The sequence below is a fragment of the Flavobacterium commune genome (genome assembly GCF_001857965.1).
Taxonomy (GTDB): Bacteria; Bacteroidota; Bacteroidia; order Flavobacteriales; family Flavobacteriaceae; genus Flavobacterium; species Flavobacterium commune.
The window spans coordinates 1,441,787-1,499,457 of record NZ_CP017774.1 but is presented as its reverse complement, the minus strand read 5'-3'; the positions used below and the strand labels follow the sequence as shown (position 1 = coordinate 1,499,457).

The following is a 57,671-nucleotide window of genomic DNA, read 5'->3' as shown; positions in this document are numbered from 1 at the left end:
CGTGCACTTTGCGATTAAAGATCAGTAAAAATCCCTATTTTGTCTATTTTCTTTGTTCTTTCCTCTTCTTCTAATTCGACAAATACCTTTTCTTATATTCCATAGGAGTAATTCCGGCGACTTTCTTGAAATGACGGTAAAAATTGGATACATTATTAAAACCGCATTCAAAGCAAATCATTTCGGTAGGGATTTTGTTTTCAATCAATAATCTACACGCATGACTGATGCGAATTTCTATTAGAAAATCATAATAGGTTTTCTTCGTCATTAGTTTAAAATAGCGACAAAAAGAAGTAACGCTTAAGTTACTAAAAGCTGCAATTTCTTTTAGAGTGATTTCTTTTTTATAATTCGAAAGGGTATAACTACATATTTTATTCAGTCGAATCGAATCCGATTCATTGGATTGATAAAACGCATGCGAAGAAGTGATTTCGGTATATTCTTCGGTTTCCGATAGAAATTTCAAGATGTTTAACAGGATAATCAGCTTGTCAATATGATTGGCAGTAGATGCTTTTTTCATTTGTTCCATGACTAATTCCCGTGTTTTTCCATGAATAATCATTCCTTTTTTTGCCTTTTCAAAAAGTTTCGGAATCAGGAAAGATTCGGGTAAGTGTATGAAATCTTTGCCTAAACAGTCAGGCAAAAACTGAATCACAATGGCTTCCACATCTAATTCCTTTTTGTTCTGATAATATTCTTCATGACAACGCCAGGTATGAGGTAAGTTTTCACCCAACAAAATAAGTTCTCCTGAGCTGAAATTACTGATGTTATCGCCTATAAAACGCACTCCCTCGCCTTTGATTACATAATGCAATTCCAGTTCAGGATGGTAATGCCAAATCTTACCAAAGTTGGGTTCTTTGTTATGTCTTACCTCAAAAGAACTTTGAATGCTGGTAGGAACTTTGTGAAATAAAGGCTTCATAAACAATGCTTTTGGATTGATTACGCTAAATTAGTGTTATTTTTACAATTGCAAATAATTTTATGATAATATCCTATAAATACATGCAAATAAATAATAAGAGTCTAAGTCTAATTTTTAGCATATTTGAATATAGACTGCAATCGTTTCAATTTAGAGTTGGTTGATGGTTTAAGGAAAAATAAATCATAGCGTATCACAAAACAATTTGAATAAAAAATTCGAATTGTCTTTGTGTTTTATTGCTTATAAATAATTTAAAATATGAACATCTATTTAGTAGCAAGTGGCGATTTGCGTTTATCAGCAAATCAGGTATGTTGGGATGCACAAGCCCAAATGGAACAATTATTATCAGAAGCTGTTGCCGAAGCAGGCGGAAAAATCATCAGAGCGCATGCTTATGATGAGAAAAAACAGCATGGTTTTATTGACAGCCAAAAAATGGGAATGCAGGTTTTTAAAAATATTGACCCAACGGCACCACTGATTGTTGCTGAAAGTGTCTGGCAATATTCACACCATGTTTTGGCAGGTTTGATTACGCACCAAGGGCCAATTTTAACAGTGGCTAACTGGAGTGGCGAATGGCCAGGTTTAGTAGGAATGCTAAATTTAAATGGTTCGTTGACTAAGGCAGGAGTGCAATACAGCACGTTGTGGAGTGTAGATTTTAGCGATGATTTTTTCAAAAACAATTTGAAAAATTGGTTGCAAACGGCTACAGTTCAGCCGGATTTTAGTCACGTAAAAGCGTTTGATAAAGCACTTATTCCTGCTGACGAATTTGCTAAAGGAACTGCTTTTGCAAAAGCTTTCAGAAAAGAAAAAGCCATTATGGGTGTTTTTGACGAAGGTTGTATGGGAATGTTCAATGCGATTGTTCCTGATCATTTGTTGCATCCAACAGGAATTTATAAAGAAAGATTGTCTCAGTCTTCGCTTTACGCTAAAATGCTAACGGTGAAAGACGAAGAAGCTGAAGCCGTTTTACAATGGTTGCTTGATAAAGGAATGAAATTCGATTGGGGAACGGATGAAGTTACTCAATTAACTAAAAAGCAAACGCTATTGCAATGCAAAATGTATATTGCCGCTGTGCGAATTGCTGCTGAATTTGGTTGTGATACTATCGGAATTCAGTACCAACAAGGTTTGAAGGATTTAGTGCCTGCCAGTGATTTGGTCGAAGGTTTATTAAACAATCAAAACAGACCTCCTGTTTTTGATGAAGAAGGAAACGAATTGTTTGCCGGTGAAGCTTTACCGCATTTCAATGAAGTGGACGAATGTGCCGGAATTGATGCTTTAGTTACTTATAACTTATGGCGTTCTATGGGATTGAAAGGCGAGAATACACTACATGATTTGCGTTATGGAGAATATTATAAAAATGAAACTGTTGACGGATTTGTTTGGGTTTTCCTAATCAGTGGAGCGGCACCGCCAGAACATTTTGTAGGTGGTTATGAAGGAACTTCCAGTGAAAGACAGCCTGAAATGTATTTCAGATTAGGTGGAGGAAGTGTAAAAGGAGTGAGTAAACCGGGTTCAATTGTTTGGAGTCGCGTTTATGTGATGGACGATGCCTTGCATTGTGATTTGGGAATTGGAGAATGTGTCGATTTACCAAAAGAAGAATTAGACAGAAGATGGAATATGACTACGCCACAATGGCCTATTATGAATGCTATTTTAAAAGGAGTGAGTCGTGACCAGATGATGGGACGTCATAAGGCGAATCACATTCAGGTGGTATATGCTGAAAACGAATCAGAAGCTAACAAATTGTGCCGAATCAAGGCTGCAGCCTTGCAAGAATTAGGAATCCAGGTTCACTTTTGTGGAGATGTTGCAGTGTAATTTTATTCTAAAAAGTAATATAGATAACGTTATTTTGAAATAAAATTTTCCTCTTATTTGCGAATTTCAATTGTCCTTAGCTTTCGCAGTCGAGTGTCAAATGTTTGAAGAATGCGTAAAAAGAAAAGCTGTTTGATCCGCCGCGGCGGAGAGTTCTTTTCTTTTAGCATTCGAAAACTAATTTGACCGACGAGGAAGCGTAAGACTTGATTTTTTTGTTTCTTTTTTGATCAAGCAAAAAAGAAAATTAGTAAATCATAATTTCACTTTTACTAAAAACGGTTCTCGATACAAATTTTCAGAAAAAGCTATTCGCGTTTTCTGAAAATTCACTCGAACTGACGAAATTCTAATATAGAACCAATATGTTAATTCGAGTGTTTTTTGTTCCGTTATGTTGCAAAAAAACACTCGAATTGACGTTTTAATAACTATATTCACAGTTGTTTTAAAATGAAAAAAATAGATAGAACACAGATAATAACGGATAAAAAAGAATTAATTAGTTTTCTTAATTTTAATTTTTGGAAATTTATGTTCTAATAAAAAATTGAAAAGTCAAAAAATGAAGAAATTGAAAGGCATTACATGGAACCATACAAGAGGCCTTTTGCCTATGGTTGCTACTGCTCAGCGTTTTACAGAGCTTTATCCAGATGTAGAAATTAGTTGGGAAAAAAGAAGTTTACAAGAATTTGCGGATGCCTCAATCGAGGATTTAGCTAAAAGATTTGATTTATTAGTAATTGATCATCCATGGACAGGTTTTGGTGCTGCTACCAATACCATTGTTCCTTTATCGGATCATTTTTCAAGCGAATATATAAAAGATCAGGAAGTCAATACGGTAGGGAAATCATACGAAAGTTATGTTTTTAACAACAAACTTTGGGCTTTGCCTATCGATGCTGCCACTCCGGTAGCTGCGGCTCGTTTGGATATTTTAGAAAGTAAAGGATTAAAAGTTCCTGAAACTTACGAAGATTTATTGGCTTTAGCCAAAAAAGGATTGGTTGCTTTTGCTGGAATTCCGGTAGATTCATTAATGACTTTTTATTCGTTTTGTTGCAGTTTGGGTGAAGCACCATTTTTGTCTCAGGAGAAAGTTATTTCAAATGAAACAGGAATTAAAGCATTGCAAATGCACCGCGAATTAGCGCAGTTGATGGATCCGGCTAATTTTAACAGAAACCCAATTCAGGTGTACGAAGCAATGGTGAATACAGATGAGATTGCTTATTGCCCGTTTGCTTACGGTTATTCTAATTATTCACGAATTGGCTACAGCAAACACCTACTTCATTTTTATGACTTAGTAAAATTGAACGATCAACCCATGATTAGTTCTTTAGGAGGAACAGGATTAGCTGTTTCTGCTTTTAGTGAAAATCTTCCAGAAGCATTGAAATATGCTGAATTTACTGGTTCATCCCATGTCCAACAAAATATTTTTGCTGACAATGGTGGACAACCAGGACATTTACAAGCCTGGAAAAGCGAAAGAATCAACCAAATCACTCACGATTATTTCAAAAATACTTTGCCAGCTTTAGAGCGTGCTTTCTTGCGTCCAAGATATTCTGGACACATGTATTTTCAGGATCATGCTGGTGACTTAGTGCGTGATTATTTGATGAATGGTGGCGATGAGGTAGCAGTACTTGAAGCAATGGATGCCTTGTATGTAAAATCGCTTAATGCAGCAACAGTATGAGACCTTTAGAAGGTGTGGTTGTTTTAGAGTTTTGCCAGTTTTTGGCAGGACCTTCAGCAGGATTGAAACTAGCCGATTTAGGCGCCAGAGTCATCAAAATTGAAAGACCCGTAAAAGGAGAAGCTTGTCGCCAATTGAGTATCAAAGACTTATTTGTGGACGAAAGCAGTTTGTTATTTCATACCATTAACAGAAATAAAGATTCTTTTGCTGCCGATCTTAAAAATTCGGACGATTTAGAATTAGTCAAAAAACTGATTGCTAAGGCTGATATTATGACACATAATTTCAGACCGGGGGTGATGGATAAAATTGGTTTGGCTTTCGCCGATGCTATTGCCGTCAATCCGAAAATTATTTATGGAGTAGTTTCAGGCTATGGTGACGAAGGACCTTGGTCTAAAAAACCGGGACAGGATTTATTGGTGCAATCTTTATCAGGATTAACATGGTTAAGCGGACGAAACAGTCAGGGACCGGTTCCTTTTGGTTTATCTACAGCCGATATTATGTGCGGAAATCATTTGGTTCAGGGGCTTTTGGCGGCTTTATTAAAAAGAGCCAAAACGAATAAAGGTGTTTTGGTTGAGGTTTCTTTAATCGAATCCATTTTAGATGTTCAGTTTGAAGCCATTACTTCTTATTTAAATGATGGTGGAAAATTGCAGGAAAGAGGTGATGTTGCAGGAAGTGCACATGCTTTTTTAAGCGCGCCTTATGGGGTGTATAAAACTCAGGATGGTTATCTTTCTTTGGCTATGGGCGATTTAATGTTCATCAGTGAATTGTTAGAAGTAAATCTAGAAAAATACAGAGAAAAACATCTGTGGTTTGAATTCCGCGACGAAATCAGAACACTTTTAAGCGAACGAATCATTCAGGAAGCTACAGACCATTGGTTGAAATTGTTGCAGGAAAAAGGCGTTTGGTGCGGAAAAGTATTGAATTATCAGGATTTGGATCAAATTGATTTTGGTATGCCAATGAAGCAAACCATCGAAAATTCAGAGAATAAAAAAATTGTCACTACCAGAAGTCCGATTCAGTTAGACGGTCAGATTTTGACCAGCACTAAAGCAGCGCCAAAAGTAGGAGAGCAGAATAAAATGATACAGGAAACTATTTTAAATTAGAAGATGAAACCATTAGAAGATTATTTAATAATAGATTTCAGCCAGTTTCTTTCGGGGCCTTCGGCAAGTTTACGCTTGGCCGATTTGGGTGCTCGTGTGATTAAAATTGAGAAACCGGGTACAGGTGATATTTGCAGAACCTTATATACTTCGGATTTGATTATGAACGGAGAATCCTCCGTTTTTCATACGATAAATAGAAATAAAGAATCCTTCGCGATTGATTTCAAACAGCCCGAAGAATTAGCAAAACTGAAGAAATTATTAGCAAAAGCCGATGTGGTGATGCATAATTTCAGACCGGGTGTTATGGAACGCATTGGATTGAGTTATGAAGAAGTACAAAAGATAAATCCTAATGTAGTCTATGCCTCGATAAGTGGCTATGGTTCAAAAGGTCCTTTTAAAGATTTGCCGGGACAGGATTTGTTATTGCAATCGTTAACGGCTTTGACCTGGTTAACAGGAAACGAAGGTGATGGCCCGGTTCCTATGGGATTGTCTATTGTGGACATGTTAGCGGGAGCGCATTTGGCTCAGGGAATTTTAGCCGCTTTGTATCGAAAAGTGACCCAGAATGTAGGTGCTCTGGTAGAAGTAAGTATGCTGGAATCGGCATTTGATTTTCAGTTTGAAACCATCACAACTTTCTTTAATGATGGTGGCGAATTGCCTGTTCGAACAAAAACAAATAATGCCAATGCTTATTTAGGTGCGCCTTATGGAATTTACGAGACTAAAAATGGTTACATGAGTTTGGCTATGGGTTCTATTCCCGTTTTAGCCGAATTGCTGTCTTGTGACGATTTGAAGCAATTCCCGGAAAATAAATTTACCTTAAGAGACGATATTAAATCTATTTTAGCAGCGCATTTGCGTACACAGGATTCAGAATATTGGCTGAATATTTTAGAACCGGCTGATATTTGGTGTGCCAATGTGTTGAACTACGAGCAGCTGTTTGCTCAGGAAGGTTTCCAGATTTTAAACTTTGTACAACAAGTCGAAATGATAGACGGTTACAGTTATAAAACAACCCGATGTCCTATCAGGATTGATGGGGAATTGTTTACTTCAGGTAAGGCTTCGCCAAAGTTGGGTCAGGATAACGAGCGAATTATTAAGGAGTTTTTAGTTTAGAAATTGGACTAAAGTCCAGCCTTACAAAATGGGTCGAGCCGATGGCTCTATTACGTAATGTGAGAGTCCGCTGTAGCGGACGAGACATATTGTAGCAACGGATTTTAATCCGTTGGATAATGGAAAAATACATAGTAATGGAAAACACAACATTTAGAATCGCGGTTAGGAAATTTGGGCCTTTTGAAAGTGCCTTACACAAATTATGGGATGCGTTTTGTTTAAAATACGATATCAGTATTGCGGTCGAAATGGTTCCCATGGAATTGCACGATTTGTACGAACAAACCATTACCGAAGGAGGCTTGAAAAAAGGCGATTGGGATATTGCCCACATCAACACCGACTGGATTTTTGATGCGGCTCAGGCTAATGCAGTTCAGGATTTAACGTCTTTCATTGCTAAAAAAGCACCTCAGGATTTCCCTGAAGGCTGGCACAATTCGTTGTTGCATTTACAGGAAATTGATGGAGGAATTTACGGTTTACCTTTTCACGACGGCCCTGAATGTTTGATTTACAGAAAAGATTTATTCGAAAATCCGATAGAAAAAGAGAATTTCAAAAAGCAGTTTGGTTACGAATTAGCGCCACCTAAAACCTGGACGGAATTCGAGCAAATTGCTACTTTTTTTAATCGTCCGGACGAAAATTTATACGGCTGTGTTTTTGCCAATTATCCTGATGGGCACAACATGGTTTTCGACTTTTGTCTGCATTTGTGGACACGCGGAGGTTCCTTGTTGAATGCCGAAAACCAAATGGATATTAACACACAGGCCGCCATTGACACCTTAGATTATTACCGTTATATCGTTAAAAATACCGCTGCCGTTCATCCCGGTTCTGCCGATTTTGGTTCTGTCGAAGCCGGTATGGCTTTCGCCAATGGTGAAGCCGCCATGACCATTAACTGGTTTGGTTTTGCTTCCATGTGTGAAGTCATTGCCGAATCGAAAGTGAAAGGAAAAGTAGATGTTACCACTTTGCCTTTTGCTGTGGGTGGAAAAACCGCTTCGTTAAATGTGTATTGGTTATACACCATAGGAGCCGGAAGTAAAAACAAAAAATTAGCCTACGACTTTTTACGATTTGCCACCACTGCCGAAAGTGACAAATTATTGACAAATGAAGGCGGAATAGGCTGCAGAAAATCGACATGGAAAGATGCCGAAATCAATGCCACCATTCCTTATTACCACAAGCTGGAAAGTTTGCATGAAAATGCTCTGACCTTACCTCAAATAGCAGTTTGGCCAGACATTGCCATACTGATAGACCAGATGGTTTTAAAGGCATTAAAAACAAATATTCCATCGGCAGATTTATTAAAAGACACACAAATAGAAATTGAAAAAATACTATAATTATGCAAATTCCTTATAAACCAGAACTGCCAAAAACCAACCAACCCATAGTAATTATTGGCGCTAGTGGAATTGTAAAAGATGCGCATTTGCCTGCTTATAAAATGGCAGGATTCGAAGTTTTTGGGATTACCAACAGGACTTTTGCCAAAGCTCAGGCAATGGCTGCGGAATTTGGAATTCCTCATGTTTTTGAAACAGTGGCGGATGCTGTTCAACACGCTCCTGCCAATGCTGTTTACGATATTACGGTTATGCCGGAACAATACATTGAAATATTAGAGCAGTTGCCTGATGGAGCTGCCGTTTTAATTCAGAAACCAATGGGAAATGATTTGGCTGAAGCCAAAGAAATCTTGGAAGTTTGTGAAAGAAAAAATTTGGTAGGCGCTATTAATTTCCAATTGCGATTTGCTCCTTTTGTGGCTGCGGCCCGTTATTTGATTAATGAAGGAATCATTGGCGAATTGTATGATATGGAATTTAAGGTGACCGTGAATACGCCTTGGGAATTGTTCCCATTGGTTAAAGTACATCCTAGATTAGAGATTTTATTCCACTCTGTACATTATATAGATTGTATTCGTTCGTTTGTTGGAGATCCAAAAAGTGTTTTGGCTAAAACCTGGAGACATCCATCGAAAGATTTATCATCTTCACGTTCTACTATCATTCTGGATTATGGCGATACGATGCGTGCGGTAATCAATACCAATCACGATCATCATTTTGGACCGGAGCATGAAGAAAGCTACATTAAATGGGAAGGAACCAAAGGTGCTGTAAAGGCTAAAATGGGATTATTGATGAATTATCCTGCCGGATTAGAAGATGTTTTTGAATATTCAGTTCAAAACGAAGCAGGAAAGTACGAATGGAAGAAAGTACAGTTAGAAGGTTCCTGGTTTCCGGAGGCTTTTGTGGGTACCATGGCTAACCTGATGCGTTACAAAGAAGGTTCGGACAGCGAATTGTTTGCCAGTGTAGAAAACGTACTGGGAACTATGAAAGTGGTAGAAGCCTGTTATGTCAGCAATCGAAATGGGGGCATTTCATTGGGAGAATTATAAAACAAAATGTAGTCCTTAGTCCCTAGTCCTTAGTTTTTTGAGGCTACACTAATTGCTAGGGACTAACAACTAAGTACTAAAAAACTAAAAATATGTATTTTAAATCAACATTTTTTGAAGATTACCAATTAGGAGAAAAGCGCGTGACGCTGGGGAGAACCATCACAGAGACTGATTTTGTGGTACACGCAGGGCACACAGGCGATTTTTTTCCGCACCACATGGATGAAGAATGGTGTAAAACCCAGCCTTTTGGTCAGCGTATTGCTCATGGAACGATGGTACTTGCCATTGGGGTAGGATTGACGGCATCGGAGATTAATCCGGAAGCTTTTTCTAAGGGTTATGACAGAATGCGTTTTGTAAAACCGGTACATATTGGCGATACGATTCACTCAGAGATTACCATTTCAGAGAAAGGTGATGCTAAAAGACCAGAGATGGGAACTGTGACGGAACACTTAGAGATTATTAATCAAAGAGGCGAGGTAGTAATGGTTTGTGACCATTTGCTACTGGTAAAAAGGAAAAATTAACCAACCAATAAATATAAAACATGCAAGTAACCAATCAGTTGGGTGACCAACATTCAGTGCCAACCGAAAAGGGACAAGGGCCAAATTATGTATTACCTTTTATTTTAATAACGAGTTTGTTTTTCCTTTGGGGAATGGCTCACAATCTGGATTCAATTTTGATTCCGCACCTTAAAAAAGCCTGTCAGTTAAATAACCGTCAGTCTACATTAATTGACACTTCGGTGTTTTTAGCTTATTTCCTGATGGCAATTCCTGCGGGAATGATTATTAAAAAAGTAGGTTATAAAAACAGTATTATCATCGGACTTTTGGTTTTTGCAGCGGGAGCTTTCTTGTTTGTTCCAGCAGCGAATTCACAGGCATATGAATTGTTTTTAGTTGCCTTATTTATCATTGGTTGCGGATTAACCATTCTTGAAACCAGTGCAAATCCTTATGCGGCTATTTTAGGACCACCAGAATCGGCTTCAAAACGATTGAATTTGGCAGCTTCCTTTAATGGTTTAGCAGCAATGGTAGCACCTATAGTAGGTTCGCTTTTTATTCTTTCAGGAAAAAGTTATACTCCTGAGCAAATGGCAGCGATGCCTGAAGCGGAAAGATTATCTTATTTAGCTGGCGAAGCAGCAGCAGTAAAAATGCCTTATATTGTTTTAGGAACCATATTGGTTTTGGTTGCAATTTTGTTTTATTTCATGCATTTGCCATCTATGAAACCAGAGCATATTGAAGTCGAGGTGAAACCTGGTTTTTTCTCTGTTTTAAAGCACCGTCATTTGAGCTGGGCTGTGGTAGCACAGTTTTTCTATGTGGGTGCACAGGTTTGTGTAACGAGTTTCTTTATTAGAATGGCGGAACAAGGTGCTAATATGGACGAAATTACTGCGGCTTATTATTTAGGACTTTATGGAGTGTTATTTATGGCAGGAAGATTCATCGGAACATTCTTTTTGAAATATGTAAAAGATTATGTGTTACTTTCAATCTATGCTGCATTGAGTACTATTCTTTGTGCTGTGGCAATTTACGGAACGGGAATTTATGTAATTTATGCTTTGGGTGCAATTGGATTTTTCATGTCTATTATGTTTCCAACGATTTTCTCTTTAGGTTTAGTAGGCTTGAAAAGCAATACTGAAACAGGTTCTTCCTGGTTAGTAATGGCCATCGTAGGAGGTGCTATTTTGCCATACGGAATGGGAACTTTGATTGATATGAATCATGATGATATTCAATCAGGTTATTTGATTCCTTTAGTGTGCTTTTTGATTATTCTTTACTTTGGTGTTTTTGGACATAAGGTGAAAAAAGTAGCTTAGTCACATTTTTTATAAAATAAATAATTAAACCCGACCGCTTTCAAAAAGCGGTCGGGTTTTTTGTAATAACTTGTTTGCTTATTGTAATTTGTAATTATAAAGTGGTTAATTTTACCCATTTATTTTATAATTCATAACCAATCAAATAATAAAAAACCAGATGACACAATTTAGAATTTTCCTTTTTACCTTTTTTATTATAACGCAAATTTCCCTTGCTCAGGTACGAACAGTTAGAGAATTAGACTCGAACTGGAAGTTTCAAAAAGGAGATTTCGAAAATGCTCCCCAAACCAATTTTAATGATTCGAAATGGGAAAAAGTGAGCGTGCCCCACGATTGGGCCATTTATGGTCCTTTTGATAAAGAAATAGACAAACAGAGCGTAGCCATTGTTCAGAATGGTGAAAAAGTGGCTTCTGAAAAAACAGGAAGAACAGGTGCTTTACCTCATATTGGGACGGCCTGGTACAGAAATAAATTTACGATTTCGGCTGCCGAGAAAGGAAAAAAAGTGATTCTGCTTTTTGAAGGTGCCATGAGCGAACCACAGATTTATTTAAACGGTAAAAAGGTGGGCGAATGGGCTTATGGTTACAGCTATTTTTATTTTGATATCACTGATTTCATTTCAGCAGGAGAGAATACCCTGGCGGTAAAGTTAACCAACAAAGAATTTGCTTCCCGTTGGTATCCGGGTGCCGGTTTGTACAGAAAAGTAAGCCTTATCATTAAAAATAAGGAAAGCATTGATCAGTGGGGAACTACTATTACAACGCCTTTTATTAGCAAGGAGGTTGCTAAAGTAAACGTTAAAACAAAGGCTACAGGTGAAAAGGGCTATTTAGTGACTACCATTTTTGATGCCAATGGACAAAAACTAAGTTCAGATAAGGCAACAACAAAATTTGGGAATGAATTCGATCAAAATATCAAGGTTGATAATCCCAAGTTGTGGAGTCCGGAAAGTCCTTATTTGTATAAAGCCGTTTCGCAATGGTTTGTTGGAGATCAGTTAAAAGATGAGGTGACTACCCGTTTTGGAATTCGTGACATAAAATATGAAGCTAATAAAGGATTTAGTTTAAATGGCGAAGTACGAAAGTTTAAAGGAGTTTGCCTGCACCACGATTTAGGACCTTTGGGAACAGCAATAAATGTGGCAGCCTTACGTCGTCAATTGACTATTTTAAAGGATATGGGTTGTAATGCCATTAGAAGTTCCCACAACATGCCATCATTGGAGCAATTAGAATTGTGTGACGAAATGGGATTTATGTTCCTAGCTGAAAGTTTTGACGAATGGGCAAAGCCAAAAGTTAAGAATGGATACAACCGCTTTTTTGAAGCGTATGCCGAGAAAGATTTGGTTAATTTAATTCATGCCACCAGAAATCACCCTTCTATTGTAATGTGGAGTTCCGGAAATGAAGTTCCTGATCAATGGGGAGAAGCCGGAGTAAAACGTGCCAAATGGTTACAGGAAATTTTCCACCGTGAAGATCCGACTAGACCGGTTACAGTAGGTATGGATCAGGTTAAGGCTACTATGGAGTCCGGTTTTGGAGCTTTGTTAGATGTTCCGGGCTTAAATTATCGAGTGCATTTGTATGAAGAGGCATTTAAGAAATTCCCACAAGGATTTATTTTAGGTTCTGAAACGGCTTCTACCGTAAGTTCAAGAGGGATTTATAAATTTCCTGTGGTAAAAGAAAAAAATAAACAATACCCAGACTTCCAGAGTTCATCTTATGATTTGGAAGCCTGTAGTTGGTCTAATGTGCCTGATGAGGATTTTGTGTTGCAAGATGATAAGCCATGGGTTATAGGCGAATTTGTCTGGACAGGTTTTGATTATTTAGGAGAGCCTACTCCTTATGATGAGAAATGGCCATCCCGTAGTTCTTATTTTGGTATTAGTGATTTGGCAGGTTTGCCTAAAGACCGATTCTATTTGTACAGAAGCCGTTGGAATACCGAAAAAGAAACCTTACACATTTTACCGCATTGGAATTGGGAAGGACGTGAAGGTCAGGTGACACCGGTATTTGTTTACACCAATTATGATAGCGCTGAGCTTTTTGTAAATGGAAAAAGTATGGGAATTCAAAAAAAGAATAACACAACACCACAAAACAGATACCGTTTGATGTGGATGGATGTTAAATACGAACCCGGAACATTGAAAGTAGTTGCTTTTGATAAAAATGGAAAAGCAGTTGCCGAAGAGGAAATTCATACCGCTGGTAAAGGATACCAAATTGTATTGGATGCTGATAGAAAAACCATAAAAGCAGACGGAAAAGATTTGTCTTATGTTACTGTTTCGGTAGTGGATAAAAATGGAGTTCCGTGTCCTACACTTACTAATCAATTGCAATTTAAGGTAAAAGGAAAAGGAACCTATAAAGCAGCTTGTAATGGTGACGCAACTTCGTTAGAACAATTTCATTTACCAACAATGAAACTGTTTAGTGGAAAGTTAGTAGTTACAGTACAATCCCTTAAAGAAGCTGGAAACATGGAATTAACTGTTACTGGAAAAGGTTTAAAAACCGCAACATTAAGTATAAGTTCTACTAATTAAGAATTACTATTAAAAACACGAAGCCCTCTTTTCAGAAATGGAAAGAGGGCTTTTTTGTTTATCGAATTTCTAAATGTGTTCTCGAATTTTTGTTATCAAAATAGCCGTTTTCTTTGGATTATAAATTTTAACAGTAAAGTATCGAAAAGAGTGGTATGCTTATTGACTAAAAATCAATTAATTTTAAATATATTTGTAAGGCAATCGATTACATTAATTATTAAAACCAAAAAATAATCCAAAAAAAAGAAGAATGAAAAATAAATCAAGAAATTTTCTGTTTGCTGCTTTTGTTATCATGCTATCGGGCTGGTCGCAAAACAGTGCTGCTCAAAATTCAAATTCTGAGGAATTTTATCAGGGAATTGAGTTTAAAATGGCTAAAGTTCAGGAGCCAAAAATTCCAAATAACACAGTAAATATCAAAGATTTTGGAGCGGTTAATGGCGGTTATGTGTTAAATACCAAAGCTTTTGCTGATGCTATTGATGCGGTGTCGCAAAAAGGAGGCGGAAAAGTTATTATTCCTCCGGGAATTTGGTTAACAGGACCAATTATTTTGAAAAGCAATCTGGAATTACATGCCGAAAGAGGAGCATTAATCAAATTCTCGACAGATAAAAGTTTGTACCCTTTAGTTGAAACTAGTTTTGAAGGATTGAATACCTGGCGTTGTATTTCGCCACTTTATGGTAAGAATTTAGAAAACGTTGCTTTTACAGGAAATGGAGTTTGGGATGGTTCAGGCGAAGTGTGGAGACAGGTTAAAAAGGCTAAACTTACCGAAAGTCAGTGGAAGAAATTCGTTGCTTCGGGTGGTGTGCTTAATGAATCCAAAACAAGTTGGTATCCATCAGAAGTTTTTATGAAAGCCTCTGTAGGTGCGGATCAAAATGTGCGTTTGGATTTAAAAACCAAAGAAGATTTTGAAAAAATTCACGATTTTCTTCGTCCTGTGTTAGTTAGTATTCAAAACAGTAAAAGAGTATTATTTGATGGGCCTGTGTTCCAAAATTCACCTGCCTGGAACATTCATCCTTTGATGGTTGAGGATTTAATTGTTCGAAATGTAACAGTTCGTAATCCTTGGTTTTCTCAAAATGGGGACGGTCTTGATGTGGAATCCTGTAAGAATGTTATCGTTGAAAATTCCAGTTTTGATGTGGGTGATGATGCTATTTGTATCAAATCAGGAAAAGACAAAGACGGTCGTGATCGCGCTGTTCCTTGCGAAAATTTAATCATCAGAAACAATATTGTGTATCATGGACACGGTGGTGTAACTGTGGGAAGCGAAATGTCGAGCGGTGTAAAAAACATGCACGTATCTAATTGTTCTTTTATTGGTACTGATGTTGGATTACGTTTCAAGAGTAATCGTGGTCGTGGAGGAGTTGTGGAAAACATCTTTATTTCGGATATTTTCATGACTGATATTCCATCTCAGGCTATTTCTTTCAATTTGTATTATGGCGGAAAATCAATTGCTGAAACTCTGGAAGAAGGTGGAACTCCGGTTGAAAACAAGATGGTTCCGGTTGATGAAAAAACGCCGCAGTTTAAGAACATTTCGATGAAAAACATCACTATTGCCGGAGCGCAACAAGCCGTGTTTTTACAAGGTTTACCTGAAATGAATCTTGAAAACATCTCTATTTCTAATTTGCTTGCCAAAGCCGATAAAGGAGTTACCATTGTTGACGCTACGGGAATCAAAATTAGCGATGCAAAATTTGATATTAAAGAAAGCAATGTTTTCGATATTTATAATGTAAAAAACAGCTCTTTGAAAAATGTTGAAATCAATTCGACTTCTCCTAAGGCTGTTACTATTAATGGAGCCGCTTCTGAGAATATTGATTTAACGTCTTCCAATTTGTCTAAGAAAACTTTCATAGGAGAAAAAGTTCCTAAAAAAGCAGTAAAATTATAATAGAAATAAAGTTCGTAAAATCTCCAAAGTCGCCTGATTTTGGAGATTTTTTTATCCAATGCTTTTAAACCAAATGTGTTTTTAATATTCTAAGCTATTACCACCCTCAAAACCAAAAATGATGAATCCAACAAAAAAGAATTATTTAGCATTGTTGATGGTGTTTGCGCTGGCAACTACTTTTGTCAATGCCCAATCCGATAAGAAAGCTGCTGATATTAGTACGAAACCATTTGGCGATAGCGAAAGACATTGGTACGGTATTAAAGATGAAAGTAATTTGGTGAATCCAGTTCCGAATCAGCCAAAATATCCCGAATCCGATTATACTAAAATTGCCGATAATATGATTCTTTTTCAGTGTGCCAATGGCGGCTGGCCTAAGAATTATGATATGAAAGCGATTCTAACTCCGGAGCAAGTCGAAAAAGTAGCTTCGACCAAAGCTATTTTGCACACTACTTTTGACAACGAGACTACTTATACTCATGTTTATTATTTGGCACAGGTTTATACGGCTACCAAAATTGAAAAATACAAAGTAGCCTGTGAAAAAGGAATCCAGTTTATACTCGATGCGCAATATGCTAATGGAGGCTGGCCACAATATTTTCCTTTAGAAAAAAACTACAGCCGTCATATTACTTTCAATGATGGGGCTTATATGGGAATTATCAATTTGCTGGATAAAATAGTCAACAATAATCCCAATTTTTCTTTCTTAGATGAAGCATTAAGGGCGAAAGTTACTCAGGCTTACAATAAAGGAATTGATTGTATCTTAAACATGCAAATTAAGGATAAGGGTAGACTTACCGCCTGGTGTCAGCAACATGACGAAGAGACTTTAGCTCCGGCCTGGGCACGAAAATTTGAACCGCCAAGTATTTGTAATGCCGAAAGTGTTGGTGTTGTTTTGTTTTTGATGAAAATTAAAAATCCAAGTGACAGAATTATTCAATCGATACAAAGTGCTGTAAAATGGTTTGCCGATTCTAAAATTTACAACACTAGGGTTGAATCTTTTGAGATAGAAGCATTCGAATCTAAATATAAAACGGTGAAACGTGACGTTAGAGTGGTAGCCGATGCTGTAGCTCCGCCTATCTGGACGCGTTATTATGAGTTAGGAACCAACAAACCTTTGTTTTCCGACCGCAATAGCGAGTTGTTGTATTCATTGGCTGAGGTGAGTGTGGAACGACGCAGTGGCTATGCCTGGTATACATATGAACCTCAAAAAGCCCTTGATAAATATGCCGAATGGCAACAAAAATATGCGCCATCTGATAATGTTTTGAAATAATAAAGAATTTAATTTTGAATGAAAAGACAGTGAGAGCTGTCTTTTTTTATGCTTTTTAGTTAGTTGCTTCTTCGTTTTGTATAAATAGTGTTAAATCTACACTTTATTGCTTTGAAACCAATAAATATTTGATATTTTTGGCTTTACTAACCTTAATTATAAATTTAAAAATGACCATTTCTGTTTTAAATCATTTGAAATTGATCAATTTCAAATTCTTTTTTCACCTCTTTTTATTCAGCTTTTTTGTTGCCAATGCGCAGTCGCAACAAGTTGCTGTAAACAGTCCTGACGGAAAACTGACTGTAAATTTAGCTGTCAATAATGGAACGCCAACCTATAGTGTTTCCTATAAAGGCAAGTTGTTTTTAGAACCATCACCTATTGGATTAAAAACGAATATAGGAGATTTCAGCACAGGCTTAGAATTAAAAGCTAATCAAGTTCAAAACAAAATTGATGAAACCTATGAATTACCTAATATCAAGCAAAGCAAAGTTCATTATGTAGCTAATGAGGCTATTTTTTCTTTTACCAAAGACAACAAAGAAGTGATTGATATTATTTTTAGAGTGAGTAATAATGATGTGGCTTTTAAGTATAAAGTATATCCGCAAAAATCAACGGTTGCTGCAGTGGTTCAGGAAGAAGCATCTGGATTTTTATTCCCTGCGGGAACTACTTCGTTTCTTTCAGCACAAAGTAAAGCTATGGTAGGTTGGGAGAGAACGATGCCTAGTTACGAAATTCCGTATGTTGTTGATGCGCCAGTAGGCGAAAATGGAAAAGGAGAGGGTTATACTTTTCCTTGTCTTTTCAAGCTTAAAAATAATGGCTGGGTTTTAATTTCAGAAACAGGTGTTGACAGTTATTATTGCGCCAGTAGATTAATCGGTCATGAAAAAGGTTTATACACTATTGGTTTTCCTATGCAAGGCGAAAACAATGGCGTTGGTTCATCAACTCCCGGGATTAGACTTCCTGGCGAAACACCTTGGAGAACAATCACTGTTGGCGAAACTCTAGAACCTATTGTGACTACGACAGTTCCTTTTGATGTAGTAAAACCTCGTTACGAAGCTTCTCAAAAATACCAATATACTAAGGGAACCTGGAGCTGGATTATTGGTATGGAGAAAAGTATGAATTATGATGAACAACTGCGATATATTGATTTTAGTGCCGACTTAGGTTATGAAACACTTTTAGTTGATGCGCTTTGGGATACTCAGGTAGGGCGAGACAAGGTAGAAGCTTTGGCAAAATATGGTGCCAGTAAAGGTGTTGGTTTGTATTTATGGTACAATTCTAATGGATATTGGAATGATGCGCCTCAAACGCCTAGAGGAAAAATGGATAATAGTATTGTCCGACGTAAAGAAATGGCTTGGATGAAAAGTATTGGTATTAAAGGAATCAAAGTGGACTTTTTTGGAGGTGACAAACAGGAAACAATGAAGTTGTACGAAGACATTTTATTCGATGCCAATGATTACGGAATTATGGTCATTTTTCATGGAACGACTCTGCCACGTGGATGGGAAAGAATGTATCCTAATTATGCTTCCAGCGAAGCGGTACTGGCAAGTGAAAATCTTTTCTTTACTCAGGAGAGTAATAATTTAGAGGCTTTTAGTGCTACGCTGCATACTTTTATTCGAAATACGGTAGGAAGCATGGATTTTGGCGGAAGTGCTTTGAATAAATTTTACAATGATAAAAACACGCCAAACAAAGGTTCTAAACGACTAACTTCTGATGTGTATGCTTTGGCTACGGCGGTGTTGTTTCAAAGTGGTGTGCAGCATTTTGCTTTGGCACCAAACAATCTAACCGATGCACCAAAATGGGCTATCGATTTTATGAAGGCAGTGCCTACAATCTGGGATGAAGTTCGTTTTATTGATGGTTATCCTGGAAAATACGCCATATTAGCGCGCCGTCACGGGGATAAATGGTATGTAGCCGGAATCAATGCCCAGAAAGAAACAGTTAAGCTTAAAATAAAACTCCCAATGATTGCCGGAGGCACTGAACTGAAACAGTACGCTGATGATGCACAATTGAATGGAAAGTTAACAACCACAAAGCTGAAAAAGAATCAGGAAATTGAAGTGACGATTCCTTGTAATGGAGCTGTGGTTTTGGTGAATTAGTAATTAGGTTTTTTTTTCAGAACATAATTTAGGGTTGTAAGAATGCGATGTAAGTCGTATTCTTACAACCCTTTTTGTTTTGGAATGCCAAAGGCTATTTATAATTTTAAAAAAAACGGCTGTTTATTTCGAAAAAGTAATGCGTTATTTACAAAAATATTTTTTATATTAGCGGGAGACTTCTCAAGTGCCCCAAAACTTAACTGAAGCTACAGTTCTTTTTTGCTTTGTATTTCGATATTTAAAAATCGAAATGTAAAAGTGTAAGTAAGAATTGTTTTTAAATCAAAAACAATAAGGATTTTTTTCTGAAGTCTTTATTCAGTACCTACTATTGTAAAACAACAAGCATTAATAATAATAGGTTATGAAAACACATACAGTTGATTTCCAGAAAGTATTTTTATCAGCTCCGAGCTTGTTTTTAATTTTATCGACTGATTTTACCATCTTAGACCTGAATGACTCCTATGAAAAGGCAACAATGAAAAAAAGGGAGGAAATGATTGGTCGGAATTTATTCGAAGTTTTTCCTGACAATCCTAATGATAAGTTGGCCGATGGTGTGTCTAATTTATCGCAATCGCTTCATTCGGTATTGAAAGAAAAAAAACGACATGTTATGGCGGTACAGCGTTATGATGTTCAGGGTCCCGATGGAGTTTTTGAAGAGCGCTACTGGAGTCCGGTGAACATCCCAATATTGAATTCTGAAAATGAGATGGATTGTATTGTGCATCGTGTGGAAGATGTAACGGAATTTGTGATTTTAAAAGACGAACAATTAAAGTCTAAAAATCAGACTGAAAATTTGCAGAAAAAAGTTGATGAAATGGAAGTTGAAATTATCAAACGCTCCAGAGAAATTCAAAAAATGAATTTCGAATTGGAACAAAAGGTAAGAGAACGAACAGAAACTTTGTTAAAAAGAGAAGCTTTGCTTGCGGAACAAAACAGAAAATTAAAAGAACAAAATAAGGAACTGGAACAATTTACCTATATCACTTCTCATGATTTACAGGAACCTTTACGTTCATTAATAAGTTTTACCGAATTACTCCAAAAAGAATTTGCAGGAACATTAGACGGAAACGGTAATCTCTATATTGATTTCATATCTCAGTCTTCCAGACGCATGCAGGCATTGGTCAAAGGGCTGTTGGATTATTCCAGAATAGGTCGTAAAAAAGAATTAGTTGAGGTTGATTGTAACCAAATTGTAGATGAGGTACTTTCGGATATAACCCTAACTATTACAGAAAGTAAAGCCAAAATAAACGTGGGTAATTTACCTCAGATAAAAGGTTATTCAACCGAATTGAGACAACTTTTTCAAAATCTTATCAGTAATGCTATCAAATTCAGAAAAAAAGAGGTCTTGCCCGAAATCCGAATTTCTGCTCAGGAGCAGGAGAACGATTGGCTTTTTTCAGTTCAGGATAATTCCATAGGCATCGAATCAAAAGATATGCACAAACTTTTTGTGATTTTCAAAAGATTGCATGATCGCGATGAATATGAGGGAACAGGTATTGGTTTGGCACATTGTAAAAAAATAGTGGAACTGCACTGTGGCAGTATTTGGGCCGATTCAAAGTTGGGCGAGGGAAGCACTTTTTATTTTACAATTCCAAAATTTTAAATAGCTATGAAGAAGAAACTCAATTGTGTACTATTAGTTGATGATGATAAAGGAACTAATTTTATCAACCAAATGATTATAAAAAAAGCAGATGTAGCCGAACGAATTCAAACCGTATTGAATGGCAGGGAAGCACTAGATTTTATTACCAATAAAGGAAAGTACGAATCGGCAGGTGACGTATTTCCGCAACCAATGTTAACCTTACTGGATATTAATATGCCGGTTATGGATGGTTGGGAATTTCTGGAAGCTTATCACGCCTTAGAAGAACATCAGAAGGGAAAAATCATTATCGTCATGCTCACCACTTCGCTTAATCCGGATGATAAAACCAGAGCTGAAGGAATCTCTGAAGTTTCCGATTTTAAAAACAAACCACTATCGCATGAAGCCTTTGCCGATATTATTAAAACCCATTTTCCGGAGTGTTTTTAGAAATATTATTTTATTTTTGGTCAGGATTTTAGTTGTAAAATTACTTTTATATAAAAAGATAAACATGAAAAAATTATTCCCAATTCTACTATTATTAGGTTCAATTAATTTGTTTTCACAAAATTTGGTTGAGGATTTCGAAATACAGATTCAAAATAGAGGTTTGAAAAGTAATTTTAACAAAATTATTGTATTGGATTCAAGATTAGATACTACAAATGTTGGAGTAATCCAAAAAGGAGCTTTTAACAGGAAAGCTTTTTTAAAAGCAAAAGTACCATTGAATCATCAAATTGAAAATGTTTTTAAGGCTTTAATTCAAAGTGATGCAAAAGAAGGGGAATTGGTATTGAATTTAAGAGATTATAAATTTACAGAAATAACAGAAGCATTTTCTGAAACCGGATATTGTTACTTAAGGGCTGATTTGTTTGTTAAAAAAGAATCGGGATATGAAAAAATTGATTTTATAGATCGTGTTTTTGAAGTTAACGCAATGGATGTTACTAAAAAAAATATTAGAAACGGTTCTGAAAAGTTGATACAATTTATTGAAGGTAATTTAATGTCGTTCAAAATAGGAGAGGCTTATACTTTTGATGAAATAAAAAATATTAGCAATATCGAAAAACGAAAAACTCCAGTATATAATACAAATATATATGTAGATGGAATTTATAAAGATTTCGAAAGTTTTAAGAATCAGATTCCGAGCTCGAGAGAGTATAAAGTAACCAGAAATAAAAAGAATGTTATTACTAAGCTTGAAGGAGTTTCAGATGGAGTTGCGTTTAAAGTGGATACTGATTTTATTTATTGCTTAATTGATCAAGGTAAAATTTACTTGATTCAGAAGAATTTGTTTGTTCCTGTTGAATTTAAAGATGATGACTTCTACTTTAAAGGAAGGGCAAAAGTAACAGCAAAAACAGGTGATGTAGTATTAGCCAGTGCCTTTTTTGGTATCATAGGAGGTGCTTTAGCTTCTAATGCAACTTCCGAATTCCTTATGAAAATTGATCATCAGAATGGCGCAACCGTTCAGGTGACCGAATTAAAATAGATGATTTTTAAATTTATTGCTAATAATTTTACTTTTGTGATAAGTCATTTATGTATAACGAAACAGCTAATATAGTATGAAATACAAGTTTCTAAGTTTATCCGCTTTTATAATACTAAGTTTTACCACAAAAGCCCAACAGCTTTCAAAACCGATTTGGGAAAGCAAAAATCTTCGGGTACCGGAATCAGTACTTTACAGCGCAGCTGACAAAAAACTATATGTAAGTCTGATTGATGGTGCCGGGAACGTAAAAGATGGAAAAGGAGGTATTGCTGTTCTTGATACAGATGGTAGTGTGAAAAATGCAAACTGGATTGAAGGCTTAAACGCGCCTAAAGGTTTGGTACGTTTTAAGAACACGCTTTTTGTGGCAGATATCGATGCTGTGGTAAGTATTGATATTTTGACGGGAAAAATTATTGATAAGGTAGCAATTGAAAATGCTGTTTTTCTGAACGATGTAACGGTAGATGACAAAGGAGTTGTTTATGTATCTGATACGCGTACCAATAAAATCCATCGTATCAAAAATGGACAAAGCGAACTTTATTTAGAAAATGTAACCAATGCCAATGGTTTAAAATGGATTAATAAAAACCTGTATGTTTTAGCTAATACAGAACTTCTAAAAATTGATAAAAATAAAAATAGAACTGTTGTGGCTAAAGGTTTTGAAAAGCAGGGAGATGGTGTGGAACAGCTTAAAAACGGAGATTTTATAGTTAGTTGTTGGGCTGGCTTGATTTATTATGTGAAAGCCAATGGTGAAATAAGTAAACTACAGGATGTACAAGGGCAAATGAACACCGCTGATTTGGGTTATAATCCAAAAGAAAATATATTGTACATCCCAACTTTTAATCATAACAGTGTAATTGCTTATAAGTTGCTGGCAGATTAAGTTTTTTTAAAAAAATTTAAAATAGAAAAGCCTTTGCAGTGATGTGAAGGCTTTTTGGTATAAAAGTTTAGAGCAAAAAAAAGACCATCATTTCTGATAGTCTTTTCTAAAAAAAAGCTCCTCCGCCGTGGCGGACTCGAACCGGGTTCGAAATATTTTTAAAACAAAAAATCCAGTCTAAATGAATAAACTGGATTTCTTTAAAAAAGCTCCTCCGCCGCGGCGGACTCGAACCAAGCTGAATAAGGTTAGGTTTTAAACAAAAAAAAAGACCATCATTTCTGATAGTCTTTTCTAAAAAAAAAGCTCCCCCTCTTGGGCTCGAACCAAGGACCCTCTGATTAACAGTCAGATGCTCTAACCAACTGAGCTAAGGAGGAAACTGTATATTTAATATGCGTAAGGAACGTTTTAGGTGCTATTGTTAAGCTGTGTTAGCTTGTTCTTAGCGGATGCAAATATAGTAGGTTTTTTGAATGTAGCAAATAAAAGAGTTGTTAATTCGTGATAAGATTTGGAAAATTTAGAGCAAAAAAAAAGACCATCATTTCTGATAGTCTTTCTAAAAAAGCTTCTCCGCCGCGGCGGACTCGAACCCAGGTTCGAAATATTTTTAAAACAAAAAATCCAGTTTAAATGAATAAACTGGATTTCTAAAAAAAAAGCTCCCCCTCTTGGGCTCGAACCAAGGACCCTCTGATTAACAGTCAGATGCTCTAACCAACTGAGCTAAGGAGGAAACTGTATATTTAATATGCGTAAGGAACGTTTTTAGCCGCTATTGTTAAGCTGTGTTAGCTTGTTCTTAGCGGATGCAAATATAAGATGTTTTTCGAATGTGGCAAACAAAAAACGAGATTTTTTTCAAATTTTTTACTTCCCAACAACAGCCTTGTAAATGTCGTTTCCGTTGGCAAATAGTAATAGTGTGATAAGTAATACAAAACCAACCATTTGAGCATTCTCCAGGAATTTATCACTTGGTTTTTTACCTGAAACGATTTCGTATAATAAAAACATTACATGACCACCATCTAATGCCGGAATAGGCAATAAGTTCATTACACCAAGCATAATTGATAACATAGCTGTGATGTTCCAGAATGCTTCCCAGCTCCAGGTGTTTGGGAAAATATTGAAAATTGCTGCAAATCCACCAACTTGTTTGTAAGCTTTAGTTTCTGGATTAAAAATCATTTTAAGTTGAGCTCCGTAAGAAATTAATTGGTTTTTCCCTTTTTCTAAACCAGCTGGAATGGATTCAAATAAGCCGTACTTTTGTGTACTTATTTTATAATAGCCTAATTTTTCTAAAGAATCTAGATTTAAACCACCAATTTGAACACCCAATTTTCCTTCGTTGTTTACAATGACTGGAACTGTTGTTTCTTTTTGATTACGCAATACTACAGCCGGGATTGTCTTTCCTTTGTTGTTGTCTAAAATCGTTTTGGCTTCGTCAAAATATTTGGTTTTTTGACCATTTAATGTAAGCACAATGTCTTTCGATTTTAAAGCCGTGTTTTTAGATTCTTCGGTAACAGCACCAATCACAAATGGCATACGAATACCAACAATAGGACCCTTTTTATATTTGGATAACTGATCAACAATATCATTAGGCATTTTAATGGTTTGTTGAGCACCGTTTCTTTCGATAAGTACTTCCTTAGCCATTGCTATTTTAAGGTCGATTGTATTATCAAATTTGATAATTTTAGTTCCATCCACAGCAAGAATTTTATCTCCGGTTTTAAAACCAGCTTTGATCATTGCAGGGCTTTCAATTAAAAGTCCGTCTTTCATGTCAGAATTAGCAATATACGTATCGCCATAAACAAAAGCCATCCCAATGTAAATAATGAAAGCTAAGATAAAGTTCACTGTAACTCCGCCCAACATAATAATCAAACGTTGCCAGGCCGGTTTAGTACGAAATTCCCAAGGTTGTGGAGGCAAGGCCATTTGCTCTTTGTCCATACTTTCGTCAATCATCCCGGAAATTTTTACGTAACCACCTAATGGCAGCCAGCCAATTCCATATTCGGTTTCACCGATTTTCTTTTTTAGCAGCGAATATTTTACATCAAAAAACAAATAGAATTTTTCGACTCTGGTTTTGAATAATTTAGCAGGAATAAAATGTCCTAGTTCGTGCAGTATAATTAGTAATGATAAACTCAATAAAAATTGAGAAAGCTTGATAATTATTTCCATTTTTTAATTTTCTATTCTTTTATTTTCGGCTAAAGTAACATTTTCTGTTTTAGTTGCAAAGATTTACCATTAGCTTGGGTAATAAATGTTTGTTAATAATTTTCATTTTGCTTTGTGAAGTGTAACTTTACGTTTCTCTAAAAAATAAATACTATGGCATCTCCATTATTTTCTCCTATAAAAATTAAAGATTGTACCCTTAAAAACCGAATTGTGATTTCTCCAATGTGCCAATATTCGTCAGAAGATGGTTTTGCTAACGATTGGCATTTGGTACATTTAGGAAGTCGCGCCAGCGGCGGAGCGGGATTGATTATTCAGGAAGCGACTGCGGTAGCTCCCGAAGGTAGAATTTCGCCCGAAGATTTGGGGATTTGGAAAGACGAACATATCGAAAAAATGAAGGCTATTACCGCTTTTATCAAAAGTCAGAATGCAGTTCCGGGAATTCAATTGGCACATGCCGGTCGTAAAGCCAGTGTTTCCTCACCCTGGAAAGGCAATAAAAAGCTCGATGCTTCACAAGGCGGATGGCAAACCGTAGCGCCATCGGCAATTGGGTATCATGATGATGAAACGCCAGTTGCTTTAGATAAAAAGGCAATCCATCAATTAATTTCCGATTTTAAAGCAGCAACTAAAAGAGCGGTTCAGGCGGGTTATGAAGTGCTCGAAATTCATGCCGCTCATGGGTATTTGAATCATCAATTTTTATCGCCTTTATCGAATACCAGAACAGATGAATATGGCGGAAGTTTTGAAAACCGAATCCGTTTTACGATAGAAGTTCTTGAGGCAGTACAAACCGAATGGCCTGAGCATTTGCCTTTGTTTGTTCGAATTTCAGCTACAGACTGGGCTGAAGGTGGTTGGAATGTTGAAGAATCTATCGAATTTTCGAAAATTCTAAAGGAAAAAGGAGTCGATTTGATTGATGTTTCTTCAGGTGGATTGGTTTCGCACCAAAAAATTCCATTGGAGGCGGGTTACCAAGTCCCTTTTGCCGAAAAAATTAAAAAAGAAACAGGAATCTTAACGGGAGCCGTTGGTTTAATTACCGAAGCCAGCCATGCCGAAGAAATACTGACGAGCGAAAAAGCCGATTTGGTTTTGTTTGCCCGAGCATCATTGCGTGACCCTAATTTAGGATTAAATTTTGCGAAAGCATTAGCAACAGATGTCGCTTGGCCTTCACAATACGAAAGAGCAAAACCAAGATAATTTAATAGTAACAATGATAAATAAACCATTAAGAAATTAAGTTTCATTAGAGTCAAAGCTTAATTTACTTAATCTCTTAATGGTGAAGAAAAAATAATTTTTAATGTTTGACAAAAAATAAAAATATGAAAACAATAAAAGCAGCCTTACTTTCTTATGGAATGTCTGGGAAAGTATTCCAGGCACCATTTTTAGAATTGCATCCCGGTTTTGAATTATTAGGTTCCTGGGAAAGAAGTAAAAAATTAATCCAGGAAGATTATCCTCAAGTGAAGAGTTATGCTTCTTTGGAGGAAATTTTAGCTAACGATACAATTGATTTGGTAGTAGTTAATACACCAATCGACACACATTTTGAATATGCGAAACGAGTTTTGGAAGCAGGGAAACATGCCATTGTAGAAAAAGCATTTACCACCACCGTTGCCGAAGCCGATGAATTAGCTGATTTAGCGAAAGAAAAAGGATTGAAGTTAGCCGTTTTCCAAAACAGAAGATGGGACAGCGATTTGAAAACGGTACGACAAATTCTATTAGACGGTGCTCTGGGCGAAATTGTGGAAGCCGAATTTCATTTTGACCGATATAATCCGCTTTTGAGTCCAAAACAACACAAGGAAACTGTGAATTCAGGTTCGGGAATTCTGAAAGATTTAGGACCGCATTTAATTGATCAGGCCTTGTATTTGTTTGGTTTTCCAAAAGCTGTTTTTGCCGATATCAGAACTACGCGTGAGAATTCGGTTGTGGATGATTGGGTCGATGTTTTGTTGTATTATCCTGATTTCAGAGTGCGTTTGAAAGCGAGTTTCTTTGTGCGTGAACCGAATCCGGCTTATGTCATTCATGGAAAAAAAGGTTCGTTCTTAAAACCAAGGGGCGATGTACAGGAAGACGATTTGAAAGTAATGAAGAAACCAAATTTGGATTCCTGGGGAACGGAACCGCTGGAAAAAGAAGGTTTTCTGCATACCGAAATTGATGGAAAAATTATGCACGGCAAAATTCCAACGCTTAAAGGGAATTATTATGACTTTTTTGACGGGGTTTACAATGCCATCATCAACGATACTGTTGAACCCGTTACAGCTCAGGATGGTGCAAGAGTAATGCAAATTATTGAAGCCGCAATCCAAAGTAGTCAGGAAAAAAGAGTGGTTGATTTATAAATGTGTTATTAATGATATTGACCGCACATTTGCAGATTAAATAAATCTGCGAATGTGCGGTTATTTTTTATTAAATCTGTGTGAATCTGTCAAAATCTGTTTTATCTGTGTTCCATTATAAAGCCTTATTCCATAAACTTATAAACGATAACGATGTATTATAGGTTACTAAAACCAAATTAGCAAACTGCCAAGATTGCTTTTCGTATTTTTGCATCTTCAATCCCTAAAACACAAAGCCTTTGTTACGATTAAATTTTATAGGAAGCTTTAGAGCACAAGGAAAGATTAAGAAGAGTTTTAGAAATGCTAAACTTTCTTATTTAAACAGAGTGCGTATTGCTGTTTCGTCTTTTTATTTCGGAATGGGATTGTGTTTTGCAACCTGGGCGAGTAGAATTCCGGATATCAGAGTCGCACTGCAACTTAGTGATGCCGATTTGGGGTCTATTCTTTTTGCCTTGCCTGTGGGGCAGTTGACTATGATGGCATTTTCAGGAAAATTAGTTACTCGTTTTGGTAGTCATCGCCTGGTGGTATTGTCTTTGAGTATGTATGCTTTTTGTTTGACTAATTTAGGTTTGGCAACTACTGCCTGGCAATTGGCTTTAGGACTGTATGTGTTTGGGATATTTGGGAACATGAACAATATTGCCGTAAATACTCAGGGCGTTTATACCGAACAACTTTTTAAGCGAACTATTATGGCTTCTTTTCACGGTGTGTGGAGTTTTGCCGGTTTTACAGGAGCATTGGTTGGACTGGGAATGTTGGCTTTGAATTTAACTCCTTACCATCATTTTATTGTTGTGGGAATCATCACGGCATTACTTATTATTTTCAATTATAAATTTTTGGTCAAAGCCAAAGAAAAACGAAAAGCCCCGGAGAAGAAAAAACTATTTTCAAAACCTGATTCGGCTTTAATTTGGCTGGGAATAATTGGTTTTGGATCCATGGCCAGTGAAGGCATTATGTTCGATTGGAGCGGATTGTATTTTAAAGATATTGTTCAGGCACCTGGGCCATTAATTATTCTGGGTTATACTTCTTTTATGATTATGATGGCTACCGGACGTTTTCTGGGTGATGGAATGATTAATAAATTTGGTAGAAAAACAGTATTACAAACAGGAGGAATTTTAATCTCTACAGGACTTTTTACAGCGGTGTTTTTGCCGTTTTTAATTCCTTCAACCATCGGTTTTATGCTGGTAGGATTAGGCGTATCGACTATTGTGCCTACATTGTATAGCATCGCGGGCAAACACCCAACCATTCCTCCCGGCGAAGCGCTAACGGCTGTATCCAGTGTGAGTTTCCTTGGTTTTTTAATGGGACCGCCCGTCATTGGTTACATCGCCGAATTATTTGGACTCCGATTCTCATTTGCTTTTATCGGAGTATTTGGAATTCTAATTGCTTTATTAGTGCCAAGAATTAAAGTGATTCAGTAGTTTTTATTTTTTTGGTAATGTACTGAAAAATGCTTGGTGGTATTAATAATTTGCAGAGAGCTGTCTTACTTCTTTATTTTTTGTTATAATTGAAATTCGGGTTTCTTTTAAGCAGGCTCCTTTTTCATCTTTGCTTTCACAACGTATCAAAATTTCGTCAATAAGTTGGTTGTTTTTGTCTTTAACAACAATTCTCGAAAGTTCATTATTGCTGTAATAAAAATATTGGGTGTAAAAAGTTGTAAAATTATCTACAATCTTATCGATAGTTCCATCGGCATTGTAATGATAAATACTTTCGTTTTCCTTGTACTGTTTTCGGGTGTAGCAGCTAATGCGCTCGCGTTGCCCCGGTTTCCATCGTGTTTTACAATAATAGGTTTCCTTACCGGGATATAGTTCTACAATAAACCATAATTTCTTTTTTGTTTCCTGTATTATATTGCCCTCGGCATCAACTGTTTTAGAATGTTTTATACGACCATTTGCGGTAAAAATCATTTCTTTTTTTTGCAAAAGTTGTTGCTCATTATCGACCACTTTATATGTTTCTTCGGTTGCCGATTTAATTCCTTCAGGCAGTAGTTGTGTCTTGATATACTTTTTTGTAGCGCAGGATTGCAGTGTCAGGATCAGGATAAAGTACAATAATGCTTTCATAACCACGTTGTTTAGCGGAACACTAAGTTACGGATTTTAAAAGTTTTAAATTTCAGTTCGTCAAAAAAACATATTGTTAAGTTTGAATTTATTTCATCTCAAAAACATTATTAGTCATTTTCACATCAGCCATTAAACCGCTTGGGTCAATGGTGATTTTTTTGATAGTGCTTTTAGGTTTTCCAATATTGAATTCATATTTCGGATTTGCCCAGGCCCAATCACTCAATACCGTTCTTTTTACATCGGGATTAGGATTTTCTTTTTCAAAATACATCATACGCAACGGAATGTAAAAACTTTCCACTGTTCCATCTACATATTCTACCTGCAAGTCGATAGGCATTGGCATTCTGCCTATTCGTTCTAAATTGACAACCGTATTTTTGTCGTTTTCTGTAACGGCTGTAATTCCGTAATCGATGGTATTAGTGGTTTGCGTCCAGTCGGTTAAATACCAGTCGAGTTCTGCTCCCGAAACTCTTTCGGCAGTGCGTTTAATATCATTAGGTATAGGATGTTTGAATTTAAAATCCTGATAAAATCTTTTAATGGTTTCGGCTAATTTATCCTGACCAATTAAATATCCCAACTGCGACAGGAAAATACTTCCTTTGATATAAGACGAAATACTGTAAGGTCTGTTCTCATCATATCGGTCACTATGTGTGGTTTGTGGCTGTTCCTTGCCAGAGTTTACTAAATCAGTATAAAGAACATAATTTTGTTTAAAAGGATTTTGTACTTTTTTTGCTGCCATTTCATTAGTTACCAAATTCTGCACATAAGTGGTAAAACCCTCGTCCATCCAGGCGTGTTTTGATTCATTAGAAGCTAAAACATGCTGAAACCAGGAGTGTCCCAGTTCATGAGTGGCAGTTCCAAAAATCCCTTCCAGCGTTCCGTTTCCTAAAATCAAAGTACACATAGCATATTCCATTCCGCCATCGCCACCCTGAATAAAAGAGTATTGTTTGTATGGATAATTGCCAATGTGTTTATTGTACAAATCCATTACCTTAACCATCAAAGGCTGGACATTCTTCCAGTTTTCGATTATTTTAGGGTTGTTTTTATATAAAAAATGCAAATCGACATCATTTGGTCCTTTTACCACATCATGCAGGTATTCTTTATCGGCAGCCCAGGTGAAATCATGCACCATGGGAGCTACAAAATGCCAGCTTAGATTTTTAGTTTTCTTTGGATGTTTTACTTCTACTCCGGTTTCCTGATAACCATGACCTATTTCGTTTGGATTTTGCAAATAGCCTGTAGCTCCTAAAACATAGTTTTTGTCGATAGTTATTTTTACATCAAAGTTGCCCCAAACTCCATGAAACTCTCTGGCAATGTAGGGATCGGGATGCCAGCCTTCGAAATCAAATTCGGCTATTTTAGGATACCATTGCGCCATGGAAAGTGCTACTCCTTCTGAGTTATTTCTGCCTGAACGGCGAATTTGAACCGGAAGCTGTCCGTCAAAATTCAATGTGAAAGTAGTTGTAGAATGAGGCAGAATTGGCTTTGCCAAAAAAACTTCTAAAATTGTTCCTGTTGTTTTTGTTTTCGCAGCAACACCATCCTGTTTGAAATTACTAATGTTTAAATAGCCAATTTCATTGGGTTTTAAACTTTTAATCCGACTTTGTTTTACTTCTGTACCATCAATCTTGGTTTTTGTAACCATTCGGGCATCGGAATCTTTGATGTTTTGGGCTCTGGAATCCATTTCGCTTCCCGGTTGAAAAGCATTGTTGTACAAATGATAATATACTTTCTTTAAGGTGTCAGCCGAATTATTGGTATAAATTAATTCTTGTTTTCCTTTGTATTGAAAACGTTCGGTATCCATAAATACGTCCATTTTATAATCTGCTTTTTGTTGCCAATAGCTGGTGTTTTGGGCAAAAAGAGAAAAGCTATTCCATACAATACAGGCTGTTAAAAGAATCTTTTTCATTTGTATCTAATAAAAAAATGGAAGAATGTTGTAAGGTATTCGCTTTTGAAAAAAGTGGGACACGAATTACACGAATTGTCACTAATTCTAATCAATTAAAATCGAATAACACAAATTCTTTTTTTAATTGATTTAGTGTAATTAAACAGTTTATAAATTCGTGTTTATTGGTGTAACCTGCTTGCTGGAAGACAGCTTCGTGTGAAAATTTTTAATTGCGAGTATCCTGAGAATGTTGTCGTTCTTCCATTAGATTAATATTATTTTTTTGCCATTGCATTTGCCATTAAAATGGCATTGTAGGCGTTTACTATTTTTCCTGTTTTTGATAATTCATTAAACGGACGAATATCTTTGGCATTTCCTCCTACAACTACTTCTTTATTGATTGCCACTCCTGATTCCATCAAAATCTGTTTTACCTGAGCGGCTTTTAATTTAGGATAATAAGAACGGATTAATGCTGCAACTCCGGCTACATTAGGCGCAGCCATTGATGTTCCTTTTAAAAATTTATATTCATTATTAGGAATAGAGGCATAAATTTTTACTCCGGGAGCAAAAACATCCACATTAATTTTTCCAATGTTCGAAAAACCGGCTACAATGTTAGATCCATATTCAAAATTCAAAGCACCTACAGTGATTAGATTATCGGAGAACTCGGTTTTTCTATCCTCAGAATCATTAGGGAAATTATCGAAATAATCAATGTTTTTTGCGTCATTTCCTGCGGCATGAACAATGAGTACATCTTTTTCGGCGGCGTATTTTATGGCGTCAAAAACCCAGTTTTTATGTGGAGAAAAGGCTTTCCCAAAACTTCCGTTGATTACTTTTGCACCATTATCTACAGCATAGCGAATGGCCAGAGCAATGTCTTTGTCGTACTCGTCACCATCTGGAACAGCACGCACGGTAAGAATTGCTACATTGTCGGCAATTCCGTCTCCTCCAATATTGTTGTTTCTCAGCTGAGCAACAATTCCTGCTACGTGAGTTCCATGAAGTGCTTCGTCCTTATCAGGGCCTATCACATTATTGTTACCATAAGAGTTGTTAGTAATATCATTTGGATTGTCTCCAAGTACTTTTCGGTAATCCGGTTTTAGATTATCACCGTTTATAATCGATTCGTTTTTCTCGATTTCTTTTTTAAATGTGTCTTCTAATCCTTTTATGCTCATGCCATAAGAAAACATTTGTTTCATGACCATTTTGCTTTTTTGAACCAATTGATCTTCTGATGCTATTGCGTCTAAGTCTGCTGCCGTATAAACACTTTTAGCCAGTTGTTGAGCAATAATTTTATCGGCTTCCTGCATGTCATTCAATAACTTGGTATAGTGTTTTTTGTACAATGGAGCTTCGGCAACAACTTTGTCGTTAAATTTTTTGGCAGCCTGATAAGTGGCTTCGTCAGCAATGCTTTTGTCTTTGACAATTCTTTCGTATTCTAAATTTTCCTTAGTAATATCGCCCAGAAAATTCCATCCGTGAATGTCATCAACATAGCCGTTTTTATCATCGTCAATACCATTTCCCGGAATCTCTTTTGGATTTGTCCAAATGATTGATTTTAAATCTTCGTGTTCAATATCTACTCCCGAATCGACAATGCCCACAATTACTTTTTTGGATTTTCTTTTCTGTAATAATTCAGCATAAGCCCTGTCCACACTCATGCCGGGTACGGTATCTTTTATAATGTCATAATGACTCCAACGCTTTAATTCTGTTTCGGTTAAGGGTTTCTTTTTAGCAATACTTCCAATTTCGGTTATTGGGGTAAACGATTTGTAATTAGATGTTTTTTGGGCTCCACATCCTGCTAAAATCAAGGCAGACAATAGAGAAAGAAAGATGGGTTTTACAGTATTCATACAATATACATTTTTAGTCCATTTCAAATATAGATTAAAAAATAATTTTTCTATTCGAAAAATACCGGGATTAACACTAGATTAAGATATAATTGCAAGTGGAAAACATATCCGGAAGTTTTACTTTGGATATGTTTTTGTATAATTGGCTTGCTTTTAATTCATACTGGGGTTTTCAGGAATTTTTATTTTGACTTTCATTTTTTTTAACACTAATAAATAAGCTGAAAGACAGGCTAAAATAATATACAAAGCAATCTCAAATTGAGCAAAAAATTGATTGCCATCATGCAAGGCATTAGCTATTATCAGTGCCGTTTTGCCTTCGTCAACCTGAATTCGGGCTAAAATTGCTAAACTGCCCAAGCTTTGTTCACTTAACAAACTCATTTTTTGCCAGTTTTTATCTTTATTTTGGGTTTGTATGGCAATACATTGATTTTGAAAAATCCGGAATTGTTTTTTTTCGTCCGGAGTCAAAATTGTTTTCAGGTATTTTTTGTCAATTTGGTGAATTGTTTTTAAACGGCTTAGGATAAATTGTTGTTTTTCAAAATCGATTATTTTTAGGGTATTGGCAGTTTCTTTAATTTGATAAATAGCATGAGTGTACTGAAAAACATAGTGGCTAACCATTAAACGATCATTGTAAATGGCTTTAATTGTTTCATTGGTTTTTTTGGAATTCAAACCCATGAAATAATTGCTTATTAAAAGCAAAATGGTTACAAAAATCAGTACTGCCGCTGCTTTTGTATTTCTATTAATGCGATTGATATCTTTCATGGATTATTTTAATTTAGTTACGAAAGATAAGTCTTTGTTTTTGATTTCGAAATGCTTAGCTGTAACTAGGCATAAAAAAACCACGCGATTTGCGTGGTTTTTGATAAGTATTTCTAAAAAATATTAGAATTTGTAACCTACAGAAGCCTGGATTCCAAAACGGTTGTTTCCGTTTGCACCATGTTGTAAATCCAAGAAATTATAGGTGTATCTTGCTTGGATAAAAGCACCCATGTTAAAATCATAAGCTAAACCTGTAGCAGCAGCAATATTGTATTTTCTAAAATTAGCTTCAGCATCTTCACCAGTTAATTTTGTTTTTACAATTACACTAGCCTGAGGTCCTAATTCTAAAGACAAACCTTTAACAAGGTAAAATTTAGCAATAACCGGTACAGCTATTTCGCTAATTTCTATTTCGTTGCCACTTGTGTTTCCGTTTCCGTCAAAACTGTATTTAGAGAATGAATACAAAGCCTCAGGCTGGATAGAAAACGCATCACAAAATTTGAATTCAGCCACTAAACCTGCATGGTATCCTACTTCCGGACGTAAATCATAAACTGATGCAGCACCTGTTGATAACCAATCGTAATTAGCTCCGGCTTTAACTCCTAATTTTACAGTTTCTTTAGTTTCTTGAGCATTAGTAAATGCAAATGCTAAAACGGCTACTACCGATAAAATAACTTTTTTCATGTTTATTTTTATTTTTTTTTGAGTGTGCAAATTTAGATAAAAACACTCGTAAACTCCAGTGTTTTCAAGGGTTTTAACATAGTTTCATAGCTTGCTGACTTGCAGTCTTTTATCCAAAAAAGAGTATACAAAATAGTTGAAAACTAAAAAAAACTGAAAATATTTTGCTTTTAAAAATGTCTTAAAAACAAAGTATTTCCTAAAGTTTAAGTTAAGTTTCTGAATCCAATAAAAAAAGTTGTTATTTTAGCCTGTTGCCAAAATGTGTTCTAATTCATGAAAACCCGAAGACAAAAAATAATCTTAGTTGCCAAAATTCTTGTTGCTTTTCTATTCGTTACAATTATTGGACTTTTTAGCTTCAGAGAAATGCTTTTGCAGCAAATTATCACTAAAACGGCAAACAAGATGGAAGTAGATTACAATAGCCATTTTGTCGTAAAAAAAGCTGCTTTCGAAGGACTTTCGTGCATCAATTTAACCGATATTACTTTAGTTCCAAAAAATGCTGATACCCTGTTCAATATCCAAAGAATGAGAACTTCGGTCAATATCTGGCGTTTATTTGTTGGCGACGTTCAATTAGGAACTTTAGAAATTAAAAACGGCTATGTTCAGCTAACAAAAAAAGGGAAAGTCAAAAATTTTGCCGCTTTTTTAAAAAGAAATAAAGACGAAGAACAAAGCAGCGATAAGAGAGATTATGCCGCTTTTGCTTACCGGATTATCTCGAAAGTACTCCATTTAATTCCGACTGATATGGAAGTCGAAAACCTGAAATTCAAACTCGATGATAACGGAAAAAGAGCCACAATTGACATCAAAAAATTAGTATTGGCAAATAAAGAACTCGAAACTTCGATTCATGTAAAAACCAATACTTTTGCCCAACGCTGGAAAATAAAAGGTTTTGCCGACCCTAGAAATAAAAAGGCTGACATTCGCTTTTTTAATATCGATACAGGAGCTATCAAAGTTCCTTATTTTGATGAACGTTACAATTTGATTTCCAGTTTTGATTCCATCCGGCTTAATATTGAAAACATTGACAAAAGTGGCGGTGAATTGCATATTGACGGTTTTACTTCTATTGCCAATTTGAAAATCAATCATGCTAAAATTGCCCGAAAAGATGTACTGATTAAAAACGCCCGTTTTGATTACCGCCTGCTTTTAGGCTCTGATTTCGTTTCAGTTGACAGCAGCTCGACAGTACAATTTAACAGAATAAAATTGCACCCCTACCTGGCTTACGAAACCGAAGAAGATACCATTTATAGACTTAAAGTCAACATTCCAAAGATGAAAGCACAGGATTTTATCACTTCGCTTCCTGATGGATTGTTTACTAATTTTCAAGGTATGGAAGCCAAAGGAACTTTTGATTATAATTTGGATTTTAAATACAATAAAAACAAAGCAAACGATTTGGTTTTCAACAGTAATTTAAAGAAAGAAAATCTAAAGATTACCAAATATGGCGAGGCAAATTTAACAAAACTCAATAGTGAGTTTATTTATCGTGCCATCATTAATGGCGTTATGCAGCGTCCGGTTTTAGTGGGTACGGCTAATGTGAATTATACTCCGCTGGATCAAATTTCGCCTTATTTGCAAAAATGTGTCCTGACCACCGAAGATCCTTCGTTCTTTTCGCATCATGGTTTTATTAACGAAGCTTTCAAACAGTCGATTGCTAAAAATATTAGAACCCGAAAATTTGCCCGGGGTGCCAGTACCATCAGTATGCAGTTAATCAAAAACGTTTTTTTGACCAGAGAAAAAACTTTATCCAGAAAACTGGAAGAAATTCTACTGGTTTATATACTAGAAAACAATCGGATTGTGAGCAAAGAACGCATGCTTGAAGTGTATTTTAATATCATCGAATGGGGACCAAATGTATATGGAATTGGCGAAGCGGCACAGTTTTATTTCCAGAAAACTCCAGCCGATTTGACTTTTAACGAATGCCTCTATCTTGCCCGAATTATTCCAAGTCCAAAAAAATTCATGTATCAGTTTAACGACGAAGGCAATCTAAGAGAATCGGCGGTAAAACAAGTTTCTTTTTTAACGGATTTGATGATTCGAAGAGGATTGTTGACTATCGACGACACTATTTTTAAAAGTCAGGCTACCATTTTAACAGGTCCCGCAAAATCATTACTTCGTATAAAAGTAAAAGATACAACAGCAGTGGATTCTTTAGCGGTAAAAGAGGAATTTGAATTTTAAAATTTAACCACAAAGCCCACTAAGAAGGCACGAAGGACACTAAGATTTTTTAATTTTCCTTTGTGTTCTTTGCGAAAAAACTTTGCTCTCTTTGCGGTTAAGTAAAATTATAATACGGTTAGAGAAAAAAATTAAGGCGCAGGATCAGGAACAACAGCATGAACGGCATTGATTTCATTGATAATTTCTTCCGATAAAACCACATCAATCGATCCGATATTTTCTTTTAATTGCGCCAGATTAGTTGCTCCAATAATATTACTGGTAACAAAAGCCTGTTGGTTTACAAAAGCCAAAGCCATTTGAGCTAATGATAAACCATGCTTTTTTGCAATTTCGCTGTATAGTTTAGTAGCCTGAGTACATTCGGCGCTATTGTATCTTGAAAATTGGGGGAACAGTCTGATTCTGGCATTTGGATGATCAAAACCGGTTAAAAATTTCCCGGACAAAACGCCAAAAGCTAATGGTGAATAAGCTAGTAAGCCCAAATTTTCCCGGATACAAATCTCGGCAGAACCTCCTTCAAAAAGACGGTTTAATAAGGAATATGGATTTTGAACGGTTTTGATTTTGGGTAATTTATTATACTTGCTTTCCTCCAGAAAACGCATAATTCCCCAAGGCGTTTCATTGGAAAGTCCAATGTGTTTTATTTTCCCTTCTTTGATAAAACCTTCTAAGGTTTCTAACACCAATCGGATATTATCTTCCCAAATATCATCCTGAACTTTAAAACCACGTTGCCCGAAGAAATTGGTTTTTCGTTCCGGCCAATGCAATTGATAAACATCAATATAATCCGTTTGTAGGCGCTGTAAACTTTTGTCTAAGGCATATTTGATACTGGCAGGCGAAAAATCATTTTTCTCGCGCATGTAAGTAAAATTCGGATTCGGTCCCGCAATTTTAGATGCCAACACAATTTCTTTTCTTTTGCCCGATTTCTTAAACCAGCTTCCCAGGATTTTTTCGGTGCTCCCATAGGTTGTTTCTCGTGCCGGTACCGAATACATTTCGGCAGTATCAAAAAAATTAACACCATGTTCTACCGCATAATCCATTTGGGCATGACCATCGGCTTCGGTGTTTTGCTCGCCAAAAGTCATGGTGCCAAGGCATATTTTGCTGACTTTTATATCCGTATTGGGTAAGGTTGTGTATTTCATTTTATCTATTCAAAAAGGTTAAAAAACAAAGTTACAAAGGTTCGTGAAAAGTATTTAAATCAAAAAGGTTCAAAGCAGTACTTCGAACCTTTTTTAACTTTTACTTAAAATGCTTAGTTGATTTCGTTCAACATTTCGGCAATTTCGTCTAATCTTGGTGTCAAAATAATTTCAATTCTTCTGTTTTTCGCTTTTCCATCAGCTGTTTCATTAGTGGCCAAAGGCGAAAATTCTCCTCTTCCGGCAGCGGTCAAATTCTTTTTGTCAATTCCTCGGTTTTCACTTAAGATCCCTACGATAGCCGTAGCTCTTTTAGTCGATAAATCCCAGTTATCAGCAATTGGGCCTGAACCGCCATAAGGAACATTATCGGTATGCCCTTCAATAAGTACTGAAATCTCCGGATTATCAGCCAGAACTTTTCCTAGTTCTTCTACTGCTTTTTTCCCTTCAGATCCTACTGACCAACTTCCGGAACTAAAAAGTAATTTGTTTTCCATAGAAACATACACTTTTCCGTTTTTTTGTTCTACGGTCAATCCTTTGCCTTCAAATCCGTTTAAGGCTTTTGATAAGGTTTCTTTCAGTTTTCGCATCGTTGCTTCTTTGGCAGCAATCATATCCTCTAACTCTTTCAAACGTTGTGCGCTTTTACTTAAGCGTTCTTGTTCGATTGTTAAGGCTTTTTGTTTGGCTTCTAATTCAGCTAATAAATCACGGTTTTTCTTCAAATTAGACTGCAACGCATCGTTGCTGTTTTTTTCCAAAGCATTGTATGAATCCTGTAAACGAGCCATTTTTTCGTTTAGCGCTTTTTGGTCGGCGGTCAATTTATCACGCTCAGATTTGAGTTTGCTTAATTCGTTATTTAGCGCATCACGATCTAATTCCAGTTGATTTTTGGTTTTTAAAAGATCGGCGTTTTCATCAGCTAAGCTTCTGTTTTCTTTCTTTAAATCGGTGTATTTGTTTTCTAAATCAGTGTATATTTTTTTAGAAACACAAGAGGTCGAAAGTGCTAAAACTAACAAGCCTAAGGAGATTTTTTTTATCATTTTTATTTAATTTTATTGAAACCTAATTGTTTTTTTGTCATTGCTATTTCCATTGAAATTGCTATTTATTCTATATCTACAAGAACGGGACAATGGTCAGAATGTTTTGCTTCGGGCAAAATAAGTGCTTTCTTGATTCTGTCTTTCAATGGTTCGCTTACCAGGCAATAATCAATACGCCAACCTTTGTTGTCTTCTCTTGCGGTTTTTACACGCACCGTCCACCAGGAATAATTGCCGGGTTCTTTGTTTAAAAATCGGAAACTGTCAATAAATCCATTTTTCAAAAAAGCATCCAGCCAGGCACGTTCTTCGGGAAGAAAACCAGAGACTTTTGCGTTTCTAACAGGATCGTGAATATCTATGGCTTCGTGACAAATATTATAATCGCCGCAAATAATCAAATTCGGAATTTCCTTTTTTAAATTATTGATATAGTTTTGGAAATCATCCATAAACATGAATTTATGATTGAGTCTTTCGATATTAGTTCCCGATGGCAAATACAAACTCATAACCGAAAAATCATCAAAATCCACGCGAACAGTTCTTCCTTCGAAGTCCATGTGCTCAATTCCGGTACCATAAACTACGTTGTTGGGTTTTATTTTTGATAAAATGGCAACACCACTATAGCCTTTTTTAGTGGCCGGAAACCAATAATGATAAGGGTAACCTACTAATTCAAAGTCTAACAACGGAAGTTGATCCGGGGTAGCTTTAATTTCCTGAAGGCAAACCACATCCGGTTTTGCCAGTTCTAACCAATTAATTAATCCCTTTGAAATTGCTGCCCGAATTCCATTGACATTATAAGATACAATTCTCATTCATTTTCTTTTTTTGATTCCCAAAAATACTAAAAAATAAATCGGTCGGATTATAAAACTTTCTTAAGGTTATAGTCTAATTTAGAAAATGTTTTGTTGTTGTTTTAAAATATTGACTGCATTTATTTTGTCGATTCAGTGTTTTTTTAATACTGAATTTGCTTTAAAATCAAATTAGGCTCATAGTCGGATAATGGAGTTTTTTTCTATCTTTGTTTTTCTCTCAAAAAAAATAAAAAGTAAATGGGTTTAGTTACGGCCAAAGAAGTTGCAAAAGCAATCAATGTTGAGAAATACGGAGCATTAGGGACTTTATCAGGTTGGCTATTAATGAAAGTACTGAAAATTTCCACTTTAAATAAAGTGTATAACCGCAACAAACATTTAAAAGAAATTGATTTCTTAAATGGAATTGTGGACGACTTGCAGATAAAATTCGAAATTCCCGAAGAAGATTATAAACGTTTACCTAAAGACGGAGCTTATATCACCATTTCTAATCATCCGCTTGGAGGAATTGATGGTATTTTGTTATTGAAATTAATGCTTGAAAGAGAGCCAAATTTTAAGATTATTGCCAATTTTTTATTGCATAGAATTGCTCCTTTAAAGCAATACATCATGCCGGTAAATCCTTTTGAAAATCATAAGGATGCCAAATCCAGTGTGTTAGGAATCAAAGAAACCTTACGTCATTTAAGTGATGGGAAACCACTGGGAATGTTTCCTGCCGGAGAAGTTTCCAGTTATAAAGACGGACAACTTGTTGTGGACAAACCCTGGGAAGAAGGTGCTATCAAAGTAATCAGAAAAGCACAGGTTCCTGTTGTTCCAATTTATTTTCATGCCAAAAACAGTCGTCTTTTTTACATTCTTTCTAAAATCAGCGGGACTTTGCGCACGGCTAAATTGCCTTCGGAATTGTTTAGTCAAAAAAACAGAGTAATTAAAGTCAGAATTGGGAAACCTATTTCGGTTGCTGAACAAAACGAATACGAAAGCATCGAAGCTTATTCGGAATTCCTGAGAAAGAAAACCTATATGCTGGCTAATCCTTTTGAAAAAGAAAGCAAATTGCTTACTCCTTCGAGTCTAAAAATCACCCGAAATCCTAAAGAAATAGCGAATCCTGCCAATGGAGAAAAAATAATTTCGGAGGTAAATGCTTTAAGAGATACCGATTGCCGATTGTTGCAAAGTAAGAATTACGAAGTGTTTTTTGCACAGGCCAACAAAATTCCGAGTATTTTGCATGAAATAGGTCGTTTGCGCGAAATTACCTTTAGAGAAGTAGGAGAAGGAACTAATGAATCGATTGATTTAGACAAGTTTGATCAATACTACCACCATTTGTTTTTGTGGGATGATGAAGCTAAAAAAATTGCAGGTGCTTACAGGATGGGATTGGGTTCAGAAATTTACCCTAAGCATGGAATTGAAGGTTTTTATTTGAATGAACTTTTCCGTTTTGAACCCGAATTGTTTGAAACCATGCACCAGTCTATCGAGATGGGACGTGCTTTTATCATCAAAGAATATCAGCAAAAACCAATGCCGCTGTTCTTGCTTTGGAAAGGAATTATCCATACAACATTGCGTTTTCCGGAACATAAATACCTTATTGGCGGCGTGAGTATTAGTAATCAATTTTCTGATTTTTCAAAATCGTTGATGATTGAGTTTATGAAATCGAATTATTACGATCCCTATATTGCACAATACATTCATCCCAAGAAAGCCTACAAAGTAAAACTAAAAGATGCCGACAAGGATTTCATCTTCAATGAAACCGAAGCCGATTTGAATAAGTTTGACAAAATTATAGACGAATTAGAACCTGGGATTTTACGTTTGCCTGTGTTGATTAAAAAATACATCAAGCAAAATGCAAAAGTGGTTGCTTTTAATGTTGATCCATTATTTAATAATGCTGTTGATGGCTTAATGTATATCAGAATTGCCGATATTCCTGAAAGTACCATGAAGCCGGTAATGGAAGAGTTTCAGGCTGAACTGGAAAGGAAAATTAACGAAAAAGGGGAGTTGTAAACTCTTTTGATATAGAAAAAGTCGCTTATTATAAAGTTAGTAAGCGACTTTTTTTATGGTCTTGAAACGACAAGTTTATAAATCTGGATTACGCATTGGAACACAGATTAAACGGATTCAAACGGATTTTTTAAGCATAAAATCTGCGATAATCTGCGAGACAAAAAAACAAAAAAAATCTAATGTGGATTCTGGGTAAAAACACAAAACCCATTCGCGGCGACGAATGGGTTTTTCTATATAAAATTAGGCTACTTTTTGGATCAAATCATACATAGGACAACGTTTGCAACGTTTGTTTTCTGATTTTTTGAATTTTTCGCAACAGGAAGATTTACAGTTTTCCACTTTTTTGATGACATTAAGAGCTTCTTTTTTCTTTTTGTCTTTCTTCTTGCTTTTCTTCTCTTTCTCTTTGTCCTTTTTGCTCACCTTTGCTTTTGCTTTAAAACTGAGGCAAATATAAAAAGAAAATATTATTTTTATGTATTCTAAATAAAATTTAACGTTTTTATTTTGGATTTATAGCAACAGAGCTTGTTACGGTTAGTTGCTGAATATCACGATCAAACAAGTACAATCCTCCTTTGTCGTCACCAATTAGGTTGATTTTATCCAAAATAGTTTTAGCTGTAGCCTCTTCTTCGATTTGTTCAGAAACATACCATTGTAAGAAGTTGTGAGTAGCATAATCTTTTTCGGAAAAAGTGATATGAACCAATTCGTTAATAGAATCAGAAACGAAAATTTCGTGTTGGTATAATGCTTCAAACATTTCTTTGAAAGTAGTATAAGTCGTTTTAGGAGCTTTCAAATCGGTGATTTGTGCGTGTCCGCCACGTTCGTTTACATATTTAATTAATTTAAGCATGTGAGCGCGTTCTTCGTCGGATTGAGCATACATAAATTGTGCAATTCCTTCGAGTCCGTTTGCTTCTGCCCAACAAGCCATTGATAAATAAGTTTGTGAAGATTCGGCTTCAATGCGGATTTGCTTGTTTAATGCAGTTTCTATATTTTTTGATAACATGATCGAGAGTTTTTTGTTAAACGTGGAGTAAAGTTACTAAAAATCGTATAAAAACCATTGGTGTAAGCTTATTTGATTTTTATACAACAATAGTTTTAATCTATTTAACTCAATTCCTTTTTTTTATCAATTGAATCCGTCAGTAAATTTACGCATTATAAATTGTTTTGACTCAAAATCATAATAACCCAGAATATAATAATCATTATATTTTGATATATTCTTTATTGTTATTTTTTTATTCATATCTAAAAAATAGTACAACTTATCAATCCCTATCGGCGGCTGTTCCTGATTTATAAATTCAAAATTATGATCTAATATACGTGGAAAGTAAACGGATTTAAAGTGTTCTATTGTTGAAAACTCTGCATTAAAATACGGGTCATCTTCTTCATATCTATTCACTATATAAGTTTGATTTCGAAATGAAGCCCCTTGTTTTTTAATTACTGGAACTCCTCCAAAAGTAACCAACGTATTTTCTTTATTTTTAAACACGGACAAACCTATATCTAAAGTCTGTAAATGTTGCAAAAATCTTTTAGGACTTCTTATTTCACCAGGTTTTCTTGAGTCTATTTGAATGAATAAAGGAACATCTTTAGATCTTTTATCATCTTCACTTAAAACTCTAATGGTTTTTAAAGTTTGATCCGAATTAAAATCTTTTATATCCAGTAAAAGTTCTGATTTACTTGTATTAATTTGATAAAGCTTACCATCCTGATAAAAAGAATTACTCATCTTTTTTGGATCTTGAAGAACCGTTTGAGGAAAGTTTTTCTCTATTAGTTCTTGATTTTCTATATCAATATCAAATGCCTGAGTTAGTTTTGGATTATAATCGAATGTTAGAACAATGTGATTTTTCTGAATATAAAGCTTACTTACTTTAACAGCTTTGTCCAAAGGATTATAATCATGAACATCTATTTTTTCAATAGGATAATTTTTTATTAGATTATTAAATCTTAGCATTTTGCCATTTTTATGCTGAAAAGTTAAAGAAGAAAAATCAAATCCTTTCTTTGCTACTTTAGTATCCTGAAAAGTATAAACGATTAATCCTTGCATAATTCTGTGTTTCGCCAGAATATGAAATGAATTATTCATCTGAAATACTGTTACAGCAACCTCATTAGCCGGAAATTTAAAATCGGAAATTGTATGTGTTTTATTTTCTAAGTTGCATTTTAAAATTGAAATCAAAACTAATGGCGATACATTCTCAATTATATTAGACGAGAAATAAATAGTCGGATTTCCATCCTGGCCAAAACTGCATCCTATTATTGATTTATCTGCTAAATTTTGTAGAGGAAACACATACTCACTTTTTAAGAATAATGCTCGATTATATTTTAAAATTGTAATCTTCTCAATATCCTTTATAAAAACGAATACATCATGTGTTTTTTCATTTTCAATATTTAGAATTTGATTGTTTTCTTCCGAATTTTTAAAATCAGATGTTGCAGAGAGTGCTACTTCATTAAGTGTTCTTAATTTCTCAATATTTGGTTTCTTATTGTTTTTTTTTGATTTTTTAAAATCTATAGGATGAGAAGTCAATAGTGTTTGACTTAACAATATTGATGAATAAAATAAAAACAAAAACTGGAATAATTTTTTCATACGCTATTTTTCATATGTTTTTACGTACAATAACTATTCCGTTTTTTTAGTTTATCTCATTATTTTAATTTTTTCAAAACTTCAGTAATTTTTTCAAAAGCACTAAAGTTTTCATGTTTCACTTCGTGATCAATTTTTTCATGTGCCCAGGTGGTGTGAAAAGGAACATGAGCTGCGTGTCCGCCTATGGCTAAAACCGGTAAAACATCTGATTTTAAGGAATTACCTATCATGAAGAATTCTGAGGGTTTAATTTCCAAACGTTTAATCAGATCCAGATAATCCTGTTCCTGTTTGTCTGACATTACTTCGATATGATGGAAATATTTTCCCAATCCTGAATTGTGTAATTTACGTCTCTGATCCAGCAAATCGCCTTTGGTAGCTACGACTAGTTTGTATTTTCCATGTAAGGCAGCCAGGGTTTCTTCAACACCGTCTAAGAGTACAATAGGTTTTTCCAATAGTTCTTTGCCATATTGTATAATTTTTTCGATAACTTCAACCGAAATGGTGTTGTTTGAAATAGTCATTGCGGCCTCAATCATAGAAAGGATGTATGCTTTAATGCCATAACCGTAGATTTTTAAATTAGCAATTTCTATTCTGAAAAGCTCTTGCGCAAGACCTTGTTGGGACAGGTAATCACTCATTAATTCACAAAATTTTTCTTCTGTTTCTGAAAAATAGGTTTCGTTGACAAACAAGGTATCATCGGCATCGAAGGCAATTACTTTGAAAGACATAATCATTTAATTTTTATTGCAAATTCGGGATTTATTTTCTTTTAAAGAAATCATTTCTTTAAAAAACAAAAGAGGCCAAATGAGCCTCTTTTAGTGTATGTTTAAAAAACAAATTAACTTTTTTCGTAAGGGAAATTGCGCCCCACTTTTCGCATCATGTGTTCCATCATAGCTTGAGGATTACTCATTACATCTTCATCCATTTGCTTGTAAAAACGCCATAATAAATCTCCGTCTTTGGCATTATAAAGATTCATAGTCAAATCAGAAGTGGCTACTTTTCCTGTTCCAAAACCAATTAGTAAGCTTTTTACAATTGCACCACCTTCGCTACCTGTTTTTTGATAAGCATAAGAACATTTAATTACAGCGTCAACACCAAGTATTTTTGCTAATGCATCTGGAGTCAATTCGTCAAGTTTATCAAAACTCCCATTTTGTTTCAATAGAATATTAGTTCTTTCAGGATCCTGAACTGAAACTGAATAATCTGATGATTTTCTTAATAAATAAGTGTATAGTCCTGATTGTAAGCTAAGCGCTGATTTTTTTTCCTCTTCGGCATTGGTTTCCGGATTAAAATTCTTTGGAAGCCTTTTGTATGAGATGGTTGATTTAAATGGTAATACAGCTACCGTTTTGTGTGTTGAAATGGCTTCTTTTAATTTTGGAGATTCAAAAATCTGCTTACTTGATTGCGCTTGAATTATTGTAGTTACAATCAGGCAAATAAATAGAGTAATTTTTTTCATGTTTTGGTTTATTAAGATAATTAATACGTCGCAAAAGTATTATTTTTCTTAAATCAAAAAATTATTTTGATGATTTATTTCAAAAAAAAGTGACTATAAAGAAAGATGTGTTTATCTGGATTTTTTAAAACCGATTGGTTTATTATAAAATGTGATTCGAATTCCTAAAAGTAGAAAAACGGCACCGATAATCCTGAGCCAGCTCATTTTTTCGTCTAAAAATAACCAGGCAAGTAATGTCGCCAAAACGGCTTGTCCTAATAAACTCAGTGAAACTCTTGTGGCTTGTAAATGTTGGGTCGAATAACTGATTAACAGCCAAGCGGTCAGTTGACAAACAGCACCCTGAATAAACAAAACCAACCAGGCGGTGTTTGAAAAACCACTAAAGTTTTCCTCCGTAATTCCGCAAACCAAGGCTAAAAACAGACTCGAAGAAACCAGAACAATACTCATAAAAGAGAGTATGTCAACCCGGGATAAGATGTTCTTGCTGATTAATATATAAGTAGCATAAAGCATTCCGGATAAAAGAGCGAGTACAAAGGCCAGGTCAAAGTTGAGTTGGGCAAAAGTTTCAAAACCTACTAAAGTTACCATTCCCATAAGGGCGATTGCGGTTCCAATCCAAAAGTTAACCGAGGGTTTGTTTTTTAAAATCAAAAACGAACCTATACCCACCCAAACAGGGGATAAATTAGCCAATAAAGTAGCTTGGGTTGCACTCGATTTTTGAATGGCAATATTCCAAATGGCAATATCAGTTGCAAATACAATTCCGCAGACTACTGCAAGTAATGTTGTTCTCGTAGGTGGTAATTTGAATTTTTTGCTGAGAATAACGTAAGGAATTAATAAGACCGCAGCAATAAACATTCTGTAAAAAGCAGAAATCAATCCGTTAGTTAATTGTAAACGAACCAAAATAGGAAAGATGGAAATACAAAGTATTCCAAGTGCTAAAGCCAGTTTGGGTTTTGCATTGTTCATGTTTCCTTTTGTTTATAAAAACCAATTGCCACGTGGAAGTGTGGCAATTGAGTGTAATTTATGATTGTATTTCTTTTAATTTATCGTCTCTCCGTTCCCAACACCTTCAGTATCCGGATTTACGAAAACTAGTTTTCCTTCGGCGTTATTGGTCATCAAAATCATTCCCTGACTTTCTACACCACGAAGCGCTCTTGGAGCCAAATTTACTAAAACAGTCACGCGTTTTCCGATGATATCTTCTGGTTTAAAGCTTTCGGCAATCCCTGAAACAATCGTGCGAACATCAATTCCGGTATCTACTTTTAAAATTAAAAGCTTGTTAGCTTTTGGCATTTTTTCAGCTTCTAAAATGGTTCCCACGCGTAAATCCATTTTGGCAAAATCCTCAAACTGAATTAGGTCTTTTTGTGGTTCGGCTTTTTTGTTTTCAGCGATATTGGCTGTTTTAGTAGCTTCTAATTTGTCTATTTGTTTCTGAATTTCTTCGTCTTCAATTTTAGAAAACAACAATTCGGCTTCACCAATTTGGTGTCCGGCAGGCATTAAATCAGAAGTTTCAGTAATGGTACTCCAATTTAATTTATTCTCTATTTTTAAGATACGAGTCAGTTTAGCGGCAGTAAATGGTAGGAAAGGTTCGCAAAGTGAACTTAAAGCAGCAGCGATTTGCAAAGCCACATACATTTGGGTTTGTACACGTTCCGGATTGTCCTTAATCACTTTCCAAGGTTCTTCGTCAGCCAGATATTTATTTCCTAAACGGGCCGCATTCATCATTTCGCCTAAAGCTTCTCTGAATCTGTATCTTTCCAATGAACTTGAAATCACCGCCGGATAGGCTTGTAATTCGGCTAAAGTTTGTTCGTCTACTTCCGAAAGTTCGTTTGGAGTTGGAACAATTCCTTCGTAATATTTATTGGTTAACACCACCACGCGATTGATGAAATTTCCAAAAATCGCTACTAATTCATTGTTATTTCTAGCTTGGAAATCTTTCCAGGTAAAATCGTTATCCTTAGTTTCTGGCGCATTCGAAGTCAAAGCATAACGCAAAACATCCTGTTGATTTGGGAATTCTTCTAAATATTCGTGCAACCAAACCGCCCAGTTTTTAGAAGTTGATAATTTATTTCCTTCTAAATTCAGGAACTCATTTGCAGGAACATTGTCAGGCAAAATATAACTTCCTTCGGCTTTTAACATCGCCGGGAAAATCACACAATGGAAAACAATATTGTCTTTTCCTATAAAGTGAACTAACTTGGTTTTTTCATCTTTCCAATATGGCGTCCAATCCTTTCCTTCTCTCGCAGCCCATTCTTTAGTTGACGAAATGTAACCAATAGGCGCATCAAACCAAACGTATAATTTTTTCCCTTCGGCTCCTTCCACAGGAACATCAATTCCCCAATCCAAATCACGGGTTACCGCACGAGGCTCTAATCCGCCGTCAATCCAGGATTTTACCTGTCCGTAAACATTCGGTTTCCAGTCGTTTTTATGTCCTTCAAGAATCCATTCTCTTAAAAATGCATCGTATCTGTCCAATGGCAAAAACCAGTGTTTTGTCGATTTCAAAATAGGAGTTTCTCCCGTAATAGTCGATTTTGGATTAATCAAATCAGTAGCATTCAAAGTCGAACCACATTTTTCGCATTGGTCGCCATAAGCCTCTTCGTTGCCGCATTTTGGGCAAGTTCCAATAACAAAACGGTCTGCCAGAAATTGATCAGCTTTGGCATCATACAATTGTTCGGTTACTTCTTCAATAAAATCACCTTTTTCATATAATTTTTTAAAGAACTCCGAAGCCGTTTCGTGGTGAATCTTAGCCGAAGTTCGGGAATAATTATCAAATGCAATTCCAAAATCAGAGAACGATTTACGGATAATTCCATCATACTTGTCGATAACTTCCTGAGGCGTAATGCCCTCTTTTTTGGCTTTCATCGAAATGGCAACTCCGTGTTCGTCGCTTCCGCAAACAAACAAAACGTCTCTTCCTTGTAATCTTAAATATCTGGAATAGATGTCTGCAGGTACGTAAACTCCCGCCAAATGCCCAATGTGAATGGGTCCGTTAGTATATGGCAAAGCCGCCGTAATGGTATATCTTTCTGGATTCTGTAGCATAATTCAATTTTATAGAGCGCAAAAATAAGGAATAGAATTTTTATTCGAAGCAATTTCCCGCTATTCGTTGCAATCTTTTGTGCCGAACACCGGCACAAAAGGATTTTCACTGCTATCGGGGCTAGGGATTTGGTGTTTTGATACCGATTTTTTAATAATTTAATGTTTGTTGTTTCTAGCCAACGGATTAAAATCCGTTGCTACAATATGAATCGTTCCTATGGAATTTTTACATGCCTAATAAGAGCCGTAGGCTCGGTAAATCTTGTAGGGATCGATTTTAATCCATCTACATTTGACGAAATATTAATAGAGTGCCGTCGGCACTGACAATGTTTACAATCTATTATGCAAGTAATCTTCATCAAAATAATCTTCAATTGTTGATGTATTTGCTAAATGGTCGATTAAAATTTGATTAGAACAGAGAAGATCAAAAAAGAAATTCATTTCATCGCAAAATTCTTTGGTAATGTTTTCTAAATCTGGTACTTCAACAAATACATTGCAGTTTTTTTTCAATTTTAAAGGTCTTTCACTTTTTACACTACCATAGTGTTTAAAGATAAAATCTTTATCAATTTTTAAATCAGATAACAATAATTCTTTGTGAAAACTTCCCTCCAAATAATATATTGGCCAATAAGTAAATAAAAATTCTTTAGGGTGTTTAATGAAATTTGACCATTTTCTAATAGTTTGCAGCGTGGGAAAATTTTCAAAATATTTATATTCTTTATTGATAGCTTTAAAAATTACATCAACTCTTTCAACGAATAAATATAACAGCAGAAAGTAGTTAAAAAAATAATAATCTAAATCATTAGTTGGTTTATAATTTTCAAACCAATTGTCATTTATTCTGTTAATTAATTGGTGGAAATTTTCTCCTATTGAATTTCGTTTAGAATTGTCATTGTAAATAAATTTATAATACATATCACTAGCCTTTGTACCGCCAAAATGACCTTTAAAGCCATTATAGTTCCCAAGTGGATGACTGAATAAATTTTCTCTAAATATCTTTTTACAATTTTCGTGTATGTTCCCCAAGTCGCCCATTACATTTCTTTATTTTGATATTTAACTTATCTCGGTTTAAATATAAATGATTATTATTTGTATTGTCATAATAACAAACATGTACAATAATTTGTGGATAAATATTTAGATTTTAAATCAAAGCTGTTTCGAAGTATCGCTGCTTTTATATTTTTCGATAATACCTTTTATTACTTCAGAGTTTAGTCTATATCCGGTTAATAAAGGATAGCCTTCCCAGCGGACAATACCATTGGGATCTATCAAAATGCAATGCGGAATTCCTTTTACTTCTAAGGCGTTGTACATGCTTCTTTGTGTGTCAATGGCGCTGTAATATTCAATTTGAGGAGCGGTCAATGCGGCTACTTTTTCTTTTGGTTCGTCGCTGATACCAATCACCACCAAATTATTTTCAAACTCTGTTTTAAAACGGTTCAATTCAGGAATGGCTATTTTGCAAGGGCCGCACCAGGTAGCCCAAAAATCAATCAGTACAAATTTTCCTTTTGTCTTAGGTTTTTCTGAAAGCCATTTTTCTACTACCAGTTTTGGTGCTTTTTGATTGATAATCGATTTTGCCCAGATTTTTTTCTCTTGAGAAAAAGTATTTAGTGCTAATAATAAGCATAGGGATAATAGTATTTTTTTCATCTTCGGTTGGTTGATTTATGGTTTGTTTTTTCAAATATATTGTTTTTTTCTTACAAAAAATATTGCTGTCTTCCATTTGTTATTTGTAATATATTGTCAGTTAGCTTTGTTTATCTTTGCAAACAGATTTAAAGAAAATAAATCATGGCAAAAGGACCTGAAAAAAATACCAAAAACAAGGCTTTACATACCAAATTATTGAATCGGAAAAAGGCCAAGCTTCAAGAAGAAAAGAAAGAAAGAGCCTTGCGTTTGAAAGCTTTGGTTGCCAAAATGAATCAGCAAAAATGAGCATCCCCTTTTAGAGAATTCTAAACTAGCTTTTCCGTTTTTTTACTGCATACTAAAAAAAATAATTCTAAATGTTATTTTGTTAAAAGTTTTTCTTACTTTTAATTTGTCGAAAGTGCTATTTAACTTTGTTAAGTTGTTTAATACCACCACTTTCGTTTTTTACTTATTTCCAAAAAAAACAATCCAATACTATAGCTGAATATTCCTTTTTGGGATGTTTTTGTTATGCTCAGCAGTCGCATTTTCAAGTTGTGTTACCTAAGCAATTTTCTTTTTAAACAAAGTTCATTGCCGATAATTCTATTGAGTTTATGAGGTGTTTTTTGTTTTTACTTTTCTGTATTGGGTCGGTCAATATGTTATTGGCACAAAATCAGGTTCGAATTTCTGCCAAGGTTTTAGATGCTAAAACACTAAAACCTCTGGTTTCTGCGGTGGTTTCTATTCAGAATACCAATTTTACACAGCTCACTAATAGCGAGGGAATAGTTGTTTTCGAATCCATTCCATCGGCCGATTATTTATTGCTTTTTCACAGTCAGGGTTATAAAGATGCTTTGTATCCTGTTTCTATTCAAAATACTTTAGCATTAGATTTAGGAACCATTTTGTTAGAATTAGATCAGGTTGCTGACCAACAGGCAGCTGTAATCCAACTTTTTGAAGACGATTTAACCGATGACAACAGCAGTTCCGAAAACACTTCGGGATTATTGCAATCTTCCAGAGATGCTTTTCAGCAAGCCGCCGCTTTCAATTGGGGGCAAGCCCGGTTTAGAATTCGTGGTTTGGATAGTGAAAATGCCACTACAATGATTAACGGCGTTACAATGAACAAACTTTATGATGGCAGACCCAATTGGAATAATTGGGGCGGACTCAATGATGCCACGCGAAATCAGGAATTTTCCATTGGAACTGCTCCGTCTGATTATACTTTTGGAGGGATTTTGGGAACGCAGCAAATCAATACTCGGGCTTCTATTTATCGAAAAGGAAACCGAATTACATTATCAGGAACCAATACCAATTACAATGGCCGAATCATGGCAACTCATGCTTCGGGAATGAGTAATTCGGGTTGGGCTTACGTTATTTCGGCAGGAAAACGTTATGCTCAGGAAGGACATTTTGAAGGAACAACTTATGATGCAAATTCTCTTTTTTTAAGTATCGAAAAAAGATTGAACGACCAACATTCGATAAATATAACTGGATTTTATACGCCAAACGAACGCGGGAAAAATTCGCCTAACACTGCCGAAGTGACTAATTTAACCAGCGAAACTTACAATTCGTATTGGGGATATCAAAATGGGAAAAAAAGAAATGCCCGGGTAAGAACGGTTGATGAACCCATTGTGATGTTGAATCATTATTTTAAGATAAATGATCATACGAATTTGAATTCGGCGGTGTTGTATCAGTTTGGAAAAATAGGCAACAGCAATATTGATTATCAAAATGCCAATAGTCCTGATCCTACTTATTTTAGAAAAATGCCGAGCTACTACACCTCTTTGTATGCCACAGATAATGGAGAATTCTCAGGCGAATTTACTCCGGATTATGCGAATGCTGAGCAAAGTAGGTTGGCATTTTTGGCCAATTCTCAGATTGATTGGGAGGCGATGTATCGGGCGAATCGAAATCCTGTGATTGATGAACATTCGAATATTATTGGTTACGAAGCCGCTCAAAGTCATTATGTTTTATATGAAGACCGAGCAGATGATAAAACGATGGCGTTTAATTCTAACTTTAATTCGCAGGTTTCTGAAAATTTGATTGTGAACGCGGGAATTTCATATCGGGATTTGAAATCGCATAATTATCAAAAGTTACTGGACTTATTAGGCGGTTCTTTTTTCGAAGATATTGATGGTTTTTATAGCGGAACTCAGGCGCAATCGGATTTGAATAATCTTAACAGAGCTGTGAAAGTTGGGGATACTTATGGTTATAATTATAGACTTTCGGCAGCGGTGTTGGAAGCTTTTACGCAGTTTAAATTTTCTTATGATAAGATTGATTTTTATCTGGCGCAGTCTTTTTCGAAAACGAATTATCAAAGAGAAGGTTTGTATAAAAATGGAATTTATCCGACGATTTCCTTTGGCGAAAGCCAAAAATTGAACTTTGAGAATTTTGGTTTTAAAGGCGGAATGCTATTTAAAATTTCAGGAAAACAATCCTTGAATTTGAATGCTGCCCATTTGACCAAAGCACCTAATTTAAGAAGTAGTTTTTCGAATGCCCGATTGAATAATACCGTAGTTGATGGTTTAGAAAGTGAAATACTCAATAGTGTTGATGCGACTTATGTTTTTCGAACTCCAAAACTAAAAACAAGATTGACAGCCTATTATTCGACCATTAAAGATGCTACTAAAATTAGCTTTTTTTATGCCGAAGGAATATTTGATAACGAAGCAGGTTATAGCAATACCAATGCTTTTGTGAGTCAGACGCTGACGGGGTTAGACCGGAAAAACCTTGGAGCCGAATTGAGTTTTGAATACCAAATAAATCCAACTCTCAAAACGAGTTTTTCAATGGCTTATGGGCAATTTATTTATGATAGTAATCCGAATGTGAGCATCAATAATGATGCGGTGGCCACGGTAGAAAATACAAATCCGTCTTTTGATTTTGGTACGGCACTTTTAAAAAATTATAAACAAGCGGGAATGCCGCAACAGGCGTATAGTTTGGGTTTGGAATATCGCGATCCAAAATATTGGTGGATAGGGACGAATGTCAATTATCTGGCGGAGAATTATATTGATGTTTCGCCTATTTCCAGAACCAATCGGTTTTATACCAATCCTGCGAGTGGATTTCCTTTCCCGGAAGCTACTGAAGAAAGAGCAGCCGAGTTATTAAAACAAGAAAAATTTGACCCTGTGAGTTTGCTCAATTTAATTGGTGGAAAGTCCTGGCGTATTAAAGGAAAATTTCTGGGACTTTTTGTGAGTATCAATAATGTGCTGGATAGCCAATACAAAACCGGCGGATACGAGCAAGCGCGGAATGCTAATTTCAGGCAACTCAATCAGGATGTTTCCAGTGGCACACCTTCTTTTGGTAACAAATATTTCTATGGATACGGCAGGACATATTTTGTGAATCTCAATTTTAGTTTCTAATTTAAAATTTTGGTTATTATGAAAAATTATACTTTTCAGTTTTTATTAATGATGCTAGTTCTGGGAGCTTGTGCAAATGACGCAACAGAGATTCCGAAACTCATTTGTAATCAACCCGATATTCCCGTAAACAAAACAGTAGCTGATATTAAAGAAACTGCTGCCGAAATTGTTGCTCAATATCCTTATGACGATGTGATAGAAGCCTATGTGGTTTCCAGTGATGAAAAGGGTAATTTTTTTAAAAGCATTTCGTTGCAAACTTTGGCTACAGCCACAACTCCTTCAGTAGGATTTAGCGTTCCCGTTGATGCTACCAATTTATATGTTGATTTTCGGGTGGGGAATAAGGTGTATGTGAAACTAAAAGATCAATATACCGATTTGTATTATGGTGGTTTGCGCATTGGTAGTTTGTATGTGAATGCTTTTAACCAAGGCGGAGTAGGGCGGCTTTCGCAAAACGATTATAAAAAGGTCTTGAATGCTTCTTGTACGAATGTGAAAGAAGAGCAACTGGTGCGTTCAGTTGATTTAGGCGAAATTAACGATAGCCATTTGAACACACTCATTGAATTATCGGATGTACAGTTTACAGAGTCGGCTATTGGGCGTCATTATTATGAAGAAACAAATGATGTGGGCGGTGCGACCAATTGGAATTTGGTGGACAAAAATGGCAATCAATTGATTTTTAGAACGAGCAGTTTTGCCGATTTTTCAAAAAGTATTGTCCCGGATGAAAGTGGAAAAGTAAGAGGTGTTTTGACTAAATTTGATACCGATTATCAGTTGATTGCCCGAAAAGAAACAGATGTTGTAATGCTTGGAAAACGCAACATTCCTTTTTTTGTTGAAGATTTTCAATCGGTTTCGGATGGGACAAATTTGAGTTTACCGGGTTGGGGTAATATTAGACAAACTGGAGCCATTTTTTGGAAAGGCGGTATTTCATCGACTAATGGTTATGCCGAATTTGCAATTACAGGAACTAAAGTAGCTTCGAATATTGTTTGGTTGATTTCGCCAAAAATCGATATGGATACGCATACCAATGAAACACTTTCTTTTAGAACAGCGCAGCATCATTTAGATGTAGATTCTCCATTAAATACACTTGAAGTTTATATTTCGAAAAATTTTGATGGAGTAAATATCAATACCGCGACTTGGACCCGACTTGCAGCAAAAATTCCTAATCAAGCAACGCCCTGGAATGAATTTATTGGTTCAGGAGCTATTGATTTGTCAAGTTATACAGGAAAAATCAATATTGCTTTTAAATACATTGGCTCGGGAACTAATTTAGCTTTAGATGGTGCTTTTATGGTAGATGATGTTCAGGTTTATGGGGATTAGTTTTTTATTATTTTACTATATTTGGCTTCTCTAAAAAATAATTTTACTATGAAACATTTATTATCAGCACTATTGATTATGACCCTTTTTATTTCTTGTAAAAAAGAAACTAACAGTAACAATACCAGCGAAGCACCAAGTGAGATTCCGTATGTTGCTAAAAATGAAAAGGAAATTGAGGAATATGTTGCTAAAAAGGGACTAAAAGGGACTAAAAGCGAATCAGGATTATACTATGTAATCAAAGATCCGGGAACAGGTAAGCAGGCTACTCCGGCTTCAAATGTTACTGTGGCTTACAAAGGTTATTTTATGGATGGAAAAGTATTTGATCAAAGTGACGAAAAAGGAATTTCTTTTGGTTTGAATCAGGTAGTTAAAGGCTGGACAGAAGGGATTTCATACCTAAAAGAAGGAGGAAGCGCTATCCTTGTTATTCCTGCAAAGTTAGGATATGGAGGAAGTGATAATGGAAGTATTCCGGGAGCTTCTGTACTTGTTTTTGAAGTAAAATTAATTTCGGTGAATTAGTTTTATTATTACAAAAAATAGAAAAACAATTAAAATACCTCCAAAAAGTTAAATACTTTTGGGGGTATTTTTTATGTAAATAAAAGTCAATTACAATTTGTAAATAATGGCTTCATAAGGTCTTAACAAACCATCTTTAGCAAGATTGTTATAATTAGCAATCAGTACTTTTGCGTTTTTGATATTGAAACCAGTATTTATTTTTACATTTTTATCAGAGAAATTGAGTACTACCAGTACTTTTTTTCCTTCTAATTCGCGTGTGTATGCAAAAACATCCGGATTGTCTTTATCTATCAAAGTATATTTACCGTAGATTAAAATTGGGTTTTCTTTTCGAAGCTGAACCAGTTTTCTAAAATAATTCAAAACTGAATTTGGATCTTTTTCCTGCGCTTCTGCATTGATTATGGCATAGTTTGGATTTACTTTTAGCCAAGGAGTGCCTGTTGTGAAACCTGCATTAGCTGTGGTATCCCATTGAAAAGGAGTTCTTCCGTTTTCTCTGGCCGTTTGTTTTTGTTCTTCTAAAAAGGCTTTTAAATCTCCGCCACGGTTTTTTAGTCCAAAATATTTGTTGCGGGTATCTACATCATGGTAATCGTCAATAGAGTCAAAACGGATATTAATCATACCTAATTCGTCTCCATGATAATAATAAGGCGTTCCTCGCATGCTCATCACAAAAGTGGATAGCATTTTGGAAGATATTTCTCTGAATTCCGGTGTGTCGTTTCCAAATTTACTGACCATTCTGGGTTGGTCATGATTGGCCAGGAAAATTGATAACCATCCTTTGTCTTTGAATGTTTTATCATATCTGGAAAAAATCTCTTTGTAT

Annotated in this window: 45 protein-coding genes and 2 tRNA genes (1 of these 47 cut by a window edge); 25 read left to right on the top strand and 22 right to left on the bottom strand. The window is 35.6% G+C overall.

The window, feature by feature from the left end; all coding sequences use genetic code 11:
- Window positions 1-70: 70 nt before the first annotated feature.
- Window positions 71-940 (bottom strand): AraC family transcriptional regulator, encoded by an 870-nt coding sequence (locus BIW12_RS06270; protein WP_071184313.1) that lies wholly within the window; start codon window positions 938-940, stop codon window positions 71-73.
- Between the two features lie 264 nt (window positions 941-1,204).
- Between BIW12_RS06270 and BIW12_RS06265 the strand changes: the two genes are divergently transcribed.
- The 16 genes from BIW12_RS06265 to BIW12_RS06190 all read left to right on the top strand — a co-directional run bounded on the left by BIW12_RS06265 (window position 1,205) and on the right by BIW12_RS06190 (window position 23,114).
- A complete protein-coding gene (locus BIW12_RS06265; protein WP_071184312.1) occupies window positions 1,205-2,803 on the top strand; it encodes a fucose isomerase in 1,599 nt (532 codons plus the stop codon).
- Between the two features lie 565 nt (window positions 2,804-3,368).
- Window positions 3,369-4,517, top strand: a complete 1,149-nt coding sequence (locus BIW12_RS06260) for an ABC transporter substrate-binding protein (RefSeq protein WP_071186189.1) — start codon at window positions 3,369-3,371, stop codon at window positions 4,515-4,517.
- Window positions 4,514-5,650 carry a CaiB/BaiF CoA transferase family protein gene (locus tag BIW12_RS06255; protein WP_071184311.1) on the top strand — a complete coding sequence of 379 codons (1,137 nt, stop codon included), beginning with the start codon at window positions 4,514-4,516 and terminating at the stop codon, window positions 5,648-5,650. The genes BIW12_RS06260 and BIW12_RS06255 overlap by 4 nt, the downstream gene beginning before the upstream one ends.
- A gap of 3 nt (window positions 5,651-5,653) precedes the next feature.
- The gene (locus BIW12_RS06250) at window positions 5,654-6,790 is read left to right on the top strand and encodes a CaiB/BaiF CoA transferase family protein (RefSeq protein WP_071184310.1); all 1,137 of its coding nucleotides are present in this window, start codon (window positions 5,654-5,656) and stop codon (window positions 6,788-6,790) included.
- Between the two features lie 119 nt (window positions 6,791-6,909).
- A complete protein-coding gene (locus BIW12_RS06245; RefSeq protein ID WP_232227160.1) occupies window positions 6,910-8,157 on the top strand; it encodes an ABC transporter substrate-binding protein in 1,248 nt (415 codons plus the stop codon).
- Between the two features lie 2 nt (window positions 8,158-8,159).
- A complete protein-coding gene (locus BIW12_RS06240) occupies window positions 8,160-9,227 on the top strand; it encodes a Gfo/Idh/MocA family protein (protein ID WP_071184309.1) in 1,068 nt (355 codons plus the stop codon).
- 92 nt (window positions 9,228-9,319) lie between these two features.
- Window positions 9,320-9,763, top strand: coding sequence for a MaoC/PaaZ C-terminal domain-containing protein (locus tag BIW12_RS06235; protein ID WP_035661941.1), 444 nt, complete (start codon window positions 9,320-9,322; stop codon window positions 9,761-9,763).
- A 20-nt stretch (window positions 9,764-9,783) separates the two neighbouring features.
- Complete coding sequence (fucP, locus tag BIW12_RS06230) at window positions 9,784-11,085, top strand: L-fucose:H+ symporter permease (protein ID WP_083382058.1); 1,302 nt, start codon at window positions 9,784-9,786, stop codon at window positions 11,083-11,085.
- Between the two features lie 160 nt (window positions 11,086-11,245).
- Complete coding sequence (locus tag BIW12_RS06225) at window positions 11,246-13,672, top strand: DUF4982 domain-containing protein (protein ID WP_071184308.1); 2,427 nt, start codon at window positions 11,246-11,248, stop codon at window positions 13,670-13,672.
- Window positions 13,673-13,925: 253 nt separating this feature from the next.
- Window positions 13,926-15,605, top strand: a complete 1,680-nt coding sequence (locus BIW12_RS06220; protein WP_071184307.1) for a glycoside hydrolase family 28 protein — start codon at window positions 13,926-13,928, stop codon at window positions 15,603-15,605.
- 118 nt (window positions 15,606-15,723) lie between these two features.
- Window positions 15,724-16,911: a pectate lyase gene (gene pelA / locus BIW12_RS06215; RefSeq protein WP_083382057.1), complete on the top strand. Its 1,188-nt coding sequence runs from the start codon at window positions 15,724-15,726 to the stop codon at window positions 16,909-16,911.
- Window positions 16,912-17,081: 170 nt separating this feature from the next.
- A complete protein-coding gene (locus BIW12_RS06210) occupies window positions 17,082-19,067 on the top strand; it encodes a glycoside hydrolase family 97 protein (protein ID WP_071184306.1) in 1,986 nt (661 codons plus the stop codon).
- 367 nt (window positions 19,068-19,434) lie between these two features.
- Complete coding sequence (locus BIW12_RS06205) at window positions 19,435-20,709, top strand: PAS domain-containing sensor histidine kinase (protein WP_071184305.1); 1,275 nt, start codon at window positions 19,435-19,437, stop codon at window positions 20,707-20,709.
- A 6-nt stretch (window positions 20,710-20,715) separates the two neighbouring features.
- Complete coding sequence (locus tag BIW12_RS06200; protein ID WP_071184304.1) at window positions 20,716-21,147, top strand: response regulator; 432 nt, start codon at window positions 20,716-20,718, stop codon at window positions 21,145-21,147.
- 64 nt (window positions 21,148-21,211) lie between these two features.
- A complete protein-coding gene (locus BIW12_RS06195; RefSeq protein ID WP_071184303.1) occupies window positions 21,212-22,210 on the top strand; it encodes a hypothetical protein in 999 nt (332 codons plus the stop codon).
- 76 nt (window positions 22,211-22,286) lie between these two features.
- Complete coding sequence (locus tag BIW12_RS06190) at window positions 22,287-23,114, top strand: NHL repeat-containing protein (protein ID WP_071184302.1); 828 nt, start codon at window positions 22,287-22,289, stop codon at window positions 23,112-23,114.
- Between the two features lie 306 nt (window positions 23,115-23,420).
- On the opposite strand, the gene BIW12_RS06185 is transcribed toward BIW12_RS06190, so the two are convergent.
- The 3 genes from BIW12_RS06185 to rseP all read right to left on the bottom strand — a co-directional run bounded on the left by BIW12_RS06185 (window position 23,421) and on the right by rseP (window position 25,331).
- Window positions 23,421-23,494: transfer RNA gene (locus BIW12_RS06185), tRNA-Asn, on the bottom strand.
- Window positions 23,495-23,779: 285 nt separating this feature from the next.
- A tRNA-Asn gene (locus tag BIW12_RS06180) sits at window positions 23,780-23,853 on the bottom strand.
- Window positions 23,854-23,987: 134 nt separating this feature from the next.
- Window positions 23,988-25,331: an RIP metalloprotease RseP gene (gene rseP, locus BIW12_RS06175; RefSeq protein ID WP_071184301.1), complete on the bottom strand. Its 1,344-nt coding sequence runs from the start codon at window positions 25,329-25,331 to the stop codon at window positions 23,988-23,990.
- 153 nt (window positions 25,332-25,484) lie between these two features.
- On the opposite strand from rseP, the gene BIW12_RS06170 reads away from it, so the two are divergent.
- The 3 genes from BIW12_RS06170 (at window position 25,485) to BIW12_RS06160 (ending at window position 29,178) form a co-directional block, all read left to right on the top strand.
- On the top strand, window positions 25,485-26,552 hold the full coding sequence (locus BIW12_RS06170; RefSeq protein ID WP_071184300.1) for an NADH:flavin oxidoreductase/NADH oxidase: 1,068 nt from the start codon (window positions 25,485-25,487) through the stop codon (window positions 26,550-26,552).
- A gap of 125 nt (window positions 26,553-26,677) precedes the next feature.
- Window positions 26,678-27,721: a Gfo/Idh/MocA family protein gene (locus BIW12_RS06165; protein ID WP_071184299.1), complete on the top strand. Its 1,044-nt coding sequence runs from the start codon at window positions 26,678-26,680 to the stop codon at window positions 27,719-27,721.
- Between the two features lie 242 nt (window positions 27,722-27,963).
- Window positions 27,964-29,178 carry an MFS transporter gene (locus BIW12_RS06160; RefSeq protein WP_071184298.1) on the top strand — a complete coding sequence of 405 codons (1,215 nt, stop codon included), beginning with the start codon at window positions 27,964-27,966 and terminating at the stop codon, window positions 29,176-29,178.
- Window positions 29,179-29,220: 42 nt separating this feature from the next.
- On the opposite strand, the gene BIW12_RS06155 is transcribed toward BIW12_RS06160, so the two are convergent.
- From BIW12_RS06155 to BIW12_RS06135, 5 genes are all read right to left on the bottom strand, one after another.
- Window positions 29,221-29,838 carry a hypothetical protein gene (locus BIW12_RS06155; RefSeq protein ID WP_071184297.1) on the bottom strand — a complete coding sequence of 206 codons (618 nt, stop codon included), beginning with the start codon at window positions 29,836-29,838 and terminating at the stop codon, window positions 29,221-29,223.
- Between the two features lie 88 nt (window positions 29,839-29,926).
- Complete coding sequence (locus tag BIW12_RS06150; protein ID WP_071184296.1) at window positions 29,927-31,801, bottom strand: M1 family metallopeptidase; 1,875 nt, start codon at window positions 31,799-31,801, stop codon at window positions 29,927-29,929.
- A gap of 260 nt (window positions 31,802-32,061) precedes the next feature.
- On the bottom strand, window positions 32,062-33,684 hold the full coding sequence (locus tag BIW12_RS06145) for a S8 family peptidase (RefSeq protein WP_071184295.1): 1,623 nt from the start codon (window positions 33,682-33,684) through the stop codon (window positions 32,062-32,064).
- A 156-nt stretch (window positions 33,685-33,840) separates the two neighbouring features.
- Window positions 33,841-34,470 carry an MCP four helix bundle domain-containing protein gene (locus BIW12_RS06140; RefSeq protein ID WP_071184294.1) on the bottom strand — a complete coding sequence of 210 codons (630 nt, stop codon included), beginning with the start codon at window positions 34,468-34,470 and terminating at the stop codon, window positions 33,841-33,843.
- 123 nt (window positions 34,471-34,593) lie between these two features.
- Complete coding sequence (locus BIW12_RS06135; protein WP_071184293.1) at window positions 34,594-35,169, bottom strand: porin family protein; 576 nt, start codon at window positions 35,167-35,169, stop codon at window positions 34,594-34,596.
- 276 nt (window positions 35,170-35,445) lie between these two features.
- Here BIW12_RS06135 and BIW12_RS06130 point away from each other — a divergent pair, with 276 nt between their 5' ends.
- Entirely contained in the window at window positions 35,446-37,407 is a 1,962-nt protein-coding gene (locus BIW12_RS06130) for a transglycosylase domain-containing protein (RefSeq protein WP_071184292.1), read from the top strand.
- Between the two features lie 131 nt (window positions 37,408-37,538).
- On the opposite strand, the gene BIW12_RS06125 is transcribed toward BIW12_RS06130, so the two are convergent.
- From BIW12_RS06125 to BIW12_RS06115, 3 genes are all read right to left on the bottom strand, one after another.
- On the bottom strand, window positions 37,539-38,576 hold the full coding sequence (locus BIW12_RS06125) for an aldo/keto reductase (protein ID WP_071184291.1): 1,038 nt from the start codon (window positions 38,574-38,576) through the stop codon (window positions 37,539-37,541).
- 113 nt (window positions 38,577-38,689) lie between these two features.
- Window positions 38,690-39,631 carry an OmpA family protein gene (locus tag BIW12_RS06120; RefSeq protein ID WP_071184290.1) on the bottom strand — a complete coding sequence of 314 codons (942 nt, stop codon included), beginning with the start codon at window positions 39,629-39,631 and terminating at the stop codon, window positions 38,690-38,692.
- Between the two features lie 65 nt (window positions 39,632-39,696).
- Window positions 39,697-40,461, bottom strand: a complete 765-nt coding sequence (locus BIW12_RS06115) for an exodeoxyribonuclease III (RefSeq protein WP_071184289.1) — start codon at window positions 40,459-40,461, stop codon at window positions 39,697-39,699.
- A gap of 243 nt (window positions 40,462-40,704) precedes the next feature.
- On the opposite strand from BIW12_RS06115, the gene BIW12_RS06110 reads away from it, so the two are divergent.
- Entirely contained in the window at window positions 40,705-42,510 is a 1,806-nt protein-coding gene (locus BIW12_RS06110; RefSeq protein ID WP_071184288.1) for a GNAT family N-acyltransferase, read from the top strand.
- A gap of 246 nt (window positions 42,511-42,756) precedes the next feature.
- On the opposite strand, the gene BIW12_RS06105 is transcribed toward BIW12_RS06110, so the two are convergent.
- The 9 genes from BIW12_RS06105 to BIW12_RS06065 form a co-directional block, all read right to left on the bottom strand.
- On the bottom strand, window positions 42,757-42,942 hold the full coding sequence (locus BIW12_RS06105; RefSeq protein ID WP_071184287.1) for a hypothetical protein: 186 nt from the start codon (window positions 42,940-42,942) through the stop codon (window positions 42,757-42,759).
- A 79-nt stretch (window positions 42,943-43,021) separates the two neighbouring features.
- The gene (locus tag BIW12_RS06100) at window positions 43,022-43,540 is read right to left on the bottom strand and encodes a ferritin (RefSeq protein ID WP_071184286.1); all 519 of its coding nucleotides are present in this window, start codon (window positions 43,538-43,540) and stop codon (window positions 43,022-43,024) included.
- Window positions 43,541-43,666: 126 nt separating this feature from the next.
- The gene (locus BIW12_RS06095; protein WP_157499495.1) at window positions 43,667-45,178 is read right to left on the bottom strand and encodes a hypothetical protein; all 1,512 of its coding nucleotides are present in this window, start codon (window positions 45,176-45,178) and stop codon (window positions 43,667-43,669) included.
- Between the two features lie 59 nt (window positions 45,179-45,237).
- Window positions 45,238-45,930, bottom strand: a complete 693-nt coding sequence (locus tag BIW12_RS06090; protein WP_198033456.1) for an HAD family hydrolase — start codon at window positions 45,928-45,930, stop codon at window positions 45,238-45,240.
- Window positions 45,931-46,037: 107 nt separating this feature from the next.
- Window positions 46,038-46,676: a hypothetical protein gene (locus tag BIW12_RS06085; RefSeq protein ID WP_071184283.1), complete on the bottom strand. Its 639-nt coding sequence runs from the start codon at window positions 46,674-46,676 to the stop codon at window positions 46,038-46,040.
- 111 nt (window positions 46,677-46,787) lie between these two features.
- Window positions 46,788-47,666, bottom strand: coding sequence for a DMT family transporter (locus tag BIW12_RS06080; protein ID WP_071184282.1), 879 nt, complete (start codon window positions 47,664-47,666; stop codon window positions 46,788-46,790).
- A gap of 75 nt (window positions 47,667-47,741) precedes the next feature.
- The gene (metG, locus tag BIW12_RS06075) at window positions 47,742-49,802 is read right to left on the bottom strand and encodes a methionine--tRNA ligase (RefSeq protein ID WP_071184281.1); all 2,061 of its coding nucleotides are present in this window, start codon (window positions 49,800-49,802) and stop codon (window positions 47,742-47,744) included.
- A 336-nt stretch (window positions 49,803-50,138) separates the two neighbouring features.
- Entirely contained in the window at window positions 50,139-50,864 is a 726-nt protein-coding gene (locus tag BIW12_RS06070; protein ID WP_157499493.1) for a hypothetical protein, read from the bottom strand.
- Between the two features lie 117 nt (window positions 50,865-50,981).
- On the bottom strand, window positions 50,982-51,497 hold the full coding sequence (locus BIW12_RS06065; protein ID WP_071184279.1) for a TlpA family protein disulfide reductase: 516 nt from the start codon (window positions 51,495-51,497) through the stop codon (window positions 50,982-50,984).
- Between the two features lie 144 nt (window positions 51,498-51,641).
- Between BIW12_RS06065 and BIW12_RS16430 the strand changes: the two genes are divergently transcribed.
- The 4 genes from BIW12_RS16430 to BIW12_RS06050 all read left to right on the top strand — a co-directional run bounded on the left by BIW12_RS16430 (window position 51,642) and on the right by BIW12_RS06050 (window position 56,830).
- The gene (locus BIW12_RS16430; RefSeq protein WP_181161630.1) at window positions 51,642-51,788 is read left to right on the top strand and encodes a hypothetical protein; all 147 of its coding nucleotides are present in this window, start codon (window positions 51,642-51,644) and stop codon (window positions 51,786-51,788) included.
- 359 nt (window positions 51,789-52,147) lie between these two features.
- Window positions 52,148-54,940, top strand: a complete 2,793-nt coding sequence (locus tag BIW12_RS06060) for a TonB-dependent receptor (protein ID WP_198033455.1) — start codon at window positions 52,148-52,150, stop codon at window positions 54,938-54,940.
- Between the two features lie 18 nt (window positions 54,941-54,958).
- Window positions 54,959-56,299 carry a DUF5689 domain-containing protein gene (locus tag BIW12_RS06055; protein ID WP_071184277.1) on the top strand — a complete coding sequence of 447 codons (1,341 nt, stop codon included), beginning with the start codon at window positions 54,959-54,961 and terminating at the stop codon, window positions 56,297-56,299.
- 48 nt (window positions 56,300-56,347) lie between these two features.
- Window positions 56,348-56,830, top strand: a complete 483-nt coding sequence (locus BIW12_RS06050; protein WP_071186181.1) for an FKBP-type peptidyl-prolyl cis-trans isomerase — start codon at window positions 56,348-56,350, stop codon at window positions 56,828-56,830.
- 90 nt (window positions 56,831-56,920) lie between these two features.
- Here BIW12_RS06050 and BIW12_RS06045 read toward each other — a convergent pair whose 3' ends face one another.
- Window positions 56,921-57,671 carry the final stretch of a glycoside hydrolase family 13 protein gene (locus tag BIW12_RS06045; RefSeq protein ID WP_232227184.1) on the bottom strand. Its footprint extends 938 nt past the window's final position, so only the last 751 of its 1,689 coding nucleotides appear in the window; its start codon lies off the right edge, out of view — the gene reads right to left on this strand; the stop codon is at window positions 56,921-56,923.

Excerpts from the sequence above, each read along its gene's own strand:
- BIW12_RS06265 (WP_071184312.1), top strand. The coding sequence starts at position 1,205 with ATGAACATCTATTTAGTAGCAAGTGGCGATTTGCGTTTATCAGCAAAT.
- BIW12_RS06150 (WP_071184296.1), bottom strand. The coding sequence starts at position 31,801 with ATGAAAAAGATTCTTTTAACAGCCTGTATTGTATGGAATAGCTTTTCT.
- BIW12_RS06210 (WP_071184306.1), top strand. The coding sequence starts at position 17,082 with ATGACCATTTCTGTTTTAAATCATTTGAAATTGATCAATTTCAAATTC.
- BIW12_RS06220 (WP_071184307.1), top strand. The coding sequence starts at position 13,926 with ATGAAAAATAAATCAAGAAATTTTCTGTTTGCTGCTTTTGTTATCATG.
- BIW12_RS16430 (WP_181161630.1), top strand. The coding sequence starts at position 51,642 with ATGGCAAAAGGACCTGAAAAAAATACCAAAAACAAGGCTTTACATACC.
- metG (WP_071184281.1), bottom strand. The coding sequence starts at position 49,802 with ATGCTACAGAATCCAGAAAGATATACCATTACGGCGGCTTTGCCATAT.
- BIW12_RS06110 (WP_071184288.1), top strand. The coding sequence starts at position 40,705 with ATGGGTTTAGTTACGGCCAAAGAAGTTGCAAAAGCAATCAATGTTGAG.
- BIW12_RS06170 (WP_071184300.1), top strand. The coding sequence starts at position 25,485 with ATGGCATCTCCATTATTTTCTCCTATAAAAATTAAAGATTGTACCCTT.
- BIW12_RS06200 (WP_071184304.1), top strand. The coding sequence starts at position 20,716 with ATGAAGAAGAAACTCAATTGTGTACTATTAGTTGATGATGATAAAGGA.
- fucP (WP_083382058.1), top strand. The coding sequence starts at position 9,784 with ATGCAAGTAACCAATCAGTTGGGTGACCAACATTCAGTGCCAACCGAA.
- BIW12_RS06140 (WP_071184294.1), bottom strand. The coding sequence starts at position 34,470 with ATGAAAGATATCAATCGCATTAATAGAAATACAAAAGCAGCGGCAGTA.
- BIW12_RS06145 (WP_071184295.1), bottom strand. The coding sequence starts at position 33,684 with ATGAATACTGTAAAACCCATCTTTCTTTCTCTATTGTCTGCCTTGATT.
- BIW12_RS06250 (WP_071184310.1), top strand. The coding sequence starts at position 5,654 with ATGAAACCATTAGAAGATTATTTAATAATAGATTTCAGCCAGTTTCTT.
- BIW12_RS06270 (WP_071184313.1), bottom strand. The coding sequence starts at position 940 with ATGAAGCCTTTATTTCACAAAGTTCCTACCAGCATTCAAAGTTCTTTT.
- BIW12_RS06100 (WP_071184286.1), bottom strand. The coding sequence starts at position 43,540 with ATGTTATCAAAAAATATAGAAACTGCATTAAACAAGCAAATCCGCATT.
- BIW12_RS06225 (WP_071184308.1), top strand. The coding sequence starts at position 11,246 with ATGACACAATTTAGAATTTTCCTTTTTACCTTTTTTATTATAACGCAA.
- BIW12_RS06190 (WP_071184302.1), top strand. The coding sequence starts at position 22,287 with ATGAAATACAAGTTTCTAAGTTTATCCGCTTTTATAATACTAAGTTTT.
- BIW12_RS06080 (WP_071184282.1), bottom strand. The coding sequence starts at position 47,666 with ATGAACAATGCAAAACCCAAACTGGCTTTAGCACTTGGAATACTTTGT.
- BIW12_RS06165 (WP_071184299.1), top strand. The coding sequence starts at position 26,678 with ATGAAAACAATAAAAGCAGCCTTACTTTCTTATGGAATGTCTGGGAAA.
- BIW12_RS06195 (WP_071184303.1), top strand. The coding sequence starts at position 21,212 with ATGAAAAAATTATTCCCAATTCTACTATTATTAGGTTCAATTAATTTG.
- BIW12_RS06055 (WP_071184277.1), top strand. The coding sequence starts at position 54,959 with ATGAAAAATTATACTTTTCAGTTTTTATTAATGATGCTAGTTCTGGGA.
- BIW12_RS06050 (WP_071186181.1), top strand. The coding sequence starts at position 56,348 with ATGAAACATTTATTATCAGCACTATTGATTATGACCCTTTTTATTTCT.
- BIW12_RS06070 (WP_157499493.1), bottom strand. The coding sequence starts at position 50,864 with ATGGGCGACTTGGGGAACATACACGAAAATTGTAAAAAGATATTTAGA.
- BIW12_RS06255 (WP_071184311.1), top strand. The coding sequence starts at position 4,514 with ATGAGACCTTTAGAAGGTGTGGTTGTTTTAGAGTTTTGCCAGTTTTTG.
- BIW12_RS06060 (WP_198033455.1), top strand. The coding sequence starts at position 52,148 with ATGTTATTGGCACAAAATCAGGTTCGAATTTCTGCCAAGGTTTTAGAT.
- BIW12_RS06090 (WP_198033456.1), bottom strand. The coding sequence starts at position 45,930 with ATGATTATGTCTTTCAAAGTAATTGCCTTCGATGCCGATGATACCTTG.
- BIW12_RS06155 (WP_071184297.1), bottom strand. The coding sequence starts at position 29,838 with ATGAAAGCATTATTGTACTTTATCCTGATCCTGACACTGCAATCCTGC.
- BIW12_RS06135 (WP_071184293.1), bottom strand. The coding sequence starts at position 35,169 with ATGAAAAAAGTTATTTTATCGGTAGTAGCCGTTTTAGCATTTGCATTT.
- BIW12_RS06065 (WP_071184279.1), bottom strand. The coding sequence starts at position 51,497 with ATGAAAAAAATACTATTATCCCTATGCTTATTATTAGCACTAAATACT.
- BIW12_RS06095 (WP_157499495.1), bottom strand. The coding sequence starts at position 45,178 with ATGAAAAAATTATTCCAGTTTTTGTTTTTATTTTATTCATCAATATTG.
- BIW12_RS06125 (WP_071184291.1), bottom strand. The coding sequence starts at position 38,576 with ATGAAATACACAACCTTACCCAATACGGATATAAAAGTCAGCAAAATA.
- BIW12_RS06130 (WP_071184292.1), top strand. The coding sequence starts at position 35,446 with ATGAAAACCCGAAGACAAAAAATAATCTTAGTTGCCAAAATTCTTGTT.
- BIW12_RS06235 (WP_035661941.1), top strand. The coding sequence starts at position 9,320 with ATGTATTTTAAATCAACATTTTTTGAAGATTACCAATTAGGAGAAAAG.
- BIW12_RS06115 (WP_071184289.1), bottom strand. The coding sequence starts at position 40,461 with ATGAGAATTGTATCTTATAATGTCAATGGAATTCGGGCAGCAATTTCA.
- BIW12_RS06085 (WP_071184283.1), bottom strand. The coding sequence starts at position 46,676 with ATGAAAAAAATTACTCTATTTATTTGCCTGATTGTAACTACAATAATT.
- BIW12_RS06205 (WP_071184305.1), top strand. The coding sequence starts at position 19,435 with ATGAAAACACATACAGTTGATTTCCAGAAAGTATTTTTATCAGCTCCG.
- pelA (WP_083382057.1), top strand. The coding sequence starts at position 15,724 with ATGATGAATCCAACAAAAAAGAATTATTTAGCATTGTTGATGGTGTTT.
- rseP (WP_071184301.1), bottom strand. The coding sequence starts at position 25,331 with ATGGAAATAATTATCAAGCTTTCTCAATTTTTATTGAGTTTATCATTA.
- BIW12_RS06245 (WP_232227160.1), top strand. The coding sequence starts at position 6,910 with ATGGAAAAATACATAGTAATGGAAAACACAACATTTAGAATCGCGGTT.
- BIW12_RS06120 (WP_071184290.1), bottom strand. The coding sequence starts at position 39,631 with ATGATAAAAAAAATCTCCTTAGGCTTGTTAGTTTTAGCACTTTCGACC.
- BIW12_RS06260 (WP_071186189.1), top strand. The coding sequence starts at position 3,369 with ATGAAGAAATTGAAAGGCATTACATGGAACCATACAAGAGGCCTTTTG.
- BIW12_RS06240 (WP_071184309.1), top strand. The coding sequence starts at position 8,160 with ATGCAAATTCCTTATAAACCAGAACTGCCAAAAACCAACCAACCCATA.